Annotated in this window: 57 protein-coding genes and 5 pseudogenes (1 of these 62 only partly in view); 31 read left to right on the top strand and 31 right to left on the bottom strand. The window is 59.3% G+C overall.

Annotated elements, in window-relative coordinates:
* Both ACWTU9_RS22395 and ACWTU9_RS22390 read left to right on the top strand, forming a co-directional pair.
* On the top strand, positions 1-352 hold the 3' end of the coding sequence (locus ACWTU9_RS22395) for a sugar ABC transporter substrate-binding protein (RefSeq protein ID WP_455860179.1). It extends 1295 nt beyond the left edge of the window; 352 of the gene's 1647 nt are visible here — the last part of the coding sequence; its start codon lies beyond the left edge, outside the window; the stop codon is at positions 350-352.
* Positions 353-743: 391 nt separating this feature from the next.
* On the top strand, positions 744-1145 hold the full coding sequence (locus ACWTU9_RS22390; protein WP_455860178.1) for a hypothetical protein: 402 nt from the start codon (positions 744-746) through the stop codon (positions 1143-1145).
* Positions 1146-1620: 475 nt separating this feature from the next.
* Here ACWTU9_RS22390 and ACWTU9_RS22385 read toward each other — a convergent pair whose 3' ends face one another.
* The 4 genes from ACWTU9_RS22385 to ACWTU9_RS22370 all read right to left on the bottom strand — a co-directional run bounded on the left by ACWTU9_RS22385 (position 1621) and on the right by ACWTU9_RS22370 (position 5706).
* The gene (locus tag ACWTU9_RS22385) at positions 1621-3033 is read right to left on the bottom strand and encodes a hypothetical protein (RefSeq protein WP_455860177.1); all 1413 of its coding nucleotides are present in this window, start codon (positions 3031-3033) and stop codon (positions 1621-1623) included.
* Complete coding sequence (locus tag ACWTU9_RS22380; RefSeq protein ID WP_455860176.1) at positions 3023-4222, bottom strand: MFS transporter; 1200 nt, start codon at positions 4220-4222, stop codon at positions 3023-3025. Before ACWTU9_RS22380 ends, ACWTU9_RS22385 begins: the two co-directional genes overlap by 11 nt.
* Positions 4223-4327: 105 nt before the next feature.
* Positions 4328-5053: a helix-turn-helix domain-containing protein gene (locus ACWTU9_RS22375; RefSeq protein WP_455860175.1), complete on the bottom strand. Its 726-nt coding sequence runs from the start codon at positions 5051-5053 to the stop codon at positions 4328-4330.
* 449 nt (positions 5054-5502) lie between these two features.
* Positions 5503-5706: a hypothetical protein gene (locus ACWTU9_RS22370; protein WP_455860174.1), complete on the bottom strand. Its 204-nt coding sequence runs from the start codon at positions 5704-5706 to the stop codon at positions 5503-5505.
* Between the two features lie 36 nt (positions 5707-5742).
* On the opposite strand from ACWTU9_RS22370, the gene ACWTU9_RS22365 reads away from it, so the two are divergent.
* The 4 genes from ACWTU9_RS22365 (at position 5743) to ACWTU9_RS22350 (ending at position 8979) form a co-directional block, all read left to right on the top strand.
* Positions 5743-6489, top strand: coding sequence for a class I SAM-dependent methyltransferase (locus ACWTU9_RS22365; RefSeq protein WP_455860173.1), 747 nt, complete (start codon positions 5743-5745; stop codon positions 6487-6489).
* 85 nt (positions 6490-6574) lie between these two features.
* Complete coding sequence (locus ACWTU9_RS22360) at positions 6575-7498, top strand: LysR family transcriptional regulator (RefSeq protein ID WP_455860172.1); 924 nt, start codon at positions 6575-6577, stop codon at positions 7496-7498.
* Positions 7499-7773: 275 nt separating this feature from the next.
* Positions 7774-8442 (top strand): ankyrin repeat domain-containing protein, encoded by a 669-nt coding sequence (locus ACWTU9_RS22355; protein WP_455860171.1) that lies wholly within the window; start codon positions 7774-7776, stop codon positions 8440-8442.
* A gap of 27 nt (positions 8443-8469) precedes the next feature.
* A complete protein-coding gene (locus tag ACWTU9_RS22350; protein WP_455860170.1) occupies positions 8470-8979 on the top strand; it encodes a YHS domain-containing (seleno)protein in 510 nt (169 codons plus the stop codon).
* A gap of 36 nt (positions 8980-9015) precedes the next feature.
* Here the strand turns inward: ACWTU9_RS22350 and ACWTU9_RS22345 are convergent, their stop codons facing one another.
* Positions 9016-11232, bottom strand: a complete 2217-nt coding sequence (locus ACWTU9_RS22345) for an adenylate/guanylate cyclase domain-containing protein (RefSeq protein ID WP_455860169.1) — start codon at positions 11230-11232, stop codon at positions 9016-9018.
* Positions 11233-11568: 336 nt separating this feature from the next.
* On the opposite strand from ACWTU9_RS22345, the pseudogene ACWTU9_RS22340 reads away from it, so the two are divergent.
* Positions 11569-12008, top strand: a pseudogene (locus ACWTU9_RS22340) (DUF6600 domain-containing protein); the annotation flags it as partial.
* A 24-nt stretch (positions 12009-12032) separates the two neighbouring features.
* Complete coding sequence (locus ACWTU9_RS22335; protein ID WP_455860289.1) at positions 12033-13052, top strand: hypothetical protein; 1020 nt, start codon at positions 12033-12035, stop codon at positions 13050-13052.
* Between the two features lie 59 nt (positions 13053-13111).
* On the opposite strand, the pseudogene ACWTU9_RS22330 reads toward ACWTU9_RS22335, so the two are convergent.
* From ACWTU9_RS22330 to ACWTU9_RS22310, 5 genes and pseudogenes are all read right to left on the bottom strand, one after another.
* A pseudogene (locus tag ACWTU9_RS22330) lies at positions 13112-13258 on the bottom strand (IS1 family transposase); the annotation flags it as partial.
* 273 nt (positions 13259-13531) lie between these two features.
* Positions 13532-13990 (bottom strand): hypothetical protein, encoded by a 459-nt coding sequence (locus tag ACWTU9_RS22325; RefSeq protein ID WP_455860168.1) that lies wholly within the window; start codon positions 13988-13990, stop codon positions 13532-13534.
* A gap of 296 nt (positions 13991-14286) precedes the next feature.
* A complete protein-coding gene (locus ACWTU9_RS22320; RefSeq protein ID WP_455860167.1) occupies positions 14287-14514 on the bottom strand; it encodes a hypothetical protein in 228 nt (75 codons plus the stop codon).
* A 201-nt stretch (positions 14515-14715) separates the two neighbouring features.
* Positions 14716-15570: a PRC-barrel domain-containing protein gene (locus ACWTU9_RS22315; protein ID WP_455860166.1), complete on the bottom strand. Its 855-nt coding sequence runs from the start codon at positions 15568-15570 to the stop codon at positions 14716-14718.
* A gap of 867 nt (positions 15571-16437) precedes the next feature.
* Complete coding sequence (locus ACWTU9_RS22310; RefSeq protein ID WP_455860165.1) at positions 16438-16659, bottom strand: hypothetical protein; 222 nt, start codon at positions 16657-16659, stop codon at positions 16438-16440.
* A 336-nt stretch (positions 16660-16995) separates the two neighbouring features.
* Here ACWTU9_RS22310 and ACWTU9_RS22305 point away from each other — a divergent pair.
* The 4 genes and pseudogenes from ACWTU9_RS22305 to ACWTU9_RS22290 form a co-directional block, all read left to right on the top strand.
* A pseudogene (locus ACWTU9_RS22305) lies at positions 16996-17124 on the top strand (CsbD family protein); the annotation flags it as partial.
* 153 nt (positions 17125-17277) lie between these two features.
* On the top strand, positions 17278-18342 hold the full coding sequence (locus ACWTU9_RS22300; protein ID WP_455860164.1) for a type III polyketide synthase: 1065 nt from the start codon (positions 17278-17280) through the stop codon (positions 18340-18342).
* Positions 18339-19058, top strand: coding sequence for a methyltransferase domain-containing protein (locus tag ACWTU9_RS22295; protein WP_455860163.1), 720 nt, complete (start codon positions 18339-18341; stop codon positions 19056-19058). Before ACWTU9_RS22300 ends, ACWTU9_RS22295 begins: the two co-directional genes overlap by 4 nt.
* Positions 19055-20305, top strand: coding sequence for an NAD(P)/FAD-dependent oxidoreductase (locus ACWTU9_RS22290; protein WP_455860162.1), 1251 nt, complete (start codon positions 19055-19057; stop codon positions 20303-20305). Before ACWTU9_RS22295 ends, ACWTU9_RS22290 begins: the two co-directional genes overlap by 4 nt.
* A 458-nt stretch (positions 20306-20763) precedes the next feature.
* Here the strand turns inward: ACWTU9_RS22290 and ACWTU9_RS22285 are convergent, their stop codons facing one another.
* Together ACWTU9_RS22285 and ACWTU9_RS22280 are read right to left on the bottom strand one after the other, a co-directional pair.
* Positions 20764-20949 (bottom strand): hypothetical protein, encoded by a 186-nt coding sequence (locus ACWTU9_RS22285; RefSeq protein WP_455860161.1) that lies wholly within the window; start codon positions 20947-20949, stop codon positions 20764-20766.
* A gap of 191 nt (positions 20950-21140) precedes the next feature.
* Positions 21141-21578 carry a DUF6894 family protein gene (locus ACWTU9_RS22280; RefSeq protein WP_455860160.1) on the bottom strand — a complete coding sequence of 146 codons (438 nt, stop codon included), beginning with the start codon at positions 21576-21578 and terminating at the stop codon, positions 21141-21143.
* A 449-nt stretch (positions 21579-22027) separates the two neighbouring features.
* Between ACWTU9_RS22280 and ACWTU9_RS22275 the strand changes: the two genes are divergently transcribed.
* A complete protein-coding gene (locus ACWTU9_RS22275; RefSeq protein ID WP_455860159.1) occupies positions 22028-22534 on the top strand; it encodes a YciE/YciF ferroxidase family protein in 507 nt (168 codons plus the stop codon).
* Between the two features lie 312 nt (positions 22535-22846).
* On the opposite strand, the gene ACWTU9_RS22270 is transcribed toward ACWTU9_RS22275, so the two are convergent.
* Positions 22847-23167, bottom strand: coding sequence for a hypothetical protein (locus ACWTU9_RS22270; protein ID WP_455860158.1), 321 nt, complete (start codon positions 23165-23167; stop codon positions 22847-22849).
* Positions 23168-23784: 617 nt separating this feature from the next.
* On the opposite strand from ACWTU9_RS22270, the gene ACWTU9_RS22265 reads away from it, so the two are divergent.
* The 4 genes from ACWTU9_RS22265 to ACWTU9_RS22250 all read left to right on the top strand — a co-directional run bounded on the left by ACWTU9_RS22265 (position 23785) and on the right by ACWTU9_RS22250 (position 27111).
* Entirely contained in the window at positions 23785-24249 is a 465-nt protein-coding gene (locus ACWTU9_RS22265; RefSeq protein ID WP_455860157.1) for a hypothetical protein, read from the top strand.
* Positions 24246-25466 carry an Nramp family divalent metal transporter gene (locus ACWTU9_RS22260; protein WP_455860156.1) on the top strand — a complete coding sequence of 407 codons (1221 nt, stop codon included), beginning with the start codon at positions 24246-24248 and terminating at the stop codon, positions 25464-25466. Before ACWTU9_RS22265 ends, ACWTU9_RS22260 begins: the two co-directional genes overlap by 4 nt.
* The gene (locus tag ACWTU9_RS22255) at positions 25466-25825 is read left to right on the top strand and encodes a PRC-barrel domain-containing protein (RefSeq protein ID WP_455860155.1); all 360 of its coding nucleotides are present in this window, start codon (positions 25466-25468) and stop codon (positions 25823-25825) included. The genes ACWTU9_RS22260 and ACWTU9_RS22255 overlap by 1 nt, the downstream gene beginning before the upstream one ends.
* A 440-nt stretch (positions 25826-26265) precedes the next feature.
* A complete protein-coding gene (locus ACWTU9_RS22250; protein ID WP_455860285.1) occupies positions 26266-27111 on the top strand; it encodes a c-type cytochrome in 846 nt (281 codons plus the stop codon).
* 60 nt (positions 27112-27171) lie between these two features.
* Here ACWTU9_RS22250 and ACWTU9_RS22245 read toward each other — a convergent pair whose 3' ends face one another.
* The 7 genes from ACWTU9_RS22245 to ACWTU9_RS22215 form a co-directional block, all read right to left on the bottom strand.
* Positions 27172-27615 (bottom strand): c-type cytochrome, encoded by a 444-nt coding sequence (locus ACWTU9_RS22245; protein WP_455860154.1) that lies wholly within the window; start codon positions 27613-27615, stop codon positions 27172-27174.
* On the bottom strand, positions 27581-28459 hold the full coding sequence (locus ACWTU9_RS22240; RefSeq protein ID WP_455860153.1) for a cytochrome c oxidase assembly protein: 879 nt from the start codon (positions 28457-28459) through the stop codon (positions 27581-27583). The genes ACWTU9_RS22245 and ACWTU9_RS22240 overlap by 35 nt, the downstream gene beginning before the upstream one ends.
* 292 nt (positions 28460-28751) lie before the next feature.
* The gene (locus ACWTU9_RS22235; RefSeq protein ID WP_455860152.1) at positions 28752-29354 is read right to left on the bottom strand and encodes a cytochrome c oxidase subunit 3; all 603 of its coding nucleotides are present in this window, start codon (positions 29352-29354) and stop codon (positions 28752-28754) included.
* A complete protein-coding gene (gene ctaD / locus ACWTU9_RS22230; protein WP_455860151.1) occupies positions 29351-31258 on the bottom strand; it encodes a cytochrome c oxidase subunit I in 1908 nt (635 codons plus the stop codon). The genes ACWTU9_RS22235 and ctaD overlap by 4 nt, the downstream gene beginning before the upstream one ends.
* The gene (coxB, locus tag ACWTU9_RS22225) at positions 31255-32229 is read right to left on the bottom strand and encodes a cytochrome c oxidase subunit II (RefSeq protein WP_455860284.1); all 975 of its coding nucleotides are present in this window, start codon (positions 32227-32229) and stop codon (positions 31255-31257) included. Before coxB ends, ctaD begins: the two co-directional genes overlap by 4 nt.
* A 14-nt stretch (positions 32230-32243) precedes the next feature.
* Positions 32244-32822: a c-type cytochrome gene (locus ACWTU9_RS22220; protein WP_455860150.1), complete on the bottom strand. Its 579-nt coding sequence runs from the start codon at positions 32820-32822 to the stop codon at positions 32244-32246.
* A gap of 47 nt (positions 32823-32869) precedes the next feature.
* Entirely contained in the window at positions 32870-35266 is a 2397-nt protein-coding gene (locus ACWTU9_RS22215; protein ID WP_455860149.1) for an FdhF/YdeP family oxidoreductase, read from the bottom strand.
* Between the two features lie 443 nt (positions 35267-35709).
* On the opposite strand from ACWTU9_RS22215, the gene ACWTU9_RS22210 reads away from it, so the two are divergent.
* A complete protein-coding gene (locus ACWTU9_RS22210) occupies positions 35710-36126 on the top strand; it encodes a hypothetical protein (RefSeq protein WP_455860148.1) in 417 nt (138 codons plus the stop codon).
* A gap of 112 nt (positions 36127-36238) precedes the next feature.
* On the opposite strand, the gene ACWTU9_RS22205 is transcribed toward ACWTU9_RS22210, so the two are convergent.
* The 4 genes and pseudogenes from ACWTU9_RS22205 to ACWTU9_RS22190 all read right to left on the bottom strand — a co-directional run bounded on the left by ACWTU9_RS22205 (position 36239) and on the right by ACWTU9_RS22190 (position 39986).
* A complete protein-coding gene (locus tag ACWTU9_RS22205; protein ID WP_455860147.1) occupies positions 36239-36445 on the bottom strand; it encodes a KTSC domain-containing protein in 207 nt (68 codons plus the stop codon).
* A gap of 9 nt (positions 36446-36454) precedes the next feature.
* On the bottom strand, positions 36455-36760 hold the full coding sequence (locus ACWTU9_RS22200) for a hypothetical protein (protein ID WP_455860146.1): 306 nt from the start codon (positions 36758-36760) through the stop codon (positions 36455-36457).
* Positions 36761-36870: 110 nt separating this feature from the next.
* Positions 36871-38033 (bottom strand): annotated as a pseudogene (locus tag ACWTU9_RS22195) (extracellular catalytic domain type 1 short-chain-length polyhydroxyalkanoate depolymerase).
* A 1689-nt stretch (positions 38034-39722) separates the two neighbouring features.
* Positions 39723-39986 carry a hypothetical protein gene (locus tag ACWTU9_RS22190; protein WP_455860145.1) on the bottom strand — a complete coding sequence of 88 codons (264 nt, stop codon included), beginning with the start codon at positions 39984-39986 and terminating at the stop codon, positions 39723-39725.
* A gap of 830 nt (positions 39987-40816) precedes the next feature.
* On the opposite strand from ACWTU9_RS22190, the gene ACWTU9_RS22185 reads away from it, so the two are divergent.
* Both ACWTU9_RS22185 and ACWTU9_RS22180 read left to right on the top strand, forming a co-directional pair.
* Positions 40817-41446 (top strand): ATP-dependent DNA ligase, encoded by a 630-nt coding sequence (locus ACWTU9_RS22185; RefSeq protein WP_455860144.1) that lies wholly within the window; start codon positions 40817-40819, stop codon positions 41444-41446.
* Entirely contained in the window at positions 41398-41679 is a 282-nt protein-coding gene (locus tag ACWTU9_RS22180) for a hypothetical protein (RefSeq protein ID WP_455860143.1), read from the top strand. The genes ACWTU9_RS22185 and ACWTU9_RS22180 overlap by 49 nt, the downstream gene beginning before the upstream one ends.
* A 116-nt stretch (positions 41680-41795) precedes the next feature.
* Here ACWTU9_RS22180 and ACWTU9_RS22175 read toward each other — a convergent pair whose 3' ends face one another.
* Positions 41796-42074 carry a hypothetical protein gene (locus tag ACWTU9_RS22175; protein WP_455860142.1) on the bottom strand — a complete coding sequence of 93 codons (279 nt, stop codon included), beginning with the start codon at positions 42072-42074 and terminating at the stop codon, positions 41796-41798.
* Positions 42075-42183: 109 nt separating this feature from the next.
* Here ACWTU9_RS22175 and ACWTU9_RS22170 point away from each other — a divergent pair, with 109 nt between their 5' ends.
* The 3 genes and pseudogenes from ACWTU9_RS22170 to ACWTU9_RS22160 all read left to right on the top strand — a co-directional run bounded on the left by ACWTU9_RS22170 (position 42184) and on the right by ACWTU9_RS22160 (position 44058).
* On the top strand, positions 42184-42819 hold the full coding sequence (locus ACWTU9_RS22170; protein ID WP_455860141.1) for a hypothetical protein: 636 nt from the start codon (positions 42184-42186) through the stop codon (positions 42817-42819).
* A gap of 231 nt (positions 42820-43050) precedes the next feature.
* Entirely contained in the window at positions 43051-43275 is a 225-nt protein-coding gene (locus ACWTU9_RS22165) for a DUF768 domain-containing protein (RefSeq protein ID WP_455860140.1), read from the top strand.
* A gap of 40 nt (positions 43276-43315) precedes the next feature.
* Positions 43316-44058: pseudogene (locus ACWTU9_RS22160) on the top strand (class I SAM-dependent methyltransferase).
* 72 nt (positions 44059-44130) lie between these two features.
* On the opposite strand, the gene ACWTU9_RS22155 reads toward ACWTU9_RS22160, so the two are convergent.
* From ACWTU9_RS22155 to ACWTU9_RS22145, 3 genes are all read right to left on the bottom strand, one after another.
* On the bottom strand, positions 44131-44997 hold the full coding sequence (locus ACWTU9_RS22155; RefSeq protein WP_455860139.1) for a transglutaminase-like domain-containing protein: 867 nt from the start codon (positions 44995-44997) through the stop codon (positions 44131-44133).
* A gap of 10 nt (positions 44998-45007) precedes the next feature.
* Positions 45008-45274, bottom strand: coding sequence for a hypothetical protein (locus tag ACWTU9_RS22150; RefSeq protein ID WP_455860138.1), 267 nt, complete (start codon positions 45272-45274; stop codon positions 45008-45010).
* A gap of 81 nt (positions 45275-45355) precedes the next feature.
* Complete coding sequence (locus tag ACWTU9_RS22145) at positions 45356-45919, bottom strand: hypothetical protein (RefSeq protein ID WP_455860137.1); 564 nt, start codon at positions 45917-45919, stop codon at positions 45356-45358.
* A 343-nt stretch (positions 45920-46262) separates the two neighbouring features.
* Between ACWTU9_RS22145 and ACWTU9_RS22140 the strand changes: the two genes are divergently transcribed.
* The 4 genes from ACWTU9_RS22140 (at position 46263) to ACWTU9_RS22125 (ending at position 48569) form a co-directional block, all read left to right on the top strand.
* Positions 46263-46757: a YidB family protein gene (locus ACWTU9_RS22140; RefSeq protein WP_455860136.1), complete on the top strand. Its 495-nt coding sequence runs from the start codon at positions 46263-46265 to the stop codon at positions 46755-46757.
* Positions 46684-47172: a DUF4112 domain-containing protein gene (locus ACWTU9_RS22135; RefSeq protein WP_455860135.1), complete on the top strand. Its 489-nt coding sequence runs from the start codon at positions 46684-46686 to the stop codon at positions 47170-47172. Before ACWTU9_RS22140 ends, ACWTU9_RS22135 begins: the two co-directional genes overlap by 74 nt.
* A 129-nt stretch (positions 47173-47301) precedes the next feature.
* Positions 47302-47553, top strand: coding sequence for a GlsB/YeaQ/YmgE family stress response membrane protein (locus ACWTU9_RS22130; RefSeq protein ID WP_025583718.1), 252 nt, complete (start codon positions 47302-47304; stop codon positions 47551-47553).
* Positions 47554-48092: 539 nt separating this feature from the next.
* Positions 48093-48569: a YciE/YciF ferroxidase family protein gene (locus ACWTU9_RS22125; RefSeq protein ID WP_455860134.1), complete on the top strand. Its 477-nt coding sequence runs from the start codon at positions 48093-48095 to the stop codon at positions 48567-48569.
* Positions 48570-49385: 816 nt separating this feature from the next.
* Here ACWTU9_RS22125 and ACWTU9_RS22120 read toward each other — a convergent pair.
* Genes ACWTU9_RS22120 through ACWTU9_RS22110 form a run of 3 tightly spaced genes read right to left on the bottom strand, consistent with a single transcriptional unit; the run spans position 49386 to position 50021 of the window.
* Complete coding sequence (locus ACWTU9_RS22120) at positions 49386-49607, bottom strand: hypothetical protein (RefSeq protein WP_455860133.1); 222 nt, start codon at positions 49605-49607, stop codon at positions 49386-49388.
* Positions 49608-49609: 2 nt separating this feature from the next.
* Positions 49610-49828, bottom strand: a complete 219-nt coding sequence (locus ACWTU9_RS22115) for a hypothetical protein (protein WP_455860132.1) — start codon at positions 49826-49828, stop codon at positions 49610-49612.
* A gap of 4 nt (positions 49829-49832) precedes the next feature.
* Entirely contained in the window at positions 49833-50021 is a 189-nt protein-coding gene (locus ACWTU9_RS22110) for a DUF3606 domain-containing protein (protein WP_454589225.1), read from the bottom strand.
* Between the two features lie 456 nt (positions 50022-50477).
* On the opposite strand from ACWTU9_RS22110, the gene ACWTU9_RS22105 reads away from it, so the two are divergent.
* From ACWTU9_RS22105 to ACWTU9_RS22090, 4 genes are all read left to right on the top strand, one after another.
* A complete protein-coding gene (locus tag ACWTU9_RS22105; protein ID WP_455860131.1) occupies positions 50478-50837 on the top strand; it encodes an ArsR/SmtB family transcription factor in 360 nt (119 codons plus the stop codon).
* A gap of 1401 nt (positions 50838-52238) precedes the next feature.
* Positions 52239-52721: a DUF2127 domain-containing protein gene (locus ACWTU9_RS22100; RefSeq protein ID WP_455860130.1), complete on the top strand. Its 483-nt coding sequence runs from the start codon at positions 52239-52241 to the stop codon at positions 52719-52721.
* A gap of 173 nt (positions 52722-52894) precedes the next feature.
* On the top strand, positions 52895-53548 hold the full coding sequence (locus ACWTU9_RS22095) for a c-type cytochrome (RefSeq protein ID WP_455860129.1): 654 nt from the start codon (positions 52895-52897) through the stop codon (positions 53546-53548).
* A 100-nt stretch (positions 53549-53648) separates the two neighbouring features.
* Complete coding sequence (locus ACWTU9_RS22090) at positions 53649-54236, top strand: sulfocyanin-like copper-binding protein (protein WP_455860128.1); 588 nt, start codon at positions 53649-53651, stop codon at positions 54234-54236.
* Positions 54237-54786: the final 550 nt, after the last annotated feature.

Genomic DNA, 54786 nt, shown 5'->3' with positions numbered 1-54786 from the left:
GGACATTTCGCTCTGGATGGCCGCATATCCGTCCGGCTTCCAGCCCTATCGCAATTCTCACTTCAACTATGACGAATGGGTGGCGGCGGGTTATGACCGCGACTACGTCGAGGATTACCTCGGCTCGAACGCGGAAAGCTACAATCATCCCAACGCCGCGATCGAGCCGCGCATCCCCGGCATTTTCCAATACTACTCGATCTTCGAAGACGAACTGGTGAAGGGCATTTCGGGCCAGTACGCTTCCGCTCAGGAGACGGCCGATAGGATCGCCGCCGCCTGGGAGAAAATCACTGACCAGATCGGTCGCGACGATCAGATTAAGCTGTATAAAGCGTCGCTTGGCATGTAGCCGCCCAGTCCCTGGCCTGATTCCGGTCTGGACCCTGGAAGGAGGCGACTGTGTCGTCCGCCAAGGAGTATGCGTGGGCTGACCCTTGGCTCTCAAAGGCAGGTGCACAGATTACGACTCTCAAACCGCCTATGGGGTATGAATCCTGACTTGCTCGCGCCCTGAGCAACAGCCATCTCGGGCCCTTATCCACACGTTGGGCGTCCGCGCGGAACTTCGACATGCGGCGACAACTGCTACCGCCATCTCTAACTGACTTTGCTAATACCAAGGTATCGTCAACACCATCGGACAATCGATCCAGGGCGCGCCCGGCTGCATATCTTAACCATCGCTGCCGTCCAGTCTCGCGAGCAGTCAGTGTCGTTGTCCATCGAAGGAGCTGTTCACAATGCACGCAATTCGAAAACTTCGCGAGTCAGGTCATGCCACGGTAGCCGACTACGAAAAGCTTCTTGCACCGGATGTCGTTTTTCACAGTCCAGTACTGATACGGACCGCAGAAGGTCGCTCGGTGGTTGCAAAGATTTTCGCGGCGTCGACCACGCTGCGAGACGGTGCCTATACCGGCGAGTGGAAACTGGACGACCGCAGAACCCTGTTGAGATGGAAGGGAACGATCCAAGGTCACGAGCTCGAAAGTTTCGATATCATCGAAGAAAATGACGAGGGGCTCATCGTCGACCGCACGGTAGCCTTCCGTCCAATGCCCGCGGCGAAACTTTTTCGCGATGCCATGCGGGCTGCCATCGGAACCTCTGTCCCAGACGATTTCTGGGAATATTCGAACTAGATCGTCACCGGATAGACGCTCGCGCCGCTCTCGCTCTATTACCCAGGCAGGAAGCGTCCACCGGCAGCCTTCAGTGTCTTCTCCAGGCCGCGAGGGAGTTCAGGCCAGGAGCGGTCACTGCTCGAATGGAGGCTAATGGCTGCGATCGGATCGGACGCTGAACGGCAGCTTCTCGCTAAACCTGGCTAACACCTGACGGTCCGCTGTCGGCCCCGTTCCAGCCATTGCTATTGATCACCGGCACTGACGGAATGGGCAGGCCTGTTGATTTCAAAAACACACAACGCCCTTTCAATGTTCGCCTTTTGTGCTTCGAAAGTCGCATAAAAGGCAGTCTGCGACCGCTTGCGTTTCGGGTAACGGCAGCTCGTAAGCTGGCGGACTGTTTTCGGCCAAGAATGCGCCATTCCGTGATCGATTTTGCGACGGCAGGTGCTGCTCATTTTTGACCTCAGCCACGGGCGATTGCCTACTCTTAGGAAAAGCCCCGTTCCGGATCGGTTGGGGCGATCGCTCGCTCCCGCAGCTGTGAGCAAAGTTCAGTCCACGACGGATCAGAAACGAAACTGCTCAGACCTCCACAGGCATCAGCGAAAGGCATATCGCCGAAGCGGTCGATGACCTCGCTGGTTTCGCCTATGCTGCCCTTTCGGATTGACTCGAATGGATCCTCATCGCATTCAATGACGCGATGCCCCCAAGCTCCTGGCACATCATCGCTCGCGAGAGCGCGTCGAAGGTCCGCATCCATGTCTGAGGCCTCTAGAGCCCGACAAATGACGTAGCGCATCAGGGGATAGTAGACCGGCTGGTGACTGCCTCCGAGCGCGCGCACGCCGGGCAGGATCGACAGGACCAGAAACATAAGGAGCAGGTTCGGAACAAGGCTGCGGTCCGCCAGCCGCTCAATGATATCAGGAGCCGCGAAGCGGGCTACCTTCGTTCTGGTCGCCAGATTGATGAGTTCTCCACCCACCATGCGCAGCGGCAGGCGCTTTCCGTTTTCATAATACCAAAAGAAATCGGTACCGCGCGCGAGCCAGCCGCCCCAGGGGCCAGCCGCCAGCCTGTCGATCTCGTCAAGGATATTCAAAGCCAGCTTTGGGCTCTCCAGCAACCTCGTACGCAGCCAGGAAGCCTTGTCTGATAGGTGGTCCGCTACCAGGTCGGCAACATCCTCATCGTCGATTTGCAGGAAGGCAAAGCTCTCTCCGAACAGTTTTGGCCAGAGGATGCGATTGGCTGCCTTGATGGCATGCGCAGGCCGCTCGAACTGCGTCTTCGGCAGAAGGCTGCGAAGCAGGGCGAGGGCGTCTCCCTCGGCATTTGGCTCCATTGGCTCCAGCTCGAACCGGTATGATCCAGGCCCGGTCAGAAGGCTGTATCCGATCATCCGGCTTCGGCTGAGACCGAAGACGTTGACCGGCGTCCCGTCAAGCGTGATCCATCCTGGCCCCTTGCGGGGCTTTTCAACGAGACTGACCGTGGAAACGGCATAGGAAACGTAGGTCGAGCAGCCATGCGCCGAGAGGCCAAGCAGGCTGAAGACGTGGGTGTAATAGGCCTCTGGCTCCATGAGGAGAAACAAATGCGGGCCGGTCTGCAACACGCGGCGTTGTTCTAGATCTTTGCATATTTGGGAGACGGCGCTGATCGGCAATCCGTTTCGCGTTCCCGCCTTCCTGATCGTGTCAAGCAGCCTGGCAAACGCGCGGCTGCGAATTTCGGGTTCTGGTTTCTGGGCAGGCGCTTCGAACAAGCGGGACGCATAATCGCGAAGCGGGCGGCAATGATAGGAGCGCGTCCAAGGATAGAGCGTCGCCAGAGTGTCCAGCACCGCCTGCTTGGCGCCTGTGTCCGTCGCTAGCTCATCCACCTCACGGTTCATCCTTTCGCTGCGCGATGCCGATGCTCAATGCAGGAATGCTGATGAGGAGCACCACGCCGAATCCGAAGAAGATTGTCGAAGGAAATACACTCTCGCCCAAAACGCCAGTGATGCTGAAAATCACCAGGCCGAGCGCGACAGCGAGACTGTGCATGACGCCCTTGGCCCTGCCCAATACATTGTCAGGCATACGCGACTGCAGTGTGACCTCGATGCTCACCCGGCTCAGATTGTAGAGAAACCCCAGCGTGGCGAAGACGATCAATGTCCAGGGCGCCCGTAAAGTGATCAACGACATCAACGCGAGCGCCGTTGAGGCCAACAGCATGAGGTGCAGTATAGGACCACTTATCGCCCGTGTCAGCCTGACAAGAACAGCCGCCCCAATAACCGAACCGGCCGACCACGCGGCCTCAAGGTAGCCGAAATCGGCGGCGGTGCCTTGCTGCTCTTCGAAGACGAAGCTTGATCCTATCACCGTGACCAGCACCGCGCCTCCATAGAGAAGGGCATAGGCGGCAAACAGACGAAGGAGATGCCTGTCCATGTTCGGTGCCAGGCCCTTGGCCCTTCTGACACCTTGCGGGAGGAGCCCTGACCGCATCCAGGAGAGTGAGCCGGCTGAAACGAGGAACGACAGGGCGAGCGCCGTGAACGTCAGGGCAGGGGAGCGCCCACCCAGCAATGACCCGGCAAGCAACGCTGCGCCGAGGCTGCCAAACTGCATGGTGAAGAACACGGTGGAATTCGTGGCCGCAAGTTCGGCGCCGCGCGTCATGAGCGGGATCATTGCTTGCGAGGCGGTCAGCGCGACACGATCGCAAATCGAAAAGAGCGCCGCTGACACGCAGAGAGTTAAAAGGGCGTCCAGATACAGGAGCGTACACGCCGTAGTGAGCAAGATGGCAAAGCGACCGAGATCGGCCGCGATGTTCAATCGCTGTCGGTCAAACCGGTCCGCTGTCAGGCCGGCCAGAGGGCTTGCGACGAATTCGACAACACTGACGATCGCAAGCAGTGTCGCCACGGCGGCGCCTCCGTAGCCTGCTTCGACAAGCGTCCAGGCGGATGCGATGTAGTATCCGTTTCGTCCGACTGCCGCCGATAGCGTGCTGGCCAGGAATCCAAGCCATATCCCGGACTGGATGCTTGATCTGCGGTCAGCGTTAATGTGAATTGCATTTGACAAGGGCTACGCATCCAATCGGTGCTTGTCATTACCCACTGGCCAGATTGCCGCTTAACAATCCCGGTTGTTTTTTCAGTTCGTTGCTGAAATCAGCGAAAGGATTTATCAAATCCTGGATCGGCGGCGGTATTCCGTCGGACTGACGCCGAACGCCCGCTTAAAGGCGATCGTGAAATGGCTTGAGCTGCCGAACCCGCATTCCAGCGCGATCTCCGTCGCCGACATATTGGTCGATCGCAGCATGTCGGCGGAGTGATCCAGTCGACGCCGTGCGATGAACGCGTGTGGCGTCATCCCGGTAGATTGCTTGAAAGCCCTGCTGAAATGGAAACGACTGACACCGACCTCCTTTGCCAGATCGGCGAGGGTGGGTGTCTCGTCCGACGAGGATTCGATCATTGCTATCGCACGTTTGAGATCGAAGGCTGACAACCCGCCTTTCGCCGGCTCATGATAGTGACCGTTGCGCCTGACCATCTGAACGAACAATTGCATGGCCTGGCTCTCGACCATCGTCAAGCTGATCGGATCGGGCTGCCTGAGCTCGATGGCGATCCGCTGCAAAGCCATTTCCACCGTGCTGTCCCGAAATCCGATCGCAGCTGGCAGGTCGCCCGAGCGATGGCGCACCATCCCGCCGAACGCCTCGTCGGCGAACCCTTTTTCAATCGAGACGAGCAGGTAGGCGGCCATCGGCTCTCCTTCGTCCCACCCCGTCCAATCGCTGCCGGCAGGCATATGGATTACCGAACCGGCCCGCCGCGGCGAAAACGAGATCCGACGCCCGTCGACGAAATCTTCTCCGCGGCTTGCCGCCCCTTTCAGGTTCATCAGGAATATATGGCCTGGGAACGAAATAGCTGTTTCCTGGCGCTCCAGACCAGTTCTCCTGATCAAGTCTGCCCGTATGCTGCCCCAGCTCTCATGTTGGTGTGTAAGCGTCTGGTGCTGTGAACGGCGGATCTTGTTCGGATCGAGGCAAGGAGTGTCCACGGATGGGAGCAGCCTTCATACTAAGAGTAGCCCGCCCTCCCGTGTTGTGCATAACCAGAGGTTGCTGGACAAATCACAACTAACTCAGGATTGGTAGAAGATGTGACTTTAGTAAAAAAATGGCAATCGTAGGAAAGCCCCTCGTATTCAGCAGGCCTACCAGTGACCCGGCCAAGACTCGAAGCAATCTGAAACATTAGATCACTCTTAATTGAGTGGAGTTTTCTCGTCGAGCTCTTGGCATCTCACCAAAGCTACGGTGCGGGAGGCATAGAGCGATGCGAGGACTAAACGACTTCCTGGCCGAGTGCGACCAAGGACCACGGATCAACCAGCTGGCAGGGTTTTTCGCGGCAACCGCAGCGGGCAAAAGCGGGATGCCAGTTCGCAAGCCTCAGGCCGATGCACGCCTCCTGCCCAGCGACGAACTCCTTCGTGATCTCGTTCGCCTGCACGCCGCCCGGCAAGGTTTTTTCGACCAGCACTATCACGGCAGCATTCCCTACAGATTGGAAGAGGAGTGCCGGATGGCCTACGCAGTGCTGAACTATGCTCGGCGCCGTGGTGCTGCGCTGTCGCTGTACAGTCTTGGAACTGCGGAAGGCACGATGGCCAGAACACTGTCCGAATTTTCGGATGGGCAGATTGTTTCGCTGTCCTGCAGCCCGAACCCCGAAAACTACAAATCCTTCATGGCGTATGGCGAACCGGCCCACGCCGAATTCTTCATCGGCCCGTTCCACTGGTTGACCAAGGATGCGCTCGGATCGGATCGGCGGCTGACGAAATTCACGCGAGGCTTCGACCTCATCCTGGAGGACACAACCTTCCAGATGTATTCGCCCAACAGACCGAAGCAGATCGAGTTCGTGACCCAGCACCTCAAGGACGGCGGCATCTTCGTCTTCGTCGAAAAGTTCAGGGCGGCCAATGAAAGCGACTACCAGCGTCGAGAGTACCAGAAGGACTATGGCTTCAAGGCGAGATACTTTCCCCCGGACGAAATCGCAAAAAAGAGGACGGACGTCCTCGGGACCATGTTCAACAATGAGGTGACGCTGGCAGAGATGGCGCGCTCCGTAGGTGCGCATTTCAGGTACTGCACGATGACGTGGAACAGCGGCAATTTCTGCAGCCTTGCGGCAAGCAACAGCAAGGAAAATCTCGATCTCTACGCCTCACAGATGTCAACGCCGGCCATTCCGCACGAATATGTCTACGAGACCCTAGTATCTGACGCCGCGACGATCGCCATGACGGACAGCCCGGTGTGACGCAGCCATGGAGTGGTAGCCGCGCCTGCTGCGGCGATGGTTACGAAGCGCAAGGGACATGACGCGGAACGGGAACGTCATCCAGTTGCTGACCTACGCTTTTGCGGCCATGGAGCACGGCAGCTTGCGTCAGGCCGCAAGAGCCCTGAGGGTCCAGGAATCCTCGGTCAGTCGTAACGTCGTCAAACTCGAACAGTTGCTCGACATGCAGCTGTTCGAGCGCGATGTGCGCGGCGTTCGCCTGACAAAGGCGGGCCGCGCCTGGATCGAAATCGTGCGGGCTCACTACGACGGCTTGCTGGATGCCTTCGCCGCGCGTGTGCGCGATAACAAGGACGCCAAGACACTCAGGATCGGACTGTGCTGGGTGACAGGAGGGGAATTCCTCAAACGCCTCATCGAGCGTTTCCGCAAGCTGTACCCGGACATAAGGCTGACCATTGAGGATGTTCCAGCCGGCCAGTGTTTGTCAGCTATACGTCGCAGGCGCTTCGACATTGTGTTCACGCATGACATTGGCGCCGCCAAATTCTGCAGCAGTGAAGTGTTCTGGCAAGAACGCCTCTTCGTGCTCCTGCCGTCCTGTCATCCTCTTGTCGACAAGCCGGTGCTCAGATGGTCCGACCTCGCGGACATGTCTCTGCTCCTCCCGCTTGGGCTGGAAGGACCGCCGTTGGACCTGTGCCTACTCGAACGCATTGCGGCCGATGGCGGCCCGGCTGTTCGAACGTGCCGCGCGAACCAGGCGACGGTCATTTTCCAGGTAAGGCTCGGGCAAGGCGTCACTTTGGCCGAGGCGAGCTATGCCAGGACAGTGGACATCGATTCCGCCCTTTGGAAGCCGCTTCGCGGGAAGAACAGCATCAGTTCGATCAGGGGTGTGTGGCTCGGATCCAATCCAAAGCGGGCTGTCCTGCGTCTGGTCGGGCTCGCCAAGAACATGGTGGCAGCCGCTCAAGTCAAGGACCCGGACGCACGAAGCGCCCCTGCAGCGCTAAGGCCCTCTTGAGATAGGCGTGCTCGAAGGCGCTCGCCATGCAGTTGATCTCGGATGATCGGGCGGCCACGGCTCTGGCAACATCGCGCCAGTTCGCAGTCACGGTGGCGACCTCCTTGACGATTGTTCGCGCCTGCACGAGCGTCAGCGCAAAAACCCGGCGGCAACCTCCAGCAAGTCAAGCGAACGGCTACGAACTCGTCGATGATTGCTGCGCTGTGCCGAATGTATTAGAGTGGTCTCATACACACCCATCCGCGGGCGCGCGGCGGCCGGAGGGTTAGGCCATGATGGTCTCCAGGCGATTGTTGCTGCCGAAGGCCTTCCCGATGCGGGTCAGGCGTTTCGGAACCGGCTGGGTTCGTATTGTCTGTCGGGCTCTCGTCGTTACTTTCATTTCCTGGTTTGCTGCCGGGCCGGCGATCGCGAGGCCCCTTCATGATGCTGCCGGAGAGGGCGACGCCGGCAAGGTAGCCGAACTCCTGGCACAAGGCGCCGATGTGAACGATCGCGACGAAACTCGACAGACCCCACTGATCGATGCAGCACTTGCCGGCAAGACCGAGGTCGCCACTGTGTTGATCGAGGCCAAGGCAGACATCGAAGCCCGCAACGACCGTGGCTTCACTGCCCTTCATGCGGCAGCCTACTCAGGAAGCCTGGACATAGCTAAATTGCTGCTCGACCACGGGGCCGAGGTCGATGCGTTGAGCACGCACAAGATTACCCCGCTGCATGTAGCAGCAGAAGAGAACCAGACGGCCATTGCGGAGCTATTGATCGCGCACGGAGCACAGGTCGAGGCAATCCAGGAATACGGCTACACGCCTCTCAGCCGCGCGACGTTCTTTCAGAGCGCCGACGTAATGGCCTTGCTCAAGAAGCACGGCGCAAAATGCCAACCCAAGGAAACGATGGGGTCGTCGTACAAGGTGTGCATCGCCCTGGGCAACTGATATCGAGTAGGGTTACGGGAGAAGAACATGACAGAGAACCGTTCCACGTTTGACAGTTTGCTTTGCGCGGGGGTAGTTGCCGCCTCCATCATGCTCTTCGGCACTAGCGCATCCTACGCCGACGACGGAGTGAACACCGGATATTTCGGCAACGTCGCCATACTGGGCTACGATCCGGTGGCGTATTTTACGGACGGTCGCGCGACGATGGGTTCGCCCAAGATCTCGAAGAAATGGCTTGGGGCGACGTGGTACTTCGCCAGCGTCCAGCACCGCGATGCCTTTATTTCCGAGCCTGTGCGCTATGCTCCTCAATTCGGCGGCTTTTGCACCGGGGGAATGTCAGCGAAGGAGGCATCTGCGAACCTTGACCCGGAAGCGTTCCGCATTGTCGACGGCAAGCTCTTCCTTTTTTCCGGAAAGGAGGGCCTGGAGCAAGACTTCGATGCCAACCCAGCGCCTGTCATTGCGAAGGCGGAAGCCGAATGGCCCGCAGTGGAGGCGAAGGAATTCGAGGCTAGAACGGCCGCCAACTAGGCGCATGTCGCAAGCCCGCATGTTGAATGGTGCCCGTCACTGAGACACGGAGAAATACCAGACGGTGACGGAGTCCGGCCACACAAACTCGTCCTGCGTTTGGCTGCTCCCCTGGGGGTTGCGATAGACCGGGGCGCAGAACTTGCGGCCGAGCAAGGTCGCGGTGGATTGCGTGCAGAAGAGGTTGCCATCCAAGCTGGACGCGCCGGTGATAATGCTGCTTTGCGAACTCAGGGCGAAATCTCCATTTGCACTCAGCTCCATGACGAACGGCGCACCATTATGTTGACGTCCGACCCATGTCCGATCACCTGTCAGGGCGCGTAAGTGGGAGCCGTCCAGGCGGTCTTCTTCCCGCCCGCGAAAATCGAAGCTCCGCTCGGGCATTCCCGCGGCGCGAAGGGCATCCAGCCGGTGATCGAGGTCCTGTTGCCGCCGGTGGTGGGCATAGACGACACGATAGGCGGCGAGGTTCTGCTCGGGATTTTTCAGGATTGCTGCAACCGCATCGTGCGCCTCGGCCATTCGGCCCAGCCGCGCATTTGCCATTGCGAGGGTTTCGAGGCCGAGGTCGCTGCGCTCTTCCGGCTGGACCTGGTTTAGCGCCCGCAAGGCCTTCTCGTATTGGCGGTTCATGTAGAGCACGAAGCCATAGTAGTCGAAGACCTGCGCTCGCGGCTTGGGATCGAGTTGTAATACCCGCTCCATCGCTGTCAGAGCCTCCGGGCCTTGTCCTGCGTAGGTGAGGACGATGGCCAGGTTGAGCTCTGCCTCCGCGCCGTTCGGATCCAGTTCGACGGCTTTCTGGACAGATGCGATCGCCTGGTCCCATTCGCCATCCAGCATCTGCAGGATGCCGAGCACAGCATATGCTCTCGACGACTGCGGATCGAGCTCCAGCGCCCGCCCTGCCGCTTCATAGGCGCGCTGGCGAGCGACGGCGCTGAGCATGAGCAACTCGTAGTCGAAGCCGAGCACGTCCACCGTGGCGCGAGCATAGCCCGAGTAAGCATCCGCAAACGCAGGATCAAGCTTGATCGCTCTTTGATACAGGGACAGTGTCTCGCCGAGAGACCTGCTGTCGAGCACATAAACCTTCTGCTCGGCTCGGGTGTAGAAATCGTACGCCTCCAGGCTTCGCGTAGGGAGACGAGCAATCTGTGCCCTTTCGCCTTCCGTCAGGCGTACCGAGAGTGCGTCGACGATGCGCCCGATCACCTCGTCCTGAAGCGCAAATATCCGGGAGTAGTCGCGGTCGTAGCGCTCGGCCCAGATGTTGCTTCCCGTTTTGGCATCGATGAGCTGAACATTGATCCGGACTGCGTCGCCCTCCCGGCGGACACTGCCCTCGACCACGTAGTGGACGTTCAACTGCGCCGCGATCTCGTCGACATCGAGGGATCGATCCTTGAAGGAGAACGCGGAATTGCGGGCGATGACGAGGAGCCCGGAGATCTTGGACAGATCGGTGATGAGATCGTCTGCGAGCCCCTCAGCCAAGTAATCCTGGCCCGCTTTCTGGCCGAGATCGGTAAACGGCAAAACGGCGATGGAAGGCTTGCCGGGCGTTGAAGCGGCCTGATGGGCACTGTGACCTGGCATAAGGCCAATTACCCGCGGCCAAAGCATCAAGGCAATCCCCGCTGCCAGAGCCAGAAGGAGCGCCGCCGCGCCGATCACAGGCCACCGTGGAGAGCGCGACTTCCTGGCTCCTCCGGTCTGTTCCAGCAGAACGCGATAGGCGCGGACCCGTTCTGGAATGTTCTTGAGGCGCTGTTCGCCGAGTGACTTGAAGATCAGGCCGAGCTTGTTATGGGCCTGATCGTAGGCCGTTCCCGAGATGACGATGCCGCCAGGGTCGCTCAGCCCCTCTAGCCGGGCCGCGATGTTAACGCCATCGCCGTAGACGTCGTCCTGGTCAATGATCACGTCACCCAGGTTGATTCCGATTCGGAACACGATCCAAGTATCTTCGGGAAGACTGAGGTTCTGCTGCGTGGTGACCCGCTGGATTTCGACGGCGCAAGCCACAGCATCGACGACGCTGGCGAACTCGACCAAAGCCCCATCGCCCATGAGCTTGACGATGCGGCCATGGTACGCCTCGATCGACGGTTCGATGAATTCGCGGCGAAGCGACTTGAGCCGGGTGAGCGTGCCCGTCTCGTCCAGCCCCATCAGCCGACTGTACCCCACCACGTCGGCGGCGAGGATGGCGACTAGCTTCCGTTCGAGATGTTGAACCTGTTCCACCGCCCATGACTATAGCGAAGGCCCTATGGCAAGACCATATGCGCGGCCAAGGACCGGAAAATGCGCGCGTCGCAGAGGTATGGCGTCCGCACGCGGCGCCGGGGGCCGGCCTGGCCCCGGCATACTCCAATTGAGGTTAGTCGGTGAGCGGCCGCGAACCAGCGGCAGAGGTGGCTGAGTCGGCATGTTGCTTGCGAGGCGGGGAGCATCGGGGGGACGAGGAGAACCATCATTGTCCGATGCCGACCCGTTGTGCGGTGGACAGCGTTAGCGAGATGGAACAATCCGACAACTGGCGAATTTGTAAGATGAAGGGCGTCTGTTTCGGAGGAAGCTATGAAACGCGTCCTTGCCCAAAATGCGGTCCGAATGATGCTAAGCGGTGTAGCCGCCTGTCTGCTCACGGTCGTCGAGATTCCCAATCCGATTACGCCATTGTCGCTTGTGTCCGAGGCAAGCGCTGCCACCGACGTTTCGATCAGCATATTCTACCAAGACCTATCTTCCCATGGTGATTGGGTTTCGTACCACGGAGCGACCGTTTTCGTCCCGGTTGATGTACGTGACGATTGGCGTCCGTATACCCTTGGACACTGGGTCTATACCGAGCAATATGGCTGGCTCTGGGTATCCACGAGCCATTCGGCTGGGCGACGTACCATTATGGCCGGTGGGGCTATGCCGACGATATCGGCTGGTACTGGGTCCCGGGTACTCGGTGGGCGCCAGCATGGGTGAGTTGGCGTCGTGAAAGGGAGCACATCATTTGGGCTCCGCTGCCGCCGCGCCGCGATCCGGATTTGGTTTCAATCGAGGTGACCTTCGACACGACGCCGGCTTATTACTGGGTTGTGGTCCCCACTCGCGAATTCCTTGCCGCGGACATTTCTGTGGTCGTTATTCGTGATGAGCCGGAGTTTGTGCGCATTGTTGAGGCGGCCGAACCGGCCGGCGACGTGACAGTCCGGAACAACGTGGTGATCAACAAAGTCATTGATGTCGATGTGATCGAAAAGGAGACGAACCAGAAGGTGACTACCGTCAAGGTCAGCAAGACCGACGCGCCCGAGCAGTCCGGCAAACTGGAAAACGATACGGTCGCTGTCTTTGAAGGCGAGGTGAAAGCCGACCCTAAGGCCAAACCAGCTAAGCTCAAAGACATCGAGGAGGTGAAGCAGGTTCAGGCTGGCCGGAAATCGAAGCCGACCGAAGGCGCTGCAACGACCGAGCAGGCCAAGCCCGAAGAAACCGCCAAGCCCGAAGAAACCGCCAAGCCTGGGAAGCCGAAGGTCGGCGAGCAGCCCGCCACCGAGCAGGCCGAGCCCGGCAAGGCGGCCAAGCCTGGGAAGCCGAAGGTCGGCGAGCAGCCCGCCACCGAGCAGGCCGAGCCCGGCAAGGCGGCCAAGCCTGAGAAGTCGAAGGCCAAGGAGCCGGCCACCGAGCAGCAGGCCGAACCGGAACAGGCGGCCAAGCCTGAGAAGCCGAAGGCCAAGACGCAGCCCGCCGCCGAGCAGCAGCAGGCCGAGCCGGAACAGGCGGCCAAGCCTGAGAAGCCGAAGGCCAAGACGCAGCCCGCCGCCGAGCAGCAGCAGGCCGAGCCGGAACAGGCGGCCAAGCCTGAGAAGCCGAAGGCCAAGAAGCAGCCCGCCGTCGAGCCGCAGCAGGCCGAGCCGGAACAGGCCGCCAAGCCTGAGAAGCCGAAGGCCAAGAAGCAACCTCCCGCCGAGCCGCAGCAGGCCGAGCCCGAGCAGGCGGCCAAGCCCAAGCCACAGAAGGAGAAAAACAAGGCGTGCGGCGATCCGCAGACTGAGAACTGCTAAGTGCGTGGGTAGGATACGGCACCGCGATGGGAATGTGACATGGTTAGCGAAGTTCCTTGAGCATTGCTAAGACGCGTGAAGCGACGGTTCGCCATGCGCATAGTCAGATTGGTGCGCTCAATGTGCGACGTGCTGACATGGTCTGGGTCGGGATCGCCCGCAACGCGCGTCTTGACTGCGCCACTGCAGACGGCCGGGCAATAACGACGACCCTCGCCGCGTGTCACACCTCGGCTGTCTCGTCCCTCGGATTCCGGCCATCTAGTTCCTGGCCCTTGGTTACAGCGCCTTCGAAGTGCTTGGGCGCTGTCGCTAAATCGCGATACCTGGCTCGCAATTAGCCGAAATTTTCCGGCGAAACCCAGCAGCAGAATGCCTCCACGGTTGAAGGCGTTCCGGCACGGCGCCTGGTGCGCCTAGGCGTGCGCTTGGATTACGCCATGACCAAACAATCTGCCCTAAGCGCCGAGTATCGCTATTTACTCCCTCGCGTGAGTGCGGAATACCGGCCAATGGGCTATCGCCTCGCGCAATTTGGTAAAAAGCTTGCCTTCGTTGCCGATGGCAGACCGGACTTGAACGGCAGCCCATCCAGCTTTCATCGTCCCACCGACATGGCAATGGCAGACGATAGCGTGCAACTGCCAATCCGATAGCTCGAAGTAGCGCTTGGCTTCGCCATACGTATCGTTCCTCAGCCCATCAGCGCACAACATCGGATCGGCGAAAGCGACGCTGAGCGCGGAGCCGATGGACTGGGCTTTGTCGCGCACGTCCAAGGCCATGTATTCGGTCCCGGGGAACGCGGCGAGGCACCGCTCGGGATTTCGCTCGAGCAGCATGGCCCAGCGTTCCAAGCGCTGGCGCCGCGTCATAACCGGAAAGGATACTTCCACTTCCGCGACCCCATGCAGTTCTGCAAGTGTCTGATGTTTCATGACCGTCTCCTGTTGGCGAGGCGCTCCGCCTGCAGCAACGCATAGGCCGAGGCAGCCTCAGTCGTCCCTATGCAGGCGAACCTGCAGTCCGTCGGGAAGTTCCATTGGCGAGAAAATTTTACAATGCGCCTGCGTTTCCTGCTCTGCGAGGCCTTGGACATTCAGCGCGACACCTAATGCGATGCTTGCACCAGCCCTCGCAGCAACGGGTAATCCTTCAGGGCCTTGTGAGGCGTAAGATCTAACTCAGCTGGCACGCAGCGAAGCTGTTCCTCATCGATCGCCTTTTCATGGCCCTAGATAAACGCTTTGATAGTGGTCGCCAGCTCAGGCCAGCCGCTCTGACGGCGTCCTCTTGCGATGCGCGAGGCGATTTGATGGGCGTGCAGATAATGAAGCCGCAACTCGTCCAACAGCGCTTTTTCAACAATTTCGTGGCACACGAGAAACGGTTCGAGCGCACGTCCTTGCCTCTCCATCTGATAGTGCGCGGCAGATGCCGATCGATGTAAATCTTTGTGCATCCCTGCTGTACCCAGCGATGTAGGGAATATCGAAGTCGTGACTAACCTTAACTCGCCGATAAGCGCAGAAACGACATCAGACAGGACGAGGTCGCTGATATCTTCAGAGCTATGACGGACCTCGTCGGCTCATTTCAAGTCCGCTCCTGGGTTTGCCAGTCGAAGCGCCCGCCACACGGGCGGGCGCCTGGCGACGATTTCTTACTTGTTGACGATAATGCGCTGCTTGTCTCGGTTTTGGGCGTAAGTTGCCTTGTCGTAGGCAGTCTGCGCCTCCAACTGGTCCTTGGTGAAATTCGTATAGAGGTAGCGGTTGCCGTTCTTGTCGGTCATGAACTTGAGGTTCTCCATACCGACGGCGACCTTCTTTTCGCCAATGCCCAGGAAGCCGCCTACATCAACGATTATCGAGTCGACCTTCTTGTCACCCGTCAGGATAACGTCGCCGATCTCGCCGACCTTCGCATCATCTGCGCCATAGACGTTGGTTCCGATCAGATTTGCTGCACTGATTTTGTCTGACGGCATTTCGGTCAAGGTCGTCTTATCGATCGAGGCCGTCGCAGTCGTATCGGTTTTGCCAGCAGCCGCTTGGGTGTCCGCCGTGTTGTTAGTCGGCTCGGCCGTCGAGGCTGCCGCGATATCGTAAGCCTTCGTATCGAAATTGGGCTGAGCCATAAGCTCATCCTTGGTCGTCTTTGCAACCAACCAGCGATCGCTCGCCTTGTTCACCCATTCAAGCTTGTTGAAATCATAGGCGACATTTTTTTCGCCCACGCCAAGGAAACCGCCGACGCCAATGACGACGAGTTTGGCGTTCCCGTCCTTGTCCAGGACGATGTCATTAACATCGCCGATCTTGGTCGCGTTATCGGCGTTGCTGTCATAGACTGCGGCTCCCATGATCTTGGAGACGAGCTTGCCATCAGTGACCGGGGCGACAACTTCCGTCTGAGCAGCGGGCTTGCTGGAATTTGCGGCGTGAGAACCTGCAGTGCAGAGCGCCGTCGACATGAGAGCGGCCGTCGCCGCCGTAGTTAGGATCTTCCGGATCATGGTGAAATTCCTCCTGTTGCCTTGACTGAGCGTCGCTATCCGCCGACGTCACTTCGACAACGAAAACAGCGGCCCTAAGTTCCGGGAGTGGGTCCATTGGTCCTACTCGCATAGACCTAAGGCTCATGCAGACCGTGATGCGGCATGGCATAGGGGTCGCGCGGCTATTTTCGGCAAGCGAGCCATTCCTTGGTCCGGCCGGCGGCATAACGTTCTAAAGGGTTTCGCACGAGCGCCCCATCCGTAAGATGGTTCTCAAATTTGGATCCGATCGCGACTGTGAGTTGGCCCTGATGGATAGTTCGCCAGCACTGTGTTCCAGCCGGACAAGACGCGCCTTTTTGGCATTCAGCTCATATCCGGAACGCCAGGATTTCCGGTTCGGTTTGGAGCTGGTACATAGCTCTGCCTGTGGCGATAAAATACTGAGCCGGACGGCTCAATCCGCTCGATTTCGAGGGCGCAAGCCACCGCATCGTCGACGCTGGCGAACTCGACCAAAGCTCCATCGCCCATGAGCTTGACGATGCGACCATGTCCGCCAAATCTGGCCTGGTGCAGAGCCGCCGCTGCTGCCCTCCATCTCGTGCTAAAATCAATCGTGCAGGCTCCCGTCATCGACGACGGAAAGATGGAGCAGGCTTACGCCATGCTCACCGGCAACCCCGTGTATTTGGCGCGCTGGTTCGCGCCTGATCGCCCCGAGGTCTAACTTGGCTCCACCTGTTTTGGTCCTAGGTCTGAAAAGGTCGCGACGGCGGCTCTGCAAGTGTGATGCGGTTGCCATCGGGGTCTGTGACCTGTGCGATCTTGCCGTAGTCACCCTCCGTTTCCCCCGCGAGCCTAGCACCGATTTCGTCGAGCGATTTACGGGCTTGATGCATTTTCGGTACGACAATGGTCAGCCTCCCGGAGCCTGCATGCTCCTGGTCGTGGAAGATCTGGATTCGCGCCGGCGATGTCGCGCCACTGGATCAGGCCCTCCATCGGACGATCATCCGGGCCTCGTTCGAAAAGCTGGGTATAGAATTGCTCTGCTTGGTCCATGTTTGCTGCGGCAAGGGCGGCGTAGATTGCTTGGATCTGCATTCGCTATCTCCCTTCTCAACTCAAAATGGGCAAGGGCGCGGTTCTGTTCCAAGATCAGGGCGGGTAGCGTGCGAGTCGCGCAGAGTACGTGTCAGTTCATCGTCAGCATTCCTGATCTTGGACAGCCTTCGGCGAGCCAAGAGGTGCTTCGCCCGCTGCTCAGCTAGAAGCGGCGGGTGTTGTCCGCGCTAGCCGCGCTATCACAGCCGCGTGCCGCTCGACGGCCATGCTATCAAACGAAAAGCGCGGTTCGGCACCGTCCGATCTTTCCGCAGTGCGCCATCAATCTGTTTCGCACAGAACGATCCGCAACCCTTAAGGTTGTCGCGATTGACCGTGGACTGGAAGCGCGTTGAGGGAAACTGGAAGCAGGTCAAAGGCAGGGCCAAGGAGCAGCGGGCCAAGCTCACCGATGACGATCTCGATCGCATCGCCGGCAAGTGCGACCAACTCGAAGGCAAGATTCCGGCAGGCGGTCATTGCCCGGGATGAAACCAGCTTTCGGAAACGTTGATGGAACAGGTAACGCTCGAGATTTGACGCCCAATACCGGCGGCAGTGAGCAAAGACCCCTTCGGCCAGCGCGACACCGCGCGCAAGACGCCAGGGAGATCGGAAATGTCCGCCGCCTACATCAACCGGATCGCGACAGCCATTCCTGAACACGAGGTTCATCAATTCTATCTGCGGTTCGCGGCTTCGATGCTCGCTGCCAATCGCCGGAGAGTCTTCGAACGCATGGCCGGGCTTGCCGGCATCGAGAGCCGCTATTCCTGCTTTGCACCCGCCATCGATCCCGAAGGACGATCTGTCGATCTCGCGGAGACTTTCCTCCGCGGCGATTTTCCGGGAACGGCAGCTCGAATGACGATGTTTCGCGAAGCCGCACCCGTCTTGGCACAAAAAGGCGTCGATGGATTGCAGCTCGGCGAAGATGCATCGCGCCTTACCCACCTAATTGTCACCACTTGCACCGGCTTTTCCGCGCCGGGGATCGACCTCGACCTGGTCGCGCGCTGCGCCCTGCCGGTCGGCATCGAACGGACGATGATTGGGTTCATGGGCTGCTACGCAGCAATCAATGGCCTCAAGCTTGCCCGCCATATCGTCCGCTCCGACCCGCGCGCGAAGGTCCTTCTGGTCAATATCGAACTCTGTACCTTGCATCTCAGCGAAACCACTGAACTGGAAAAGCTGCTGTCGTTCTGCCTTTGGGGCGATGGCTGCGCGGCCGCACTTGTCACCGGCGAGCCCCGCGGCATCGAGCTCGACAGCTTCTTTTGCGCAGTCGCGAACGAGCGGCGGGACCTGATAAGCTGGGATATCCGTGACCACGGCTTCGACATGGTTCTTTCCGGCCAGGTGCCGGCGGCGATCCATGACGCGCTGCTGAGCAACCAGAACGCCATCCTCGGCGGCCGTCCGCCGGACGCGATCGACCTCTGGGCCGTGCACCCCGGCGGACGTTCGGTTCTCGACGCTGTCGAAAGAGCATTGAAACTTTCGCCCGCCGCGCTGACGTCGTCGCGCGAGGTGCTGCGCCGATACGGCAACATGTCGTCGGCAACCGTGATGTTCGTGCTGCAAGAGCTGCTGAAGGCCCCGGCGGGCCTCCTCGGCTGCGGCATGTCGTTCGGACCTGGATTGACCGCCGAAACCATGCTCTTTCGAACAGTGTCATGAACGCGCTCAGCCACCGCAGCCTGGTCCCGGAAATCCTTGACGGGCTTGCGGCCGACGATCCGCGGGCGCTCACCTCGCGCCGCGATCTTCGTCGCATCAACGCGCTGATGTTCCAGGCGCGGATCATGGCGTCATTGCTGAAGAAATTCGTGCCGAAGCCGCCACGCCGCATTCTGGAGATCGGGGCCGGCGACGGCACCTTTATGCTCGCGGTGGCGCGGCGCATCGCTAGGCATTGGCCTCACGTCGAACTGACGCTGCTCGATCGCGTCGGCCTGGTCACCAACGAGCTCTCGACCGAATTCAAGAGGTTGGGATGGAGCGTCGAAGGTATCACGGCCGACGTCTTCGACTGGGCGGAAAGGGCCGAAGGCGGGCGCATCGACGCAATCACCGCGAATCTTTTCCTGCATCATTTCGACGACGCCGAGCTGGTGCGTCTGTTTTCGCTGCTGGCGCCGAAAGCCTCTCTGACCCTGGCGACCGAACCGCTAAGGGCAATGTTCGCGCTCGCCGCGGCCCGGCTTCTTCCGGCGATCGGCGCAAACGACGTCACCCGACATGATGCGGCCCAGAGCGTGCGCGCGGGCTTTCGCGACCGCGAGCTATCTGCTCTCTGGCTTGCGGCTAATGGCAAGCCGCTGAAGGAGGGGCGCGTCGGTCCCTTTTCGCACGTCTTCGTCGGCGCCAGCACCAATTCCGGTAGCGACCCATGACGGGATTGTCGACTTACGATGCGATCGTCATCGGCGCCGGACCGGCAGGCACCTGCGTCGCACTGACGTTGGCCCGGCGCGGATGGGCCGTGGCGATTGTGGAAAAGAGCGCGTTCCCGCGCCGCAAGGTCTGCGGCGAATACATCTCGGCAAGCAACATCGCGCTGCTCGACCGCCTGGAGGTCGGATGTGCCTGGCGTGCCAATGCCGGCCCCGAAATCCGCCGCGTCGGTTACTTTTCCGGTGAGACCTGCGTCGAGGCACCGATGCCGGGCGCAAAATATAAGCACCCTGCAAAAGACGGCTTTGGCCGGGCGCTGGGCCGTGACGTGCTGGACATTCTGCTCTTGCAGGCCGCGCGATCGGCGGGCGCCGCAATCTTCCAGCCTTGCCGAGCGGTCGCCATTGACCGGGATAGGGACATGCAAGCGGTGCGCATTCAGGCGAGGGATGAGCATTCCGAAGACGAGACGGCGACGTTGCGTGCGCCGGTGATCGTCGCCGCGCACGGCTCCTGGGAGCCGGGACCACTCTCAAGCCAGCTTGAGAAGGCGAGCCGCCCGTCGGACCTGCTCGGCTTCAAGGCGCATTTTACAGGCTCGTTGCTCGCGCCCGATCTGATGCCGCTGCTCGCCTTTCCCGGCGGCTATGGCGGCATGGTTTTGGCCGATCATGGCCGGCTGTCGATCTCGTGCTGCATAAGGCGCGACATGCTCGCGCGGCTGCGCAGGAACCATGGTTCCGGGCATGATGGCCCCAAACAGGATAGGCATGTGTCGGCCGCGGACGCGGTCTTCCGTCACCTCACGACGTCTTGCCGCGGCGTGAGCGATGCTCTGGATGGAGCCTACCTCGACGGTCCGTGGCTTGCCGCGGGTCCGATCCGGCCTGGCATCCGCTCCTGCTACGAACAGGATATCTTCCGCGTTGGCAATGCCGCAGGCGAGTCGCATCCGATCATCGCCGAAGGCATCTCAATGGCGCTCCAGTCCGGCTGGCTGCTGGCCACGGAGCTGGCGGACGCGCCAAGCGGCCGGGTAGGGCGCGAAGCTGCCGGCAGACGCTACCAAGCGGCTTGGAGAGGATTGTTTTCGACGCGGGTCTACGCAGCTGCAGTCCTCGCCGGATTGGCCCTCGGTCCAGCCGGCCCTGCCCTTATGGGAGCGGCTGTCCGCAATTTTCCGCAAGCCCTGACACTGGGCGCACAAATGAGCGGCAAGACGAGGCCGATCCCCGATCTTACATGACCGGCGCTCCAGCGCCCGCCTCCGCTCACCGTCCGCCGGAACCAGCGTGTTCGGTCGTGACAGCTCACCAAAAGCAAGGCCCTCGTTCCATGCGGGTCATTCCTCCGACGGTCCCGATCTCGGTGATCTGCTCTCTTGGGCAAGCACGAGCAAGGCTTCAACGTTACGGCAACGCCGGACATAAGCACAGCGATATCGTCTTCCCGCGCCATCGTGAGTTCGCCAGCCCTGTTCTGCAAGGTGACGCTAAGCTCCTTCAATCTCAATCGCACGTCGTCGTCCATGTCACTCCAACCATGTCTGATTGGCACAACGTGGCGTTAGAGAACCTGTTCCCACACGCGGAGCTGGTCACCGTGTGAGGCTGCGCCGCGACTGTTCTATCAGCGCCTCCGGGTAGCACCACCGCTGGCGCTACAGATCGCGAAATGTCGCGGAGCCCCTGATCCAAAGGCCCTTCAGGCCTGCGACTTCTTTGCCGCCGCCGCGCGATTCTGACCGGTGGGCGCGTCGGTCTTCGCGTCCTTCGAGTGGGCCGCTATCGCCGGCCCGGCGCCGGTCGCCTTGCGCATATCACCGGCGCGCGACTTTTCGGTTGGTTTTTGACGGCTAAGATCCGAGAACAACTTTCCAAAAAAACCCATTGCGTCCTCCTCGCCGCGTCGGCGGCTGTGTTTGAGAATGTTGCCTTTCCAAGCTCATTGTGACCAGCCTGAACGTGCAGCGCCAACAACGGTCATTCGGCTTGCGCAGCGGCGTTCACCGCCGTTTCGGCCAAGTCGGTCAGGGCGATATGTGTTTTCTTTCGCCCAGCGATCCTGACCCGAGATTTCGCTTACGCGTCGCGCAGTTGCAGTTCCTCATAAGAGCAACTCGCGACGATATCGCCATTCGAGTTCCGCGCTCTGACGGCCCAACCGACAGGCGCCTCCGCCCTTTCGAGGGCGTCGCGCCACAAATCCTCGGCCGACCTTTTAACCTCGTCCTCGACCGATTGATGGGTTGGCAGCGAAATTCCGGGCATCACCCTAATAACGCCCTTATCTTGATATTCGAACGTATAGACGTCCGAATCTTTTGCGGCGCTCCCGATAACGGGGCCATCGAATGCCACCACCTGCACCAAGAGCAGCTTGGCGGCTTCAACCAAGGCCGCGTCGTCCTTGCCTTCTTTGGGCTTCATGGTGACACTTATTGCTTCGCCCCCTTCGCCAACAAATTCGACGACGTCGTTCGGCGTCCGACGGTGCACGACAGTGTCTACGAGCTGCATAAGGGCCTCCTGAATGGTCAACGGAAGCAAGTTCCTAATCAGACAGATGTTCCCTTCGAAATAAAAAAATGCGGCGCCACTTTGCCATTTGTGTCGCATCATGCGTCGGCGGCCGCTCAAAAGGTCGAAATGCCCCAAGAGTCTATTCGACTTTGTCTAGACATCGCGAGATAAGACACACCCGCGGACCCCGGCGTGCCATAGTCCGGCGCCAGTGTAATGAAATACACCCCTTCGACCCTCTCAGGTGAATTCCGGGCAAAGGCTCCCGTAGCGCAGGATCTGGCGGAAGTCGGCCGGCCGAACAAGGGCTGCAGCTTGGCGCTGGTATCTCGGAACCGCTCCCGTTCCGGGGCGTTTACCGGACAAGCCGAGCACGTGCCGGCGGCTGGTGGCTGCGGTCAAACCCGCTGCTGAAATTCACCCTGAGAGCAACGAAAGGGAAGGCCATGGGCTTCTTTTCGAAGGACATAAAGACACTCGACGACCTCTTCGTGCACACGCTGCGGGACATCTATTACGCCGAAAAGCAGATCGAGAGGGCGTTGTCGAAGATGGTCGAGAAGGCAACCGATCCACAGTTGAAGGCGGGATTCGAAAAACACCTTGAACAGACCAAGGGTCATATTAAGCGCGTCGAGCAGGTGTTCGAATTGCATGGCATCAAGGCCAAGCAGGTCAACTGCCCGGCAATAGACGGCATCCTCGAAGAAGCAGACGACGTTAGCGGGGACGTTGACGACAAGGAGGTTCTAGACGCGGCGCTGATTGCGTCGGCGCAGGCGGTCGAGCACTACGAGATGACACGCTATGGCACGCTCATCGCGTGGGCCAAACAACTCGGCCGCAGCGACTGCGCCAATGTTCTGGCCAAGAACCTGAAGGAAGAACAGGCGACCGATCGCAAGCTTACCGAGATTGCGGAAAGCAAGATCAATTTGCAGGCAGCCGAATAGAGCATCGACCGGACGCCAGCCGGCCCAGCACGCGCCGGCTGGCGACTTGTGCACCCACTTGCCGGCGTAACGATCTGCCTCCCCTCCAAGCGGACCGCCGGCAAGGCAAGCATCAACACCATCGCCGTTCATGTCAGAGCTCGCTTTGGCGGCTCACGGGTTTCGTCGGGGTGGGGACGGGCAGTTAAGAGCGGAATCAGGTTCACGCACGTCCGGCGTCCAGGTTGGTGCGTATATCGGCGGGTCCTCAGACGGCTCTGGTTTGGGCGGCATGGCTATTCCGCGTTGTCGGTTGGGCGCGGTGTCTTATGCTTACCGGCCGTGCATCGCTCCGCCTATTTGAGAACGGATCGGCAGAAGGATTGACATTGCCGTTCGCTGCTCCGCCGTTTTAGGAACAACCGGAGCTTGTCTGGGATCATTGTCCATTAGACCTTTGCGCTCGATCTTGGCGCCGGACCTTTCTGGCTCCTTTAAGATTTCCTCAGGGTTTTGATGCTGGCCATTTTCACGATCTCCTGCAGGCCAACGACCTTTCAAAAGGAATGTTCCGTCAACGCGCGGAACTCCTTGGCGTCTGGTGTAGTTATCAATCATCACCTGGAGGTCGAAATGTCCGACAACGAAAACCATCGCGAGACTGGAGCAAGGAAGTACCCAGCCAGAACCGGACGGGATCCCTCGGACGCGTTTTCTCAGGACGCGGCCGGCAACAAGAAGCCGAAAGGCGGGGCCGGGCTCACGCGCCCAGTAGGAGACGTGGATGATAAGACACATCAGTCCGACGGTCAGGACCCACCACGCAGATAGCGCCGAGCAGTGGACGGCGAGATGCAATACCCCACCGGGTCTTCGAAAACCGAGCCGGAACAGCAAAGGCTCAGCGTCGAAGGGTGCGCCTATGAAGCTCCTCATATTTCTCGACGATCTAGCCTCGCATCGAAACGACGGCCTCCGCCCTGGACTTGCCAAACTTTTTAGACAACGCGCCGCGGTGTCGGCGGCGAACGTTTTGGAGTTTTACCCTGGGGGGCAGGGCAGTGGGAGCCAGGCCGTTCTGTATCCATTCGATATGTCAAGGCACGGATTGCCGAGCGATGTAATCCGCTTTCCAAGCAGCCGAAAATCCCCTGTCCGGGGTTCCCGGTGTCGCCGGTTACGCTCACCATCGTTAGATTGAAAGGGTCGGGTTCATGTCCGTCGTCCCGTACCTAAATGGCGGAAACGATGTTGACCCAACGAGAGCTGGGATGGATGCCGTGCAACTCACCTTGCGCGTTATCGAACACGGCCGCTATCCATTTTACCGCTCATTCCTGCTGTTGACCATCCTGGCTCTGTCCGCGTGTTCGTCTTCCGAACCTATCGAGCAGCAAGCAAAAATTGCGGCGTCGGCATCGCGGACGGCATCCTTGGTCGTGGCCATTTGGTCCGCTGGCGCCGCCCCTTCACATTATGCATCGGCCACATTGCAGTCGACGGCCGATACGCTGGCCGAAGCCGGTCGGCAGATCAAGTCTGACAATTCTCCTGAAACCCCCGAGCGGCGGGGCGTCATGGCAGCAGTCGGCCAGCTGACGGCCGGGGCAAGGCGCGCCCAGGCGGGCGTCGCGGTTGGCAACCCGCGGCAGGTGAGTGAGGGTCTCGAGGAACTTGAGGCAGCCGCAACGGACCTGGCAGCCGCCCGTGCCAGATACGTCGCGCCGAAATCATGAAGAAGCTGCTTGAAATCTCGCTCGGCATCGTCACCAGTGTTGGCGGTTTCCTCGAGGTTGGATCGATGGCGACAGCCGCGCAAGCCGGCGCCACGTTCGGCTTCCAGCTGATTTGGGCAATCCTCCTCGGCACCATCTGCATCATCTTTCTGGTCGAGATGGCCGGCCGATTCGCGGCGGTTAGCGGGCATACAATCACCGATGGAATCCGTGAGAGGTTCGGCTTCAAGGCCTTCCTCTGGCCGCTATTGGCCACCTTGCTGGTCAACTTCCTGGTGATGTCGGCAGAGATCGGTGGCGTCGCCATTGCGGGGGAGTTTGCTACAGGGCTTGGCTTTCAGTGGTGGGCTCTGCCGGTGGCGTTCCTGGCGTGGCTATTCCTCTGGAAAGGCACTTTCGGTTTCATCGAAAAGGGCGTTGCCATACTCGGGCTCGTCACCCTCTGCTTCGTAATCGCGGCGGTGATGCTGAAACCGGATTGGACACAGGTTGCTGCCGGCGCCATGCCCAGCCTGCCGGACCATGACGCGGCGAACTACTGGTTCATGGCTGTCAGCATTCTGGGCGCGTCGATATCGCCATACCTTTTCATGTTCTACTCCTCGGGCGCGGTCGAGGATCACTGGGACAAAACCTATCTCGGCACCAATCGCGCCATAGCGGGGCTTGGCATGAGTTTCGGTGGCACAATCTCGGTCGGCGTGCTGATCGTATCCGCGCTTGTGCTCGGGGCCCATGGCATAAACCAGGTCAACGACTATCATCAACTGCCATTGATGCTGATCCCGGTCTTCGGTTTTTGGGGATTTGTCCTGTTCGTGGCCTCGCTTGCCATAGCATGTTTCGGCGCGGCACTCGAAATCGGCTTGCAGCAGGCCTATCTCGTCGCGCAAGGCTTCGGATGGACGTGGGGCGAGGACCGAAAACCTCGCGATGACCCAGCCTTCTGCGGCGTCTATACGTTGTCGTTGCTCTTTGCCGCCATACCGATCACGCTCGGCCTCGACCCGCTGAAGCTCACCATTTTCTCCATGGCCGTGACGGCCGCCAGCCTGCCGCTGACGGTGGTCCCGTTCCTCTTCCTGCTCAACGATAAGCGGTATGTCGGCGAGCACCGCAATGGCATGATTTCGAACGCCGCTGTGATCTTGATCATCGCGCTCGGTTTCGTCCTTGCCGTGGTGGCCATTCCCTTGCAGATATTCGGAGGTTCGTGATGGATCTGCTGCGCGATCTACTGGACAAACAGGTCGTTGACCGCAACGGGGTCAAAATCGGCAAGGTGGATGGGATCACGGCCGAGTTGAGGCCGGACAGGCCGCCCAGGATTGTTGCGATAGAACTCGGGTCAATTACCCTGGCGCGCCGCCTTGGTTCACGGCCCGGACGCTGGATGGTGTGGCTCGCGGCAAAGCTTGGTGGCGAACGTCACGCCGAGCCCCACCGGATACCTTGGAAGAAGGTGCGCGACATCGGCGTCGACGTTAAGGCAGACCTTGACGTGCATCGGACGGCGATCTTCGATTGGCAGAACTGGCTGCGCGATCACGTCATCGGCCGCATCCCGGGAGCCTGAGGATGGTCACTGTAAACCTCGAACTTCTTGCGGGTCGACGGGTGTTATCGCTACGCGGCAGAAGCGTCGGTCACATAGAGGACATATGCGCGGAGCGTGACGGCGATGCTCTCGTGGTCACTGAATTCCATGTCGGCATTTTCGCTGTTTTCGAGCGGCTCTCTGCCTCGGGTATCGGCGCCGCGGTATTGGACCTGCTTGGTCTGCGCCATCGCGATTGCCTGTACCGCATTCCCTCGGACAAGCTCGATATTTCGGACCCAATCAGGCCACGGCTGCGATGCACCCTCGAGCAGCTTTCCGCCATGAAGGTCAAAATTGAAGGTACGCACGAGGCGCGGTCGTCCAAGAGCGCGTTGATGGTCACATGGAGCACAGCGTGGAAATTTGCTCTTGCGTTTTTCCTGTGCGCAAGCGCCAGCGCCGCCGTCTTGTGGTACATGTCAGCAGCGCGGCCACCGTTTTCGGAAAAGGATCGCCAGTTTGAAGGACCGGGCGATGTCGCGCGCGGTGAACTGGTCTTCGCCGAAGGTGATTGCTCGTCCTGCCACGCAACACCGGGACAGTCCGACCGCCTGAAGCTTGGAGGGGGTATGGCGCTCGCTTCACCGTTCGGGACCTTTCGGCCTCCCAACATTTCCGCGGATCCCGTGGATGGCATCGGGGCATGGACCGTCACCGACCTGGCAAACGCGCTTATTGGCGGGGTGTCCCCAGAACGGGACCATTACTATCCGGCCTTTCCCTATACGAGCTTCACGGGCATGACGGCTGCAGATGTCAGGGATCTCTACGCCTATCTCAGGACGCTTCCGAAGGTAAAGGGGCGCGCCCCACCGCATCAGCCTGCGATCCTGTTCAGCATCCGACGGTCCGTCGGAATTTGGAAAATGATGTTCTTTCGACAAGGCTCAACTCCGGCGCATCTCGACGGAGATCCTGTGCATGATCGAGGCGCATATCTCGTCGAGACCATTTCACACTGCGCCGAGTGCCACTCCACTCGCAATGCTGCTGGGGCAATCAAAACAGACACTCGCTTTGCCGGTGGTATCGATCCCCAAGGTACGGGTTTCGTCCCGAACATCACGCAGGAAAAATTGCACGATTGGACGGAAAACGATATCGCCACAATGCTTCAAACCGGCGAGACGCCCAACCACGGTCGTGTGGGATCATCCATGGCCGATGTCGTCGCCAATACAGCAATGCTTTCCGAACGCGATCGTCAGGCGATGGCACGTTATATCAAAGCCCTTCCGCCAATTCCCACGCCTCACCCGTGAGGCAGTCGCGAGAAATTTGAAGCGGCTGTTCACACGAGCAGGTCTCACCGGGATCGCGGGTCAGTGCGCGTAGAGGTACGCAACGAGGTCTTTGGCTTCCTGCGACGAGATACCTGTTGCCGGCATCGCTGTCCGCGGAGAAAAGCCCCGGGGGGAAACGATCCATGCGACGAGGTTGTCGGAATTGTTTTCAAGCACGCCGCCTATGTAGACGCGCTTTGACAATCCGGTCAGCGGCGCGCCGACCTGGCCGTCCGCGCCGGGAATGCCGGGGATCGTGTGGCAACCGGAGCAACCGTAACGGCGAAAGATTTCTGGAGCGCGTCCGGGATCGCCGCCTGAGATAGTTTTGGCTAGGGCCGCCTGGGTGCGCTTCTCGCGCGTGACGTTGACGGCGACAAACGCGACCGATACAGCCACCAGGCCTGCAGCAATCAAGACGGCGCGGGCAATTGGCGGCGCAAACGAGTCAGGCATTTTGCGTCCTTCTTCCGCTTGAACCACGAATCCAGAGCGCCAGCATCGTCATTGCCGCGGCCGCATAGATCGTGCCGGCTGGCACCCACATGATCATGCCCGCCAGTTGCTGGTCCCCCAACGGGGTCAGCCCCCAGGCCATCGCAGTTTGGGTTTGCGCGACGTAGAGTACCCGGGGAGCGAGCGCCATCAAGGCACCCAGAACGCTGGTGTGGATCATCGTTGCAAACAGATGCCAGGCCGAGGCACCGTAATGGCTTCGCCAGACAATCGCCCACCAGAACAGCATCGCTGTCGCAAAGAAGCATAGATGCTGAATTCGATGCAAAGCGATGTTGGTCACGGCCGCGTCGAACATCACCGGCACGTGCCATGCCCAGATAGCCAGGCCATGGATGATGGTTGCTTTTGTGGCACTGGAGCACCAATCCCATGGCCCGCGGATCAGCGGTGTACGCATCAGCGATCCGGCGATGCGTCGGCCTCCTGCGGGTAGTCCCCACAGCAGGCTACCTGCTGGCCGCGCAAGCACGATCAAGGGTGCCGACACGGCCATGACAATCTCGTGCTCGATCATATGAAAGGTAAAAAGATGTTCGCCCAGCCAATGAAGCGGCGACAGCAGCGCTGCCGCCAATGTCAGCACGCCACAGGAATAGAGCAGAACGCGGATAAGCATGCCGCTCGGCCGGCGGCTTCGTTTCGCCAGCCTTGCGGCGCCCACGCCGTAAAGCGCGGCAAGCGTCGCAATGGGCAGGACGATCCAAGGATCGAATGTCCAGGGAAGCCAAGACCCATGCGGCTCGTCACCGTGAGCCATCGCCGGGCTAGCGATTATCAAAGAAAGCAGCGCGCAGATCAGCGTTGGCATGGGTCCAGCAGCATCGTCGCCGCTCCCTGCAATGACAGCGCGAAAACAAAGGCCAGCGCAATGAGAAAACCGGCATTGACGAGAAATCGCTCAGTCCTGGTCAACCCCGTCAACGTGGCCCGCGAGCCGGCGAGGCCAACAATCGAAACCACAAGTAGGAAGCAACTGGCAAGCGCTGTCCAGGGGACATCCTGCTGGCAGTCCTCATAAGGCGTGATTTGCCCCAGCTGTGTGCTCAGAGCCCACGCCAAGAGGGGAATAACAAGTGCGATGTATCGGAGCCGATTTGCTGTCATAGCCGTGGCACCCAATAGAGGCAGGCATACATCGGCAACCACGTAGCGACCACGAAGTTCCAGTACATCGTATTGTCACTGACATCTCCGTAGCGTCGTGGGTTATCGCCATGGCGTGAGAACATCAGACACGTCAGTACCAGCGTCTCGATCAGATCGGTCAGTATGTGCGTGGTGTGAAGGCCGAGCATGACCCAGACGATCGAGCCGTAGGCGTTTTGATCCCACCTGATGTGCATGGCCGGAAATTCGAAGGCGCGCAGGATCAGCGGTGCTATCCCCAGCAAGGACATGACGATGAGGCCGACGCGAACCTTCAGCAGGTCTTGCTTTCGCGCCCAGCGGGCGAGGAAGATGTTGGGAACAAGGCTTGCCAGGAGTAGCGCTGTCAGGGTTGTCCCGGCGAGCAGGTCAGGCGGTCCGGCCTCCAGCGGCCAGCGTGGTGCCAGGCTCATGAGATAGAGATAGACGACGACCGAAAGCGCAAAGCCTGTTCCCTCAATGAGCATGAAGGCGAGCGTGCCCCACCAGGATTGGCTCGCAGTGCCGAGGCCATGCGGCGGAAGCTCTGCCAGGTCGAGGACGACGTTGTCTTTCATGAATCATCCTCCGGCACGCCCTTTGGCCAGAACCAGCCAATCAGCGCGATCGCGATAGGTATCGAACCCCATACGACCGCCCAGGGGCTGAATATCGACCAGATCAACGCCACCGTTGTGGCCAGCGCCGCCCATAGCGGCCAGATCGAATCGCCGGACGATGACTCCCGCGCTTCCGGCGCCGCTTCAACCACGCTGGTGATCAACAATTCCCGACGGTCGACGCGCAGGCCGATAGCGGCGGGAAGCAACGCGTCGTCATGTATCGGCTCAAGGCTATCCACCAGCGGTAGCTTGGCGAAGTTATAGGCCGGCGGTGGCGACGTTGTCGCCCATTCAAGCGTGGTGGCCCCCCAGGGATTGGCCGAGGCGGTGGCGCCTGCTCTGGCGCTGCGTATCGCATCGATGAAAAACAGAAGGAAACCGGCTGCAAGAATGATCGCGCTGAGGCTGATGAACATGTTCAGGCCGGACCATGGCATTTCTGGCTGGTAGGTATAGATGCGGCGCGGCATGCCGCGCAGTCCAAGAATATGCATGGGGAAAAAGGTCAGGTTGAAGCCGGTAAAGATCAGACCGAATACCCAGCGCCCTGTTGTCTCGTTCATCATGCGGCCCGTTAGCTTGGGAAACCAGTAGTAAATCGCGCCAAGCAGGGGAAACACCGCGCCGCCGACCAGGACATAATGAAAATGGGCGACGACGAAATATGTGTCGTGCACCTGGGTATCGAACGGCACGGACGCCACCATGACGCCAGTCATGCCGCCTATGACGAAAATTACGATGAAGCCTAAGACGAACAGAAACGGCGTCTTGAAGATCGGCTTTCCCGCCCACATCGTCGCAAGCCAGCAGAAAATCTGCAGCCCGGCCGGAACCGCGATCGCCATGCTTGAGGCGGTGAAGAAACTTTCGCCGAGCCGCGGCAGGCCGGCGACGAACATATGATGCACCCAGAGCCCGAACGCCAGAACGCCGGTGGCGACCAGCGCCATTACCATACCCAGATAACCGAACACGGGGCTGCGCGTGAATGTGGCGACAATGGTCGATACCATGCCCACCGCCGGCAGGAAGATGATGTAGACTTCCGGATGGCCGAAGAACCAGAACAGATGCTGCCACAACAGCACGTCGCCGCCTTCCGCCGGGTTGAAAAAGTGTGTTCCAACGAGCCGGTCGAGGATAAGCGACGTGCTCGCGATCATGATCGCGGGCATGGCGAGGATGACGAGAAACGATGTGACCAGCATCGACCACACGAACAACGGGATCCGGTCGAGCGACATTCCAGGTGCGCGTTGCTTGAACACGGTCACCACGATTTCGACGGCGACGGCGAGCGCGGAAACTTCGGTGAAGGTGATCATCTGCGCCCATATGTCGGTCCGCTTTCCAGCCGCGTATTGAGGCCCTGCGAGCGGCACGTAGGCGAACCATCCGACATCTGGGCCGGTATCGATCGCGAATGCGATCCACAGCAACAGGCCACCCGCAAGATAGATCCAGTAGGAAAACGCATTGAGGCGCGGGAAGGCGATGTTTCGGGTGCCCACCATCAACGGCACGAGGTAAATCGCCATCGCCTGCATAACCGGCACGGCAAACAAGAACATCATGTTAGTGCCGTGCACGGTGAAAATCTGATTGTAGCGGTCGGGCCCGATGAAGCGGGCCTCGGGTTGGGCCAGCTGCAAGCGCATCAGCAAGGACAACAGCCCGCCCAGCGCCAGGAAAACAAAGGCCGTGGTGATGTAGCGCCGCCCGATGATTTTGTGGTCCACCGTCGAGAGAGCACCCACGAGGCCCGGCGGTGTGGCCCACGTCGCCGCTAGGCGCCGCTCAAGTTCGGCAGCCTCGAATGCCGTGTCACGGGAATCGCGGTCGTCCTCGGGCGTCATTTCAGGCTTTCCATGTAGGCGGAGATGTTCTGCAGTTCGGCGCTGGTCAGTGGGACTATTGGCATATTGTTGCCGGGTTTGAGCGTCTGTGGATCGGCAATCCAGGCGGCGAGCGAACCGCGGGTGGTTTCCATGAGCCCGGCAACGATCGTCTGCCGGCTTCCTATATGTGTCAGGTCAGGCCCGGTCGTGCCGCTGGCGGAGGTGCCCCGCACCGTGTGGCAGGCAGCACAGGGCTTTGCCAGAAAGATTGCCTGTCCCGCTCTCGCGTCCGGATCGGCAGACGTTGCGGCATTGCCAGATTGTGCGGCCGCCCAGCGCTCATAGTCCGCGGGCGGCTCGGCAACGACCATGATTGCCATGTGGCTATGTTGCAGGCCGCAGAATTCGGCGCATTGCCCGCGATAGACGCCAGGCTTTTCCGCGCGCAACAGCAAATCGTTCGAGCGTCCGGGCACCAGATCCTGCTTTCCCGCGAGGCTAGGCACCCAGAACGAATGAATGACATCACTGCTCTCAAGCTTGAGGTGCACATCCTTTCCAACAGGAATGTGGATTTCGTTGGCCGTCTGGAAGCCCGGGGTCGAACCCGAGCTGGCATAGAAGACCTGCCACCACCACTGCTGTCCCCTGACCGTTACGGTAGGGGCGGCGTCTTCAGGAACGCCAATGTTGCGCGTGGTATAGAAACTAGCGATCGTAAAACCGGCGATGATGAGTGCGGTCGCCACCACCGCGGCACTCACCATCGTTGTCAGCCGCTTCTCGGAAGTTGGTTTTTCCGCTGACCCGGGGCGCCTTCTCAGCACGGCCACGGCAAGTACAACCATCACCAGGACCCAGATCGCCGTACAGATGATGACTATGGCCAGGATCAGATGTTCGATGTGGACGGCGGGCGCGCCATTTGGATCGAGCGCCGACTGATTGCCGCTGCAGCCGGAAGCCAAGGCCACCATCAATATCGGCATGGCGCGGGCGAGTCTCAAGGCGAGGGTCCCTGGTCAAAGTGAGCGCCGGTGGGTCCCTCATCGAACATGATGATTGCTGGACCGCGATTCTCCGCCGGGCGGCTGTGCTTGTCATCGTTGCGACTGGGGGCCGCCACTTTCGGCGTATAGGAGCCGATCGTTTGCACATATCCGGCGAGCTGCCATATCTGCTCGATCGTCATTTTGTCCCGAAAAGACGGCATGCCGTGTGGCCGGCCGTCCCGGATGGAAGCGACGATGGAAACCATCTCAGGCCCGTAAAGCCACCAGCCGTCAAGAAAGCTCGGGCCGACACCGCCCCGCCCGTCGCCGTGGCAGTCGGGGCATCCAAACCACGAATAGAGACGCTTGCCCTGGCTAAGATTATAAGCGTCCGCTTCGTAAGGCTTGCCGAGCGCGAAGTAACTCTGCGGCGGCGTTCCGCTGATGCCGTTGTGCATAAGCCGAAACTGGTCAAGGTCGGCCGCGGCAGGGGGGTCGAGACGAAGCTCTCTCGGTTGGCGGAGCCAACCGAGCAGGCCGCCCGCACATATGAAGAGCAAAAGCCCCCCGGCCACCAATGCGAGCTTCAAATTTTCGACTACCCTCTCCGACACGGGGGCCTCTTCCCACAAGGGGGTCAACTATCTGGAGTTAACTGCGATCGGCTAAGCCGGACTGGCAACAGCTTGTATGAAGGCGTCTTCGACTTCGGGTCGTGGTGGGCCAGGGGGAAGAGCGGGTTTGCCTCTGGATAGTAGGCGCCGCAACATCCCTTCGGGATATTGTACGAAACGATCCTCAATCCTGAGATCATGCGCACGGTGGTCTCATCGATGGCCGTTGTGAGATCGACCGTCTCGCCGTTCGCGAAACCCAGGCGCTCAATGTCATTAGGGTTCATGAAGACGATCTGGCGGGTACCATTGACCCCACGAAACCGATCGCTGTAGCCATAGATTGTGGTGTTGAACTGATCGTTGGAGCGAAGTGTTGCGAGATGCAGGACATCCTTGCTCCGCGCTGTCGACAATTCCGGAAACAGCCTATTAGGAGTGATAAAATTTGCTTTCCCGCTTTGCGTTACCCATTTGCGTTCGCGTGCCGGCAGCGGCCTGGCGAACCCACCGGGCTTGAAAAGCCGCTTGTTGAAGTCCTTGAACGTTTCAGGGTAAGTGCGCTCTATGGCGTTGCGGATCTCCGCATAGTTGCCGACCCAAGTGTCCCATGGAACCTTTGTCTGACCGAGCGTGGCTTTGGCGATGCCGGCGACGATGGCTGGCTCCGACAAAAGTTCAGCGCTTGCGGGCCTTGTCTTGCCGCGTGAGCCATGGAAATGGGCTATCGAGCTTTCCACTGAGACGGCCTGTGGGCCGGTCGTCTGCTCATCGACCTCGATGCGTCCCAGGCAAGGCAGCAGGTACGCGATCTCCCCATGCAGGACGTGGCTGCGGTTGAGCTTGGTTGCTATCTGAACGCTCAGCCGCAGTTTGCGCCATCCCTCCTCCATGGCGGCGGTCTCGGGTACCGCTTTCAGAAAGTTCCCGCCCAGGCTGATAAATGCGCGGGACTGGCCGTTCATGATTGCTTCGCACGTCTCGACCGTCGAGCGCCCGGTCCAGCGAGGTGGCTCGAACTCATAGAGCTCGGCGAGCTTGTCGAGTGGCGCCAGGCCGGGCTTCTCCGTGATCCCAACAGTCCGTTGTCCCTGAACGTTGGAATGACCTCGGACGGCACAGATATTTGCTCCGGGCTTGCCAATATTGCCGCGCAGGAGCGCAAGATTGCACACCATATGAACATTCTGGACGCCCATCAGGTGCTGGGTCAGGCCCATGCCATAGACCATCAGGACGGAATTCGCTTTCGCGTAGGTCGCCGCTGCCCGCATCATCTGATTGCGAGTGAGCCCCGAAACACGTTCCAGTTCGCCCCACTGGTGTGTTCGTGCGGCCTGAGCGAATTCGTCGTATCCGGCCGTATGTTCCTTGATGAAGTCATGATCGAGCACGTGTTTTTTGTCGGCGGAGGCCATTGAGGCTGCGAAGGCGACCATGGCCGCGTTATCAGGGTCCTTCGGTTTGCCGTCATCTCCCGCGACGGCGCTCAGACCGGATGCCTTCAGGGCATCGTCTGCTTCGATCAGCGCCTTGCAAACGCCGAACAATGCGGCGATGTCGCCGCCATTGTTCACCTGATAGTACTCCGACGAGATTTTCGTCTCTTTGCCGGTGAGCATCTGGGACGGGGACTGCGGATTGGCGAAGCGCTCCAGTCCGCGTTCCCGCAGCAGGTTGAACGTGACGATCTTCACCCCTCGATCTACGGCATCCTGAAGATCATGCAGCAGGCGAGGCGACGACGTTCCGACATTCTGGGCGATGTAGAAAATGCAATCGGTGTTTTCGAAATCCGAAAGGATTGCGGTGCCAACAGACGCGCCGATACTCTCGGGAAGCGCGACCGAAGAGCTTTCGTGGCACATGTTGGAGCTGTCAGGCAAATTGTTGCTGCCGTACATGCGGGCAAACAACTGGTACATGTAGCTCGTTTCGAGCGAAGCGCGGCCGGAGGTGTAGAGGTCGACCTGGCGCGGATCCAGAGCGCGCAGTTCTCTGCCGATCTCGTCGAATGCGTCGATCCAACTCACCGGGACATATTTGTCGGTGGCTGGGTCCCAGCGCATTGGATTGGTCAGCCGGCCTTCTTCCTCGAGGTTGTGATCCGGCCACCGCTCCAGGTCGCTCAGCGTATGCCTGGCGAAGAATGCAGGGTCAGCCCTTCGGGAGGTGATTTCCCAAGCCGTCGCCTTGGCACCGTTTTCGCAGAATTCTAACGGGTGCGGTTGGGAAGGTTTCGCCCATGCGCAGCTAACGCACATGTAGCCTTCGGGCTTGTTCTGAACCGAAAGCAGTTTCGGCCCTTTTAAAGGGACGTGTTCTCTGGTGATAATCGAGGCGACGGATTTCGCCGACCCCCAGCCACCGGCCGGCCCGCTGTAGGGTTTGATGGTGGCCGACTTTGTTTTCGGTGTCATTTTTATGCCTCACCGCACCACAACGCGAGACCTCACTTGGTCTCACCCAGATTGACGCGATACCCGCCGGCAAGTGAGCGACATTCGAAAGCAAACTGGATTGATCCAGCTGTTGATCAGTCTGCCGAGACCGCCCTCATAGAACTAGCGATTTGGCAGACGGTTCCACGCCGGATCGGCTTGTTAGGTCCCTTCTTCCTAATTGACGCCTTCAGGGTTGATCGGCGCTCCTGTGTGCACATTTCTCCCGTTTATCAGGACACGCCCCCCGGTGCGGGACCCGGCCCGGTAGACGGGCACGCCAGCGGGGGCGGGCAATGGAGGTACCGTGATCGCCATGGCCGCGTTTACACTGCTCGGTGCCCGGAAGGGTACGACCAGCCGAGGCGCGGATGATGGTCACGCGTCCCTGAGATTGCATCTCTAATGCTACGTTCGTGCCCTTGGCTCGTTCGGCAGCCGGCGCGCGCAACCAGGGCGGGCGGAGCGGGCGGGAAAATTACCACCTTCCAAACTTTCAAATCCGCAAACGTCTATTTCGAATGAAAGCGGCCTGCCGATATCATTTTTTAAAGACTCAAGGGGCAGGCGGAGTCATCTTGCCAGCGTCCAATGCACTTTTCGGCGAGAAGAAACCCATGTTGTTTCCTGGTCAAGTCGTCATGTCCGACAAACTGGAGATGCTCGCCCGCGTCTGTCGGACAGCCTGCGCAGAAAATGGTGTTGCACTTAGCAGCCCGCAGGCACAGACAATCGCACGCCATATCCTTAAGCTTTTCCTCAACGGCCTTGAAGGCGAGGACGAGCTAGTGAGCGCTGAGCGAAACCGCATGAAAAGGCAAGCTCGCATCCAACATTGAAGCAGTCACGTGAGTCGCATCACGGCTAGCCTCGCATCGGAGAGGGATGCGCGTCGAGTGCAGGGCTGGTTAGCCTGCTGGGCGCGCCAAAGGCCGGAGGCCCGGAAGTCCGCTAATCGTCCGAGATCAGTCGATAGCGAAACCGGTCCCGGATGTGGTCATTGAAGAAGCGGCCTTTCGCGAAGGCGTTTCGGAATGAGGTGTAGACCTTCACAGGGACACCCTCGTAGTCATAGTGCTTGCCGCTCGCAACGAACCACAGGGAGAGAACCTCGCTGTCGGGATCGTATTCGCTTCTGCGGATCGACGTCGAAGGCATAGTGCAACCCTATACGAGCGCCATCGGCATGTAGCGGATGATAACCTTGTCCTGCCGAAATCTTCGTTCGAGTTCCACGCGGCGATCGCGCCAGTCCGCCAGATCGATTTCCTGCGTCATCACCTCGAAGATGACGATGTCGTCTCTGTCGGATTCCGTGCCTTGCTGCCACAGGCCCTCTGCAGGCGCCTGCAGATAAGCCGTAACGCCTTTAAAACGACTTGCCAGTTCCTCCTTGACCCGATCGAAATCTTCCCGCGGGAAAGGCTGGCCGCCGGTGTCGGCTCGGGGAAGCAGGATTTGAACAAGGTGCATGCGGCCACTCGCTGAATGACAGTCAACGCTTACGAAGTCGACGGCGTTCCATTGTGCAAGAGGTGGGCCTCGCTCAGACATCCACTGAGAGCAAGGCTTGAGTGCTACGCCTACCGCATCAGCCCCGCCGCGCGCAGAGCATCCTCAATCACCTCCTTTACAGCTCGAGCTTGCGGTCCTTGCAAGTCATTTAGAGCCGGTTCCGCAGGCTTGGCCTTCGCCGGTTCCTTAGGCCCTGCCCGAAGATGAGATGTTGGTTGCGTCGTTTCGACCCTTGGCGTAACTGACCGTGGCGAAGCGGATCTAGCGCTCGCGTCGTCGGAATCGCCGAGACCCCAGAACCGCGCTATCTCCCGGGTTGAAGAGATACCGACGTCAAGCATGTAAGGGCCGGCATTGCCGAGGCCGTCGCCAACGGGCGTACCGTGGCCCATCCCTGCAATGATATTTACCTCGATCTTCGCTTCTCCAGCCTCGTCAACCCAGACCTGCCTGCTTCGTCCACGCTCGCTCGTCGAATGGGTCGGCGCCTTGTCGAGTTTGTGCGCGCCGCGCCACTGCGCAGCAATGGACTCCGCGTTAACGGATGCCACAGTGCGATCGGCGGACCCCTGCCAGATCGAAAGCCTTGGCCAGTGCCCATTGTTCTTGGAGGCTTTCCGGAGAAGCCGCTGCAATTCTTGGTCGGACGGGCCACCGTGGCCGCGCATGAGATCAAACGCTTCGGGAACGGTTGTCGCGCATCCGAAGGGCAGGCCGGCAATGATGCCGCCGCCGGCGAACACTTCAGGATAGTTGGCGAGCATCGCCGCGGCCATGGCCCCGCCGGCCGAAAGACCGGTAACGAATACCTGCTGTCGGTCCAGGCGGTGGAGAATGATCATCGTCTCGACCATCTGCCGGATCGAAAGGACCTCGCCATGATCGCGCGCAGTGTCTGTAGGCAGGAACCAGTTGAAGCAGAGGTTCGGGTTGTTGGCGCGTTGCTGTTCGGGATAGAGGAGCGCGAAACCGGTCTCGTCGGCGAGTTGGACCACCCGGAGTGGGAGTCGTAGCCGGCGGCGTTCTGGGTGCAACCGTGCAGTACGACGACGAGCGGCGCGGCATCCGGGAGGTCAACTGGCCGATAGTATCGTGCCTGCAACGCGCCGGGGTTGGAGCCGAAATTATCGAGGAGGGAGAGGCGATCGGCGGATGTGAAAGAGATGGGATGCATATTATGTTGCACGCGTAGCGCCCTGAGGCGGGCGATCGTATCGGAAATTCTTCGCATGTGGCCCGTCCTTTCGACGCCCGGCGTTGAAGGGCGTGAGATGTAACGCGCTCGCACCAATATCGTTGCTGCACTGCACAATAACAGGACGTCGTGGCGCTACCTACCTCCCAGTGCCGCGACGGCACTGGCGATGAAAGCCCCGATGATGAGAGATAGCTCACCCAACAAGGAGAAGGTCGCGCCGACTTTTCGAGCCGTGTCGGCAGCCTTCTGCGGGGGGAATGTTCGCCTGCTCCACTTGGGCGAGCGGCATCGACCCGGGCCATACCGTCCGCCCAGGAAAGGTCTGTGCGCGCTGCGACGACTTGGCCAAGGTAGGTTTTATCGGCCGCGGAGACCTCGCCGACGGCTGAGCTTGCAACAAGGATGTGCGAGGCTTGCGCGGCAGCAGCGGCGTCACCTTCGGCCCCTGGTGCCGCCAGCCTCACGGGATCGCTTGGCCGGAACAGCGCGTCCACAAAATATTCAGTTGCATCGGAGCCGCCACCGCCTCTCGCATTTGTGGTGCAGCTGCGAGACCACGCGCCTTAACCAGAGCCGGATCAGCGAGACGAATAAGGCTATCCAGACGCTTGCCGCCAATTTACGGTGAGCCGGCAGAGATGGATTTGCGAGCGCGGCGAGGTCGCCGGCTTGAAAAGCCGCGGCGGGACTTGGGAGCTGTCTACACCAGCCGTGACGTGATCCCGGATCTTAAACGGGAGATCGAGGATCGAAGAAAGGCTAGCAGTGCGCCGCCAGCCTGACCCGCCAACACCTCCGTAGCTTTGGCCGGGACCGACGTCGTCCGTCTCAACTCCAGGTGATTTAAGGCTGGAATAAGTATCGACAGCTTCTCGTCGGCTGACAGATGACCATCCTCGGCCACCTGCCTGCATGCTGGATCACGGAACATCACCATCAAGCACATCCTGTGTACGATGTACTGTAACGGCTAAAAGTATCAAACGTTCCCCACCCGGGTGGTAGGTGTCAGCTGCGATCGAGGAAATGGCCGGCTGCGTTGGTCACCGGCCGGTGGGATCGTAATTGTGCAACCACCGAAGTCGCGTCGGCCAGATAGGAACTTTTCTCGATCGAGCTATTGTTGCTACGCGCCGGTTCCCATCAAGCGCTGCCCACTAGCCCGCCGCCACCTCATGGCGGCGGGCAGGTTCGTGGTCCTGACACCCCGCGTGACCCCAAGGCATTTTCCGCCACTAGGGCGAACCGGGACCATCACGAAGAAAAATTATCAGAAGCCAGTTCTAAACAAGCGCGGGCGGCTCTCCACCCTGACGGCGCAAATTGCACCATCGGGCGCCGACCCGGTCCAGCCCGAATAGCCCGCTACTAACGCGAGGAGCACTGCGAATGAAGAAGACATATCAAAAACCTGTACTGACAAAGCGGACCGGCTCTCTACTGTGACAGCAAGTCCTAGTGCATCGGTGACCCGCCTCCGCCTCATCGGCCCCTTGAGGCTGTAGGTGTCTGACCAGGCCCGCTGGCTCACGCCGGCGGGCTTTTTTGTTTATGCGAGGGAACAACTGCATGAGGTCGAGGTTCCTAATATGACGGTTCGTCCCTCCGAACAGTCCTTGGGTTGTTCCCATCACCCAACATCAGCCCCGCCGACTTAAGTCGGCGGGGCTGATGCTCCCCCGGGAACCTTAAGGGGACAGAGCGCAGACCTGTCGCGACAACCTATGATGTTTCCAAGTTCGGATTTCGAATCTCGGTCTGGCTGAACCCCGCACCATGCAATGCAGCGATGATCTCGTCCGGCTCACGTGGGGTGAAGCTATCTACTGGCATATTCATCCGGTCCATTGCTGCGCCGCCACCTAATCCGACTTCCAGCACTCGATCTTCAGCAACCAACTGTAACCGATCGAGAGCGTAGCTGTTCAGCCGTGCATTGCCCCGGTTCATCCCGGCGCGGACGAGCCACCGATCCCAGCCGGCCAAGAAAGCTGCTTTGCTATGAATCTTGGCGCCAATCTCATTCCCAACCCGTGCCGATCATAGAGCGGCTCGCAACTTACGAGCCCCCGCCGTCTTCGGCCGGCGGGTTTTTACGTCGAGCCGGGAACCAGAATGAAACGCTGATGTTTGCAAGGGTGCAGTGGGCTGAACGGCTTTCTTGTCCACTGTGGATCGGCCTCCGTGGACGATCGGAGCCCGCCGCCGTCTAACCCCTCAAGGTCCGGCGGCGGGCTTTTTATGGAGCAGCAATACGATCCGGCGGGTAATGCTTGATTGATGTTGGCCAAGACATGGGTCTGATGATTTCGAAAAGACTTGGCAGGCCGTCGAGCGTCGGCGACTGGCTCGCGCAGCCGCTTCGAACGGTGTTGGCTCGATCTCCGGATGTTAGCAGTGCCCGTGCCAATTCGGGAAAGAAGCGGCGGCATCAAACTTGCTGATAAACGTTTGCCGGCTGATCCCGGTCTTGATCGCATACTCTGATCAGGTTAGGCTCGCCGGGTTTGAGGTCGTGGGGGTCTTCACCCGGCGAGTTTGCTAACAAAGCTGCCTAAATACGTGGTCGTCTGATGCATGCACGCCGATTCCCGCCCTGTGCGAGCCGGCGTGCAATACAAAATTGTCAGTTGTCTGGAACCTCTCGGCACCGACGAAATTCTGTCACTGCACTGGCCCATTCAGTGCGTCCATGCCCTCAACTAGCCCGTTGATTTCGGTCAGCGGGCTTTTTCTCTTACCGGAACCAGCGTGAGTTCCGGTTCGGAACTATTTTAGCTAAAACTAATTGAATCACGGGTTGCGGGTATGGGTGTATGCGTCTCAAGTTTATTCCGCCGATGGAGCCTGAGCTATTCGACGCGCCGCCGGTAGCCGACGGGTGGAGCCACGAAATCAAATTCGACGGCTATCGCACGCAGGTCATCAGCGACGAAGACGGCATCCGGTTCTACACGAAGAACGGCTTCGACTGGACAGCCCGATATCGGTATCTCGCCGAAGAGGCGGCGGCGATCGACGCGCAAAGCTTCATCCTCGAAGGCGAAGCCATAATGATCGATAAGGCCGGCCTTTCCAACTTCCACGCATTGCAAGCCATCATAGGCCTGCGCCGGCCGTCGCCGAACATCTATCTGGTTTCGTTTGACCTGCTATTCCTCAACGGCCATGATCTGCGCCGGATGCCTTTGGAAGACCGCCGCGAGATACTTCAACAACTGGTTCCGACCGGCGGGCGCATCCAGTTCAGCGAAGCCATGCCCGGCACTGGTGACGCTGTTTATCCCTGGTCGACAAGGCTGGGCTCGAAGGCATGGTCTCGAAGCTCAAGGGCACTTCATACCAAAGCGGTAAAACGACCGCCTGGCGCAAAATCAAATGCTTCGAGGAAAAGCAGATGGACATCATTGGGGTGCAACGCGAGCGCGGCAAAGCGGCGCAAGTGATCATGGCTGAAAGCGGCCACTACAAGGGCGGGGCGTTCGTAGCCTTCAAGGCCGACAAACGGCAAGCGCTGTGGGATCGCGTCCAGGGCAAGGTAGGCGGCCCGGTGCCAAAAGGCCACAAGAGGGACAAGGCCGAGTGGCTGAAACCCGGGCTTGTCGGTCGGGTGAAGACCTTGAAGGGCGAAGAGAGACTTCGCCATGCGAGGCTGCTGGATTTTTGGGAAAACGATTGAAGGCTCTTGCCCGATGGATCAGCGAGCGCGCCATGTGCGCGCTCGCTGAATACCCATCACCTCTCGGCGAGAGAAAGCCCGCCGACGGGGTCAGCGAGCTTTTTTTGCTGAAAGGCCTACTTCCCCATCATCATTGCCACCTTGCAGAAATTTTCGTGCGCCTTGGCGATAGTTGCGTCGGCGCAGTCCTTCATAATGGCATCACGGTCTTCCTGGGACATGGCCGCCCAAGCTGCTTTCGCTTCGGCTTCAGACTTCATGGTCTTCATGCCGGCATCCGTGAAGAAGGGAGACATCTTCGCCGGATCGTCGAGTGCAGACGTACTTCCTGCGACTGCGGAGCCCGAAACCATTGCAAGGGCCATCGCAGCGAAAACCAGTTTTTTAAGGTTCATGTCAAATTCCTCCCAAAAGGGTCAGCCATTATGGCAACCCGTGCTCCCCCAACGCCGGTTTTTGGGAAAGGTTTCTAGCAAACGCAAAGTTGTTTAATTCGGGATAGCCATGCCTCAACGGCGAAAAATCGACGAAACTGCGAAGCTGGTCGGCGAGTGGCCTCTGACGCCCGGCGCCACGCTAGGGTCCTCGGTGCGGGCGAGGGGTATTTTCCTGGAGGTGCGGTCACGCCTTCCAATGGCGGCGAGAAAGTTGCTGAATATCGAATCCCGAGTGCTGACCTTGCGCCTACCGGAAGGCGTTGAAGCTGACGTCTCCGACGCGCGCGCGATCATATCGAATGCGATGCAAGACATCGAGGAGCTGCCGGTGATCCCCCGCGAAGTCGAGGACATCTTGACGATCAAGGCGGGCGAACGGCACCGTTGGCTGAAGGATGGCCGCCTTGAAAGCGCCGGGACACGAATGGTAAAATTGCGCGGCCGCGCCAGGAAGATCACCTTTCACGTGTTCGACCCACGGCATATTGAAGATGTGCTTGATCGCGATCTGGTTTCGCTGTGGCGAGAGCAGGACATTGCAACGGCCGCCGAAAACAGGCGGCGTGCTGCAGGGCAGGCGGCCATGAAGCGCGCCCGCAAAAAAGCCCGTGGATCAGACCACTCAGACCGCAGTCGAGATGAGGAAACAGGCTCTGACCTACGCGATTGGGATGAGTTCGACATAGCCGGGCTTCTACGCTGATGATCGGCCCGGCGATAAGTGTCGGCTAACTGCCATATCGACAACCGAATGTGGGAAGGCGTGGGAGGGATGGTCACGCTGATGCGATCGGACGTCACCCGCGCGCGCCCAATGGCAGTGACAGCAACCTCATCGCCTACTTTGATATGCCCGAGCCATGCCCAAGACTCTGGAGCGGCCCACGCTGGCGTCAAGTAGCGGAACCTAATGTATGCAGCGAGCTTATGTGAAATGAGCACACGCGGCACCGACTTCTTGCAACAATGGCTGATCGACAACGTGCCGACCTTGGCCGGGTCCGACATTATTTCAGTGGCAAACGCGACCCAAGAACTGTTTCGAGATGCCGAAAAGCAGGGGATCAGCACCGCAGAGATCACGGAAGACAACGGCAGCATCTATGAGGCCGTTCTCGATGCCATAGTTCACTACCATAACTCAGGCTTGGCGGACTGACGCCAACTCCCGTGCTCGCCAGCGACAGAACGAGCAGCTCATGGGCCGGTGGAGCAAACAGCTTGCTCCTCTGTTTATTGACTTCGCGGGTCTGGCAGATGGGGAGCGCATCCTGGACGTAGGCTGTAGCACCGGCAGCCTAGCCTTCGGTCTGCTAACGTGAGAGAGATTGCCGCAATGGATTTCTCGCCGGTGTTCGTCGAGGAGGCCAACAGGCTGAACACAGATGCACGGATTCATATCCAGCAAGGCGATGCGACAGCGCTGCCTTTCAAGGATGCTTACTTCGACCGATCACTTGCACTGCTGGTGTTGCACTTCGTTCCGGAGGCGGGGCGAGCGATTGGTGAGATGCGTAGGGTGACGCGCTCAGGCGGCGTCGTCGCAGCCGCCGTTTGGGACCATCTCGGCGGCATGCCGGTTATGCGCATGATGTTGGACACGCTCGCGGTTGTCGATGAGAACGCGAGAGCATGGCGGAGCCGGTATTGCTTCCAGCCCATGGTGCAACCCAATGAGATGATGCAAAGCTTCGTCGAGCAAGGCCTTCAGAACGTCGAACAGACGCAACTGCTGATCCGGAAGGATTACCAGTCTTTCGACGACTACTGGGAACCGATCACAGCCGGAGAGGGGCCTCTAGGTAAATACGCCGCCGGCTTGGATCCAGCGATGCGTACCAAGGCAAATGCCGCCGTCCGAGACGCCTATGAGGCTGGCAGACCGGACGGGCCGAGGTCATTCGTTTCAGTCGCGTGGGCATGTCGCGGCACTGTCAAATAAGGCGTTCCGCGATCGGAGCCGGGCGTCGATCAAGCCGGATCTCGCGGCTACAAATTCTCGGGAAACTGCGGCTCAGTTTGCGCCTGCGTTGGGTGCCGGCTCTTCTGTGGAGATGGCGTCGGTGGTCCGACCCGGTAACTCTGGAGATCCATCGGCGTGGTCGATGGTGATCTTCACCGGACCGGCCTCGATCTCTCCGAATGGCGATGCGAAAGCAATCTCCGCCGCGTCGCGGCCGACGCCGATCCGCACAAGCCCGTCAAGGTTGGCTTGTCGCGTTCCATCGAAGAGCCACCAGCGGCCGTCGAGATAAGCCTCGAACACTGCGTGGAAATCCCGTGGCTCCAGGCCATAGGCGTAACAGCTTACGAAGCGGGCCGGAATGTTGAGGGCACGGCAGAAGGCGATGCCGAGGTGGGCGAAATCACGACAGACTCCCGCCCGGAGCAAGAGGCTCTCATCGGCGGTGGTTTGTTCGTTCGAAGAGCCGCGCCGATAAACAATGTTGTCGTAGAGCCAGTTGCAAATTGCCGTGACGCGGCCGTGCCCCTTCGGCAAATCGCTAAACTCGCGGCTAGCGAATCCAGACAGCCTGTCCGAAGGAACAAACCGCGATGGCAGAAGGAAAGGCATGATGTCGAGCGGGAACGCGTCGAGCGGGGTCTCGCCAATCGTTGCCGGATCGGCGCGAAAGACGTCGAGTGTCACATCAGCTTCATAGACGACCTTCAGCGGGCCAGGCTGGGCTGAGACACTCATATAGCGATTCTGGATGTCGGGAACTGTGTAAGTCCGACGCGGACGGTCTGGCGTGACGGTCAGCCGTTCGACCAAGTCGTGGTGTCGCAGCAATCGCGCCACCTCCAGGTTGAAAATAAACACCGTGGGCGCTTTCACCTCATACGAGAGTTCACATCCCAATCTATATCGAACGGTCAAAACAGAGGTCCTATCCAAACCGAGCACCACCAATGGAGATCAACTCGTAGTATCGCCGGAGCGCCTTGGCTGGTCGACAGCGCCTGCGACGGCTTCTTTCTTGGCTTTTTGGAAGTACGGTCCTCTGCAGGATGAAGATGGGCGATTCATCTTTCATCAGGCCGAAGGTCAGCCACAGCGCAAAACCGAAGACAGTCAGTGCGTTCATCGGCGCCAAAATACTCTTAGGGTCTAGCGTTCTGATGATTTTCCAGGCCTGCGGCGTAAAGCTGGCCATCGGACATCGGGCTGTGAGATATCGACGATCGCAACAGTTTGCATCGATGTGTCCAATCTCAGGAACGAGCCGTCTCAGAGCTTATTTCGCCTGCGCGAGATCCGAGACGCGCACGACGCCATGCTGGCTGACGAACGTGAGCGTGGAATCCGTGCTCTGCGCTTGAGACACACCGGAAATCTGGTGGTCGCCGGTGTCGTATGTGTATGTCCGGCCATGATCGTCGATGACAAGACGACGTTTCAGGGGAAACACCGCGTAGCGCATATCATTCTGAGATCCGACAGATGAAGGATCACCGAGCTCTTGGGGCCACCATGAACTGGCGTGACGAGAAGCCCCGGAGCGATAGCTGACAGCGCGCTCATCGGCCCGGTCCTCCGCAGGTTGCTCGCGCAGGTGCCTCGACAGTTCACCCGCAATGGCATCGAGCTTTACTTTAAGGCTGTCGTTGAACATGTCGCCGACCATGGTCATGCCGGAAGACCATTGCGACATTCCGCCGAAGTCGGCATGGCTGAACTGGGCCATGGTTCCGCCGCCGCGGCGCAAGGCTTGAAGGACAGCCCTGACTGCGTCGTCGGAAACGCCGTGCTCATGTGCGAGCCTGGCGATTAAATCAGCGTCTTCACCGGCGCCTGCCATCGGATGTTCTCCTCGGTTTTGTCCCTGTCAAAACAGAACTCGGGGGTCTTGGTTCCAGAGGGTCGTGCGGCCCCCTTTCGAAAGGGTCATGAATGCCCCCCAATGCCTGCGTCCGAAACTACAGTGAATTGCGGCGCGGCGCGTTTGGAAAATGGCCAAGTAGGGCATGCTGCTGTCCTTGCGTGCAGCACCGGCGACAGAATGAAGCGGGTTAACAGGTTGCCGATGGCCGTTGCATATGACTCAACGCGTTACCCATATCGCGATCAAGAAGCATTAGGTCGTGGCTGGCGGAACCTTTGTAAGGTTAAGCCCTTCTCCTCTTTTGACGGTGGAGGCACCAATGGCGAATCTGGGAAGACTGGCGATCGCGATGCTTGGCGTTCTGGCCTACCAAAATAGAGACAAAATCGGCGAAATGATCCGTGGGGCGGGAGATCGCGATCCAAACGGCCGGCAAGGCGGGATTCTAGATCAGCTTTCCAAAGGGGTCTCAGGGACGGCGCTCGGCGATATCCTAGATCGCTTCCGAGGTGCGGGGGCAGGATCGGAGGTGGACTCGTGGGTAGGCAGTGGGCCGAACCAGCCAATCGAGCCAAATGACGTAGAAGCGGCAATAGACGATGACACGCTGACGTCACTCTCGATGCAGACCGGCCTTTCGCGCGAGGAACTCATCAGCAGGATCACCAGGGATTTGCCCGAGGCAGTCAACAAGATGACGCCAAACGGTGAACTGCCACCCGGGCCTACGCAAAGCTCCGATGAGACAACCCTGCTCGACGAACTGCCCCCGAGTAAGACGCAAGCCAAATCGGCTGGGCGAAACAATGTCTAGAGTGACGGCCATACCCCGGGGAGACCTGCGGACGCGTACAGGCCCGAAAGTTGGGACAACTGGGCAGGGCTTTCAGGGTGCCAAGGCAGCAAGCGTAGTTGCCGAATTGGATTTGTTGGCCGCCTTGCTCGATTCCCGTTGGAGCGTTCCGGGAACATCAATTCGTTTCGGATTGGATGCCCTGGTGGGTCTGGTGCCCGTACTCGGAGATGCGGCGACAGGCATCGTTTCGGTTTACATCATATTGCGAGCCCGAAGCTGCGGTGCTGGCAAGACCTTGGTCGCCAGAATGTTAGGGAACGTATTGCTTGATACGGTTGTAGGTAGCGTCCCTATTCTGGGATCGATCTTCGATGTGTATTTTAAGGCCAACAACCGCAACATCAGGCTGCTACGCCGCCACCTCCAACGGTAAAGCGGAAGTTGGCAGGGCCTGGCGACGCGAACTGCCTGATTGCAGCTCAGTAATCACCCCGAGGAACCTTATTGGTTTATCGCACGTTTTCCCGCCGAACCAATTTCGGTTCAAGGAGAAGGGGAAAACATGGAAAATCCAGGTGTTGGTTGGATAGCGGCTATCGTCATCGGCGGTATCGCCGGCTGGCTCGCAGAGATGTTCATGAAAAGCAATATGGGCGTGCTCATGAACATCATTTTGGGGATCGTCGGCGCCATCGTCGCCAACGTCCTTCTCGGGCTGCTGGGCGTATCATTGGCCGGCTGGCTTGGCTATCTTGTCGCCGGCTTCATCGGTGCATGTATTTTGATTGCCGTGGCCCGAATGATTAGACGCTAACCCAATCGGTCTTGCCGCGTCCTGATTTAGGCGTGTGATCCTGGGATCACGCGCCTTTTCACAGCCCTCTGAAAGCGCTTAGTCCTTCGGATTGAGGTTGGCGCATTCGTCCTGGGCATATTCGACGCGGTCGTTTCGTTTGTCCTGATCGCAGCCATCTTCGCCGCTATCTTCAAGATTTTGCCTAATCGAAGCTTGCAACGGCGGGAACGGGATTGGCGCGGTTGTGACCGCTGCCCCGTTCACGCTGGGGAATTCGCTTATTGGTTGGTATATCGGCTCCAGCGCGATCGCGTCCTCATGTGGGGGCTGCCGGGAGCTGCTCGTCATCCTGCTGTGGGTTTACTGCCCGGCGGAAATTTTTCTTCTTGGTGCGGAAATCACTCGCGCCTATTCCGTTCGACACGACCACGCGCTAAATGTAACTCGGAGCCAGCGCCACTTCCGGGCAAGATGTCTCGTGCCCACGTGAAAGGGCACGGAACCTTTCGCCTCGCCCGCTCTTTCATCCGAAGCCAATTCGGGCAAGGAGCATTGTAATGAAAACTCTAGCCGACATTTTCGAGCACACCCTCCAAGACATGTATTACGCCGAGAACGCGATTACAAAGGCCTTGCCCAAGGTGGCCGCGGCTGCGAAGGACGCCAAACTAAAGAAAGCAGCAGAGGACCACCTTGAGGAGACGAAGGGACAGATCAAGAAGCTCGAACAGGTGTTCAAGTCGATAGGCAAGAAGGCGTCTGGCGAGAAGTGCGACGCGATAGAGGGCCTCATCAAGGAAGCCGACGGACTGGTGGAGGAAGCGTCAGGAACGGCCCTCGATTCCGGCCTGCTGGCAGCCTGTCAGGCAGTCGAGCATTATGAGATATCCCGGTACGGCTCGCTGCGGGAATGGGCAAAGGATCTCGGGCATGATGACGCGCACAAGTTGCTCAGCGAGATTCTCGACCAGGAAAAAGCCACCAACAACAAGCTAACGAACCTTGCGGTTACGTCGATTAACAGGACAAATTGATCCCCCGGTCCTTCGAGCTCGATGATGGATGCCGCAAAGATGTCCCCATTGTTCACGGATGCCGGCATGAAGACCATGAAATCTGCAGCCGACACCAACGCGCCTGAGCGGCAGGAAGACGGGACGCGGTGATAAAGGATTGTGCGGAATCTGTCGCGCTTGGAGCGCGGGTATTCACCTCCGACGATCCCGAAAAAGCCTGCCGACATCTTCAGACTCGCCAGGCTTTCGTCACCGCTCGTTGACTCCTGCTGGCTCGTTCCAGCCACTTCAGCCCAATTGCCCGCTGCCGAATTACGGTGGCGGGTTTTTCTTTGTATTAGCGGAACAGCATATAAGGCCATAGGGTGTCTACGCGGCAGCACTGCTGCTGGCCAACGTCCGCAAGACTTGGCCGGGCCCGCGTCCTGCCTTGGTCACGGGCCCGCTCCTTGTTTCTGCCGGCTGGCTCACACCGGCGGCTTTTTTGTATATGCTGGGAACAACACGATGAGGTCGAGGTTCCTATTCTGGCCGCTTCGATCCCCTCCGAGTGGTCCTTGGGTTCATCACCCAGCATCTGCCCCGCTGGCTCCCGGCCGGCGGGGTTTTTCTTCCCGGAACTTCACGCGGATAGATCACTTCGCACAACGGAATCTAACTCCAATGGGGTATGATCTAGCTTTTCGTGCCACATCACCTGCCGAAAGTCGCGCATGTCAACTTGCTGGCCGCAAACCGTACACTGGTAGAAGTGATTGTGTGCGTTGGGCTTGGCAGACCCATGGAGTTTGCCTGGGATGGGCGGTCCGAGGTCAGACAGCTTCGTCATCGGATTCAGCCCCTTATGCTCGGCGCCGACGGCTTGAGCTCGGCGTCGCCGAATTTAACGGCGTTGTAGGCTTTTGCCGCATGGTCGCACCGGTGGTGGGACGGACCGTTGGCCCGCAAAATCACCTCGGCTGCACCCTTTGAGAGGTTGTGCTTTTCCATGAACGCTTCAAGCTCATAGGGGCGACTGTCCGACCATGGGTCGTTGCTGGTCTGAGGTTTTCCCATTGCTATTTCACGAACTCCTCGGGCGTGTGTTCCTCAATGCTGAACTCGTGCACCGTGCCTTGACCTTCATCGACAACCCTGAACCAATGCTCTTGCAGCGCTCTCGGTGAGATGATCCTGCCGGTAACTTCCTCAACCGCCGACAGAGCGTCCTGTGCATCGATCACGTTAGTGCTGAGCACCTGGTCGCCCCGCAGTTCCACGACTTGATATCGTGTCATGCTGTTATCGATTGCCCAGTCGCTTAGCTTCGGCTTCAAGCGTGTCGCGGTCATTGCCGTGCCTGGCGATCAGCTCTCGAACCTCCGGGATCGAGAGACCAAATTTGCTGGCGAAGTAGCCCACCTCATATTCCTGGTCGCCAGAAACCTGGCTGCGGTCCCGGTTGTCAGTCTTGCTCTTGTCGTCGGCCATAGTCATTCCTCCACTGCGATTAGCGGGAACGTGGTCATCGGGAAATTGTTGCATGGCGCACTAATTTGCGGCTTCGGAACTCTGCCTCTAATTCTCGCTGATTGCTTGTTGCACTGGCGCATTCAGTGCATCTCCATGAGAACTCTGCCCTCTCCCCGGCGGGCTTTTTTGTTCGCGGTTGGAACACGTTATGCGTCAGCGTAGCTGGCGTCTTGCGGTGGACTGAACGGCTTTCTTGCCCACTGTAGATCGGCCTCGTGGGCCATCGGAGCCCGCTGCCGTTTAACCGCTCAAGGTCCGGCAGCGGGCTTTTCTGATTCCACACGGAACCTCATCAATGACGCGGCATTGAGGTCTGGGGCGCGGATCACAAATCCTCCGGCGTTCCCGAAAAGCCTGCAGAGAATTCCATGCTCAGCGGGCTTTTTTGCGGACTTTGGAAAGGACATTGACCTGGTGATTTCGAAAAGACTTGCTGCCAATGCCGGGTACGTCGCGGAATTCCTGGAATTAATGGGTAATGAGAAACGGCTTTTGATCATGAACCATCTCGCCGCTGGCGAAGTTCCTGTCGGCGTCCTTGCCAAGCAAGTCCAACTCAGCCAATCGGCTCTGTCGCAGCATCTCGCCAAGCTTCGCGCTTTCGGTCTTGTCGATGCCCGTCGCGACGGTAAGGCCGTCTTCTATTTCTGTTCTTCCAACGCGGTGCGCGACCTGCTTTCCATGCTGGACGGGTTCTTGTTGTCAGGAAGGCCGCTCAAGGGGCCGGGACGGCATTACGTCGCCGAACGACTGCGCAAATTGCGTGTGGCCTGACAACCCGACCTACTTCCAGCGGAGCCGTCGTTTACATGGCCGAACTAACTACGCCGCAGAAATGGCGAACGCGGCGGGCATTGACCCGGAGACGTTTCGGGAGGCTTTGCGCGGCTGTGATTTCGTATGGCACAAGCGCAATGACGATTGGACTGTGGAGGTTGATAGCCGCGAGCCCGTGTCGTAACCGTTGGTTCAACCATTGCTGGTATAACAAATGGTGGGAGCGGCTCCGACATTGCGGCGGGGGGTTGGTTTGCCGGAGCCGCCTGCGCAGCCTCGTGGGCACTTTGACCGCGCCGTCTCATTCTGGGACAGCGCGGTCAATGATTCGTTAAAATCTTCCGAAACTAATAAAGCTCGCGCTAATTGACCCGCCGGCTGTGAGTGAGCGTGTCAGTTTCCGTCTGCATAGCCGGCCCGCGCGGCCAAGACAAATTGCCGGATGCCTGGAACATCCCTACGCCTCCGAAATTGGTTTGTTGCACTGGCCCACTCCTCCAGTGCGCCTCCATGAGACTTTGCCCGCTGGCCCCACGCCGGCGGGCTCTTTGTACGCATCGCAGGAGCCCGTCACCTTCGCCCTGAGGATGGCGGGCTTTTTGCGCTGGGGTGGTCAAGGTGTTGCTAATATACAGCACCGACAGCATCTCTGACGGTAGCAGCGAGGAACCGCTTCCGTCGGGCAGCCGTTAGCGTCAGAGTGACAGCGAACAAAACAAAGCGAGACGGTGAAGATGGACAAGGGGCAAGATACAAAAACCATCGAGTTGTGCTGTCTTATAGCGGTCCCGGTATCACTGCTGTTTACAGTGGTGTTCGCTGGGATGGTCCTTGGCTGACCAACGCCACGGGCGTCCGATTGGTATCAACGATCGATACCAAGCGAACCTAAGTCGACCTGTGGTTTGGCGTGCCCGAGCCGCCCAGCAAGCATCTTAGCAGGCCCCCGCGTGTCCCTCGGGATGCGCCGGCCTTTCTAGGCGTCCATTTTCAGCGGCTCATGCCCCCGCGAGGCACGCAAAGCCATCACTAAGCGCGACCTGCACTTTGTCGCCTTCGACTTATTGCATCTTAATGTGCTCGACATGGCACTGGAGGACCCGAGCGAGATCCTTGCCGAGTTGATCCCGCCAGACATCCGTTGAGGGCATGGTTTCGAAGCGCAAGGACAGCAAATATCGAAGCGGAAACTCAACTAACTGGCTAAGGCAAAGTGCTCGAACAGGGCAAGCCGGCGTTCGCCCTGATGGCGGAGCGAGGCAAGGGCGCTATGTCGGCTCAGCGTTCATCACATTGAACCGGGAAATGCGCGAACGGCTCTGGCCGGGGGTGCAGGAGCACGTAGCACGTAGCTGATCCATTTGTCGTCCGTTCCGTTAATTGGCTGCGAGGTTGCCCATGAAGGCTTTCGACGAATACCGCATTCATCAAATCTTTGAAGTCAGCGTCTGGCTTAAGGGTGCTCATGCCTTGATCGAGTGTAGTGGCGGGGTGCTGCTTTACATCGTCACCACCGCCTCCATTGCATCGTGGGTCAATGCCTTCACCCAGGATGAGTTGATCGAAGACCCGAATGACTTCATAGCCGGCAATCTGTCGCAGATGGCGAGCCACTTCTCGGTCGCCAGCAAGGAGTTCTACGCCTTCTACCTCCTCAGCCATGGCCTCATAAAGCTGCTCTTGGTTATAGGCCTTTTGCGCGGCAAGCTGTGGGCGTATCCGGCCTCTCTCGTCGCGCTCGGCGCATTCATGGTCTACCAAGTCTACCGCTATTCCTATACCCACTCACTGGGGCTGCTCCTACTGACCGTCTTCGATGCGGTCGTCATGGTGCTGATTTGGCACGAATGGGGCATAATGCGGCGGCCCAGGCCAGCGTAGCGACGGATTATAAGCTGCCCGATGAGCATCGTCCGCCTTGCCATCAAGGAGCTCGTCGGCATGTTCATTGACGACGGCAATCCGGCGCTGCTGGCGTTTCCTGATTGCGGCGATCACAGCAGCGGTGAAGCTTCTGGCGCTTCCTTGCTTGGCGGCATCCTGCTGGTGGTGGGTTGTCGCCTTCGGTTCCATCTCGTGATAAGATCAGCATCATACTTCAGCTTGATCTGGAGGGCCTCGCATTCGCTCCGTTCGTCATCGCCGCTCTCGTAGCCCTCGATCCGCTGCCGGCTGGAGCGCAGAACAATGCTGCGCCACTGCCGCCGGGGATCGCCGACAAGGTCCGGCGTTGCGCGACGTGTCACGGTGCCGATGGTCTGCCGGTTGTTGAGAAGGTGCCGATCATAGCCGGCCAGCACAAGTCCAATTTGCTGACAGATTTGCAAGATTTCCGCAATGGAGGGCGCCCAAGCGACCTCATGGGCCCGATCGCGAAAAATCTTTCCCGTGCCGACATCCATGCGCTTGCGGCCTACTTCTCCGCAATGCCTTGGCCCGCCTACCGCGACCCGGCCGACGCAGCGAGCGTCAACCGCGTCCAAGCGCTCGACATCGTGGAGAAGTGCACCTCCTCGTGCCACCGGGAGGGTTTCGTCGGATACGCCAGCACTCCGCGCGTCGCAAATCAGAAGCTGGACCACCTGATCAAAACCCTCTCCGACTTTCACGATAACAAGCGCCCGAATATGCGCAGCATGACGGCCTTGGTGCGCAATTTGTCGGACGAAGACATCGCTGCCATGGCTCACTATCTTTCCGGCCTCTGACGATCGGTTCGGGGTCGGCGATCCACCGATCCAGTCAACTCGCGGCCGACGAGGTTTCCATTGCACTCGGCCACCCGCTAGGAAGGAGCCTCTGATTGCCATGGCGCGCTTTGCCCACCTTGTCCTTCTCACCTTCGCCCTAGGACTGTTTCCTAGAATTGCATTGGCTGGGGAGCCTTTCGTCCCGAGCTGGATCAAAAACGACCCCGCAGCCAAGGCGGTGGCCATAGAGATTGTTGCCGATTGGAACCAAATCGAGCGCTACCGCAGGGACAATATCCGGACCGACATTATCGACTTCAACGGCTACTGGGGCGGCAATCTCACGATCATCGTGCCAGAGCAATGGTCGGTGCAGATCGAATTCATCAACGGCTCCTCCAATTTCTGGCACGGCCTGATGCTGACCAGGGTCTATGCTCAGTCAGAGATGCCAGTGAAGTTGAAGGCTAAGGACGCGATCTGGGGAGTGTACACCACCCCGCTGGAGGGGATTAAAATCAATGAGCGGAGACAACTCAACTTTGTTGCGCAGCAGGCGGGGAACTATTTCCTCGCCTGTCCGAGACAAACGCACCTGATGGATGGCCACTGGATCGGCTTCGAGGTGAGAGGCAACCTCGATCGGGCCGTGGCAATCGTCCATGAAGACAAGTTCCCGCAGGAACAGCCCCCAGGACGTCCATAGGCCTGCCGGAGCAAGCCTGCGCGCCATGGCGCCGCGAGATCGCCTCCTGGGAAGTGCGTCCAGAGAACGGCCGCATCAAATGTCGGTTCCTAAGTGGGGAGCCGCATTGCCGCGGAGACGCGAATGCTGGCCACAGAGCGCGCCGGACGAGTTTCAGGTGTAGGACAGCGAGAACGCGCGCCGGCGACAGCAGCGGCTAGGGAGTTTACAAGACTATCCCACTCTTTAGAGGTCCACTGGCACATATGGAGCAATTGTCGAAGTGCTTCATCGGCGTTTGCCGTACTGAGCTCGCTGGCGTTGCCATGTGCCGCCTCATCCCTCCAAAGTGAAACAATGCCAGCAAAAATCTTCAGCGACGATTGAACAGTAACCGACGATTGAACAGTAACCGAAGACTGGCCAACGATCATGTTGACCACCTTTTGCCGTCCACCGCCCGTCCTTGCCGCGGCTGGTCACCATGGAAACACGGACAAAATCTGGTGGGCGGCACGGTGCCTGCATTTCGCGAAGCTCAACGTTTCATGCTGGTTCGATGGGTCTGATC

This window comes from Mesorhizobium sp. 128a (assembly GCF_053848025.1).
Note: the sequence above shows the minus strand (reverse complement) of the source record. Positions and strands in the feature narration are given on the sequence as shown.

What these genes read in the sequence shown, in the direction of transcription:
- ACWTU9_RS22390 (WP_455860178.1), top strand. Translation starts at nt 744, where the DNA reads ATGCACGCAATTCGAAAACTTCGCGAGTCAGGTCATGCCACGGTAGCC.
- ACWTU9_RS22385 (WP_455860177.1), bottom strand. Translation starts at nt 3,033, where the DNA reads ATGAACCGTGAGGTGGATGAGCTAGCGACGGACACAGGCGCCAAGCAG.
- ACWTU9_RS22375 (WP_455860175.1), bottom strand. Translation starts at nt 5,053, where the DNA reads ATGAACCTGAAAGGGGCGGCAAGCCGCGGAGAAGATTTCGTCGACGGG.
- ACWTU9_RS22365 (WP_455860173.1), top strand. Translation starts at nt 5,743, where the DNA reads ATGGCCTACGCAGTGCTGAACTATGCTCGGCGCCGTGGTGCTGCGCTG.
- ACWTU9_RS22355 (WP_455860171.1), top strand. Translation starts at nt 7,774, where the DNA reads ATGATGGTCTCCAGGCGATTGTTGCTGCCGAAGGCCTTCCCGATGCGG.
- ACWTU9_RS22350 (WP_455860170.1), top strand. Translation starts at nt 8,470, where the DNA reads ATGACAGAGAACCGTTCCACGTTTGACAGTTTGCTTTGCGCGGGGGTA.
- ACWTU9_RS22325 (WP_455860168.1), bottom strand. Translation starts at nt 13,990, where the DNA reads ATGAAACATCAGACACTTGCAGAACTGCATGGGGTCGCGGAAGTGGAA.
- ACWTU9_RS22320 (WP_455860167.1), bottom strand. Translation starts at nt 14,514, where the DNA reads ATGCACAAAGATTTACATCGATCGGCATCTGCCGCGCACTATCAGATG.
- ACWTU9_RS22315 (WP_455860166.1), bottom strand. Translation starts at nt 15,570, where the DNA reads ATGATCCGGAAGATCCTAACTACGGCGGCGACGGCCGCTCTCATGTCG.
- ACWTU9_RS22310 (WP_455860165.1), bottom strand. Translation starts at nt 16,659, where the DNA reads ATGCAGATCCAAGCAATCTACGCCGCCCTTGCCGCAGCAAACATGGAC.
- ACWTU9_RS22300 (WP_455860164.1), top strand. Translation starts at nt 17,278, where the DNA reads ATGTCCGCCGCCTACATCAACCGGATCGCGACAGCCATTCCTGAACAC.
- ACWTU9_RS22295 (WP_455860163.1), top strand. Translation starts at nt 18,339, where the DNA reads ATGAACGCGCTCAGCCACCGCAGCCTGGTCCCGGAAATCCTTGACGGG.
- ACWTU9_RS22290 (WP_455860162.1), top strand. Translation starts at nt 19,055, where the DNA reads ATGACGGGATTGTCGACTTACGATGCGATCGTCATCGGCGCCGGACCG.
- ACWTU9_RS22285 (WP_455860161.1), bottom strand. Translation starts at nt 20,949, where the DNA reads ATGGGTTTTTTTGGAAAGTTGTTCTCGGATCTTAGCCGTCAAAAACCA.
- ACWTU9_RS22280 (WP_455860160.1), bottom strand. Translation starts at nt 21,578, where the DNA reads ATGCAGCTCGTAGACACTGTCGTGCACCGTCGGACGCCGAACGACGTC.
- ACWTU9_RS22275 (WP_455860159.1), top strand. Translation starts at nt 22,028, where the DNA reads ATGGGCTTCTTTTCGAAGGACATAAAGACACTCGACGACCTCTTCGTG.
- ACWTU9_RS22270 (WP_455860158.1), bottom strand. Translation starts at nt 23,167, where the DNA reads ATGGTTTTCGTTGTCGGACATTTCGACCTCCAGGTGATGATTGATAAC.
- ACWTU9_RS22265 (WP_455860157.1), top strand. Translation starts at nt 23,785, where the DNA reads ATGGATGCCGTGCAACTCACCTTGCGCGTTATCGAACACGGCCGCTAT.
- ACWTU9_RS22260 (WP_455860156.1), top strand. Translation starts at nt 24,246, where the DNA reads ATGAAGAAGCTGCTTGAAATCTCGCTCGGCATCGTCACCAGTGTTGGC.
- ACWTU9_RS22255 (WP_455860155.1), top strand. Translation starts at nt 25,466, where the DNA reads ATGGATCTGCTGCGCGATCTACTGGACAAACAGGTCGTTGACCGCAAC.
- ACWTU9_RS22250 (WP_455860285.1), top strand. Translation starts at nt 26,266, where the DNA reads ATGTCAGCAGCGCGGCCACCGTTTTCGGAAAAGGATCGCCAGTTTGAA.
- ACWTU9_RS22240 (WP_455860153.1), bottom strand. Translation starts at nt 28,459, where the DNA reads ATGCCAACGCTGATCTGCGCGCTGCTTTCTTTGATAATCGCTAGCCCG.
- ACWTU9_RS22235 (WP_455860152.1), bottom strand. Translation starts at nt 29,354, where the DNA reads ATGAAAGACAACGTCGTCCTCGACCTGGCAGAGCTTCCGCCGCATGGC.
- ctaD (WP_455860151.1), bottom strand. Translation starts at nt 31,258, where the DNA reads ATGACGCCCGAGGACGACCGCGATTCCCGTGACACGGCATTCGAGGCT.
- coxB (WP_455860284.1), bottom strand. Translation starts at nt 32,229, where the DNA reads ATGCCGATATTGATGGTGGCCTTGGCTTCCGGCTGCAGCGGCAATCAG.
- ACWTU9_RS22215 (WP_455860149.1), bottom strand. Translation starts at nt 35,266, where the DNA reads ATGACACCGAAAACAAAGTCGGCCACCATCAAACCCTACAGCGGGCCG.
- ACWTU9_RS22205 (WP_455860147.1), bottom strand. Translation starts at nt 36,445, where the DNA reads ATGCCTTCGACGTCGATCCGCAGAAGCGAATACGATCCCGACAGCGAG.
- ACWTU9_RS22200 (WP_455860146.1), bottom strand. Translation starts at nt 36,760, where the DNA reads ATGCACCTTGTTCAAATCCTGCTTCCCCGAGCCGACACCGGCGGCCAG.
- ACWTU9_RS22185 (WP_455860144.1), top strand. Translation starts at nt 40,817, where the DNA reads ATGCGTCTCAAGTTTATTCCGCCGATGGAGCCTGAGCTATTCGACGCG.
- ACWTU9_RS22180 (WP_455860143.1), top strand. Translation starts at nt 41,398, where the DNA reads ATGGACATCATTGGGGTGCAACGCGAGCGCGGCAAAGCGGCGCAAGTG.
- ACWTU9_RS22175 (WP_455860142.1), bottom strand. Translation starts at nt 42,074, where the DNA reads ATGAACCTTAAAAAACTGGTTTTCGCTGCGATGGCCCTTGCAATGGTT.
- ACWTU9_RS22170 (WP_455860141.1), top strand. Translation starts at nt 42,184, where the DNA reads ATGCCTCAACGGCGAAAAATCGACGAAACTGCGAAGCTGGTCGGCGAG.
- ACWTU9_RS22165 (WP_455860140.1), top strand. Translation starts at nt 43,051, where the DNA reads ATGAGCACACGCGGCACCGACTTCTTGCAACAATGGCTGATCGACAAC.
- ACWTU9_RS22150 (WP_455860138.1), bottom strand. Translation starts at nt 45,274, where the DNA reads ATGGCCAGCTTTACGCCGCAGGCCTGGAAAATCATCAGAACGCTAGAC.
- ACWTU9_RS22145 (WP_455860137.1), bottom strand. Translation starts at nt 45,919, where the DNA reads ATGGCAGGCGCCGGTGAAGACGCTGATTTAATCGCCAGGCTCGCACAT.
- ACWTU9_RS22140 (WP_455860136.1), top strand. Translation starts at nt 46,263, where the DNA reads ATGGCGAATCTGGGAAGACTGGCGATCGCGATGCTTGGCGTTCTGGCC.
- ACWTU9_RS22135 (WP_455860135.1), top strand. Translation starts at nt 46,684, where the DNA reads ATGAGACAACCCTGCTCGACGAACTGCCCCCGAGTAAGACGCAAGCCA.
- ACWTU9_RS22130 (WP_025583718.1), top strand. Translation starts at nt 47,302, where the DNA reads ATGGAAAATCCAGGTGTTGGTTGGATAGCGGCTATCGTCATCGGCGGT.
- ACWTU9_RS22125 (WP_455860134.1), top strand. Translation starts at nt 48,093, where the DNA reads ATGAAAACTCTAGCCGACATTTTCGAGCACACCCTCCAAGACATGTAT.
- ACWTU9_RS22120 (WP_455860133.1), bottom strand. Translation starts at nt 49,607, where the DNA reads ATGGGAAAACCTCAGACCAGCAACGACCCATGGTCGGACAGTCGCCCC.
- ACWTU9_RS22115 (WP_455860132.1), bottom strand. Translation starts at nt 49,828, where the DNA reads ATGACACGATATCAAGTCGTGGAACTGCGGGGCGACCAGGTGCTCAGC.
- ACWTU9_RS22110 (WP_454589225.1), bottom strand. Translation starts at nt 50,021, where the DNA reads ATGGCCGACGACAAGAGCAAGACTGACAACCGGGACCGCAGCCAGGTT.
- ACWTU9_RS22100 (WP_455860130.1), top strand. Translation starts at nt 52,239, where the DNA reads ATGAAGGCTTTCGACGAATACCGCATTCATCAAATCTTTGAAGTCAGC.
- ACWTU9_RS22090 (WP_455860128.1), top strand. Translation starts at nt 53,649, where the DNA reads ATGGCGCGCTTTGCCCACCTTGTCCTTCTCACCTTCGCCCTAGGACTG.